Genomic DNA, 57,671 nt, shown 5'->3' on the forward strand with positions numbered 1-57,671 from the left:
GGCTCCACGTCGCAGGCCGCGTCGATCGTGGAGGCGCTGGAGGCAGGCTCGCGGGCGCTGTTGATCGACGAGGACACCGCCGCGACCAACATCATGATCCGCGATGCCAGGATGCGTGCCCTGGTGGCGGCCGAGCACGAGCCGCTCACCCCCTTCGTGGACGTCGTCCGGTCGCTGTCGAGCGAGCACCGGGTCTCCACCGTCGTCGTCACCGGCGGCGCTGGGGACTACCTGGCCGTCGCCGACCGGGTGATCATGATGGAGTCCTATCAGCCGCACGAGGTCACCGAGCGGGCTCGGCTGCTCGGCGGGGAGCGGACGGCGGCGGAGGATCGTCGGTTTCCGCCGGTCCGGGCCAGGATCGTGCGGGCCGACTCGGTCGTCGCCGCGACCGGGACCGGGCGACGCCGCGTCCGGGCCAGGGGCCGAGACGCCGTGCTGCTGGGCGAGGAGGAGATCGACGTGCGCGCCGTCGAGCAGCTGGTGGATCAGGCGCAGCTCGTCGGTGTCGGCCTGGCCATGGCGGCGTTGACGACCGGCGGACGCCTCGACGGCGACCGCCCGATGCGCGCCGCGCTGGACATCCTCGCTGCCGAGATCGCCGATCGCGGGTTCCCGGTGTTGGCGGACGACTTCGCCGGTGATCTGGCCGTGCCGAGGATGCTGGAGGTCGCTGCCGCGCTCAACCGGCTGCGCACCCTCCGCGTCGCGGGCTTCGTCGCAGACTGACCCGATCGGCCCCGCCGCCGACCGCAGCGGCCTCGGCGAGGCAGGACCCCGCGCTCCGCGCCTGCCCGGCCGTCGTCCGGTTGGTGATCAACGTGTCGACGTGGGCGTCACGACGGCCCGCACGGGCAGATCTCCTCGGCGAGGCGCGCGCGAGCCTGCTCGGCCTCGGGGACCTCCAGGGTCTCGTAGACGGCCAGCGCCTCCCGCAGCCGCTCGATCGCCGCGTCCCGGTCGCCCAGCGAGAGGTGTGCGGTGGCCAGCGCGTCGAGTGCCCTGCCCTCCTCATAGCGGTTCTGGCACTCGCGTGCCCAGGCCAGTGCCGCGCGGTGATGGCGAAGCGCCTCGGTGCCGTTACCGAGCGCGGTGAGCGCCAGACCGAGGTTGTTGAGGATCTCGGCGGCCACGGTCGGCTCGGTGCGGCCGACGATCTCCAGCGCCGCACGATGATGCTCCGCTGCCTCCGCATGCCTGCCCAGCCTGGCCAGCGCGCTGCCCAGGTTCGTCAGCGGCGCGGCCTGACTGTCGCGATCCCCCAGCTCCTGCTTGATCCGCAGACCGTCGTGCAGCACCGCCAGGGCGCGGGCGGGTTCGTCGCCTCTGGCGAGGATCTTGCCGAGGTTGGTGAGGACGCGAGCCTCACCGGTGCGGTCGCCGACCTCCCGGTACGCCGTCAGCGCCTGCTCCGCACAGTTCAGGGCCTGGTCGAACTCGCCGAGCTGCTCGTGCAGCAGCGCCTTGTTGTTCAAGGTGCCCGCCAACATCGCGTTGGCGTCGTGGCGTCGGCACAGCACGGCGGCCTGGCGGTGCCAGTCCAGGGCCTCGGCGGTGTGCCCGAGGCGGAACGCGGTGTTGGCGAGGCTGTTCATCGTGCGCCACTCGTACACCCAGTCCCCGGTCTGACGGTGCAGGTGCAGTGCACGCCGTGCCAGCCCCGAGGCCTCCTGGAAGCGGCCTGCGCTCCAGGTGGCGATCGCCAGGTGCGTCAGGGTCACGGCCACGCCGACCGTGTCGCCCGCCTGCTCCGCCGCTCGCAGCGCAGTGCGGTGGGTAGCGAGCCAGTAGGTGATGTGCCTGCGGTAGAGCAGATACCGCCACAGCGCGTTCGCCAGCCGCCACGCGGCCTCGCCGCGCCCCTGTTCGGCGGCGTGCTCCACGAGCATCACCAGGTTGACCTGCTGTGCGTCCAGCCAGTCCAGGCCCTCGGCCCGGTCGGCGAACTCCAGTCCGGCCTGTCCTGGCGTCCTGGGCTGCTGTTCGTGCATGGGGATGATGTGCGCGACGGCGGCCTCGGCGCTGCGTTGGAAGTGCTGGAGCAGACGCGTCATCGTGGCGTCCTGTTCGGCGGGCGAGTCCTGCTCGGTACCCAGTTCGGTGGCGTACTCCCGCACCACGTCATGCAGCCGGAAGCCGCGATGCTCGCCGGGCTCGACCAGATGCGCGTCCGCCAGAGCCGTCAGATGTCGCCGTCCCTCGTCGTGCCCGACGTCGAGCAGTGCGGCGGCGCTGTGCAGGTCGATCTCGGCCAGGCCGCTGAGGCCGATCCGGCGGAACAGGCACTGCTGGGCCTCGGGCAGCAGGACATAGGACTGGTGGAACGCGGTGCGGACCGAGGCGTGCGGATCGTCGTCGAACTGGAGGTCGGCGAGCCTGCGTCCGTCGATCAGCCGCCTGGCCAGATCCCCGAGCCCGCGATCATCCGACATCCGCGCCACGGCGATGCGCAGCGCCAACGGCAGGTACGAGCACAACGCGGCCAGGGCGAGCGCCGCCGAGGGCTCGCGCCGCACCACGTGCGTTCCGGCCACCCGACCGATCAGCTCGACCGAGTCCTCCGGTGAGAGGACGTCCAGGGTCACCGAGTGCGCTCCGGTCGTGGCGATGAAGCCGCCGAGCCTGCGCCTGCTGGTCGCGATCAGCCTGCACTGATTGTCGCCGGGGATCAGCGGGTACAGCTGCTCGGCGCGCTGCACGTTGTCCACGGCGATGAGCAGGCGTCGCCCCGCCAGGGTGCTGCGGTAGAGGGCCGCGGCCGCCGACTCGTCGTCGGGTATCCGTTCGGCGGGGACGTCCAACGACCGCAGCAGCCGCTCCAGCGCCTCCTGAGCGGACACCGGGTGGCCGCCGCCGTGGCCGCGCATGTCGAGGTAGAGCTGGCCGCCGGGAAAGTGGTCGGCGGCCTGCTGCGCGCAGCGCAGAACCAGGCCGGTCTTGCCCACGCCCGCCATGCCGTCGACGATGATCACGGGACTGATGCTCGGATCGTCGTCCTGAAGCAGCCCCAGGATGCGCCGCTGCTCGGCTCGTCGGCCGGTGAACTGCGCGGTCCCGGCCGGGAGCTGCGCGAGCGGCCTGCCTGCCTGCTCCGATTCGCCGGAACCCTGGTCGGCCGCCAACAGCTGCTGATGCAGTCGGCGAAGGCCGGTGCCGGGATCGGTGCCGAGTTCGCGGGAGAGCGACTCGCGGGCCTTGGCGAAGACCGCGAGTGCCTCGTTAGGTCGCTCCTCCGCCCAGCGGACGCGCATCAGGAGTTCGTAGAGCGGCTCCCGCAGCGGATGCTCCGCCAGCAGGCCGCCCAGTTCGCGGGCCAGCCCTTCGATCTCGCCCGCGTCGAGATCCGCCGCGATCCGGGCCTCGACCGCGGTCAGCTGTTCCTCCTGCAGTCGTAGCCGGTTGCGCAGGACGAAGTCGCTCTCGCCTGCGCCCGCGAGCGGGTCGCCCTGCCACAGCCGGACCGCCTCGTGCAGCAGTGTGCGGCGATGCGGTCCCTGCGCGCCCTTCGCCCGGTCGAGGAGGGCGCGGAAGACGAAGAGGTCGACCGCCCCCTCCGACGCGGTGAGCCGGTAGCCCTCGGGGCGGGTCTCCACCACGACCGACGTCCGGCCGCTCAACGCCCGCCGGAGATTGGACACGTAGACCTGGATCGCCTTGCGCGCCGATGCGGGCGGATGCTCGCCCCACACGGCGTCGATGAGCTGCTCGACGGTGCGCGTGCGGCCGGGCTCCAGCAGCAGGGTGGCCAGCACACAGCGCTGTTTGGGCGGCCCGAGCGGTATGTCGGTCCCCCGAACATCCACGACACCCAGGAGCCGGAACATCGGCTCGCCGTCGTCAGTCCTCACGTCGTTCGCACCCATCCAGGTTCCCTCGTTCTGAGTAGACCCCGTCACCGTCGACTCGGTTCCCTCGAGCGGGAGGGCGGTGGCGTGATCCGGTCTGTTCATCCGTCGATTCGGCGTGCGGGCTGTGTCCTCACCGGTATGCCGGAGCGAGGGAAATGAACGAGATGACCATGAAATGAGTGTAGAACGCACTGGTCGGCGCGATGAGGCGGGCAAATCGCCTGCGAAATCGACACCGGGTGACGAGGTGACTCCGGGCTGAACACCTCGCGGCCCGTTCCGCTGTCCTCGCGGGGTGGGCGTGATGCCCGGGCCTCAGGAAGGCAGATGCGGGTCCGTACGGGCGGGCCTGCCGTGCGCTCACCGGCCGACCAGCCAGGCAGGCGATTACGATGCGTGACTGATCGTGGCGAGCCAGGTGCGGAAGGTGACGAGTGGTCGTCCTGCCTCGGAGATCGGCTTCGTGCAGCGGGCGAGGGTGTTTCCGGCGGGTGTGACGCTTGCGAGCGTTGGGAAGTCGATGAAATTCCCGCATGTTGTCGGCGAAATTTGTTTCACGTTCGAGTGATATCGCGCCGTCCGACTCACGTAGCGCTCATCTTTCCGCGGGAATCGGCTTGCTCGTTCGGAGTAGTCGATTCAGTAATTCGGTGGATTGGCTGGCCGGTGTTCAGCGTGAACAAATGATGTGACAACGACCGACTGGAGGGGCGTCGACGATGACTGCTCGGTATGAGGCCTACTGCTTCGCCGATCCCGTCTTCTATGACTCGTCGACGGCGGTCGGTGTTGAATCCGATGCATTCGAGGTCGGGCTGCCCGTGTTGCCGCCCGGCTGGCGAAGACATGATCGAGAAGACTGGGCGGTGTGCCTCAATATGTCGGGGGCGCTGCCGAGGCAGGGGTGGAAGATCCACGTTTCCGCAGGTCTGAGCAATGCTGGTCGGGTTCTCGACGCGGTGTGGAGATATTGTACGTCGCAGGGAGTCTCGTTCAAGTTCTTGCGTACCAGACGTATTCTTCTCGCTAGAAACTCGAAATATGCCGAGCGGGCTGGCAGTGGAAAACTGATCACCATATACCCGCCGGACGAGGTGGCGCTTCGTCGAATTCTGGTCGATCTGGACCGTCGGCTAGACGGCGCAGAAGGCCCTTATATACTCAGCGATCTTCGGTTTGCCTCCGGTCCGCTGTACCTCCGCTACGGCGGCTTCGTCGACCAGTGGATGATCGACGAGTCGGGGAATCGCGTGAGCGCCGTCACCCGTCCGGACGGCACCCTGGTCCCGGACCGCCGCGAGCCCCGCTTCGTCCTGCCGGACTGGGTCACGCTGCCGGACTTCCTCCAGCCGCACCTCGCCGCCCGCCGCGGCGGTCCGCCTGCCGACTTCGACTACCGGATCCACAGTGCGCTGCACTTCTCCAACGGCGGCGGGGTCTACCTCGCGGACAGACTCGGCGACGGCGTCGAGGTGGTGCTCAAGGAGGCGCGTCCGCTGGCCGGTCTCGACCGGGACGGCACCGATGCCGTCACCCGACTGGACCGGGAGTGGACCGCCCTGCGTGCCCTCGCCGGCCTGCCCGGCGTCCCGGAGGCCTACGAATGTTTTCCACTGTGGGAGCACCGGTTCCTCGCGATGGAGCGTCGGCCCGGCATCCCGTTGGGTCGGTGGCTGGCCGTGCACTACCCGCTCACCAGACAGGACCCCGCCCGAGACGAGCTGATCGCCTTCCGCGACCGGGCGATGGCGATCCTGGCCGCCGTGGAGCGGCTCGTCGACGGCGTGCACGAGCGCGGCCTGGTCTTCGGAGACCTGCACGACCGCAACATCCTCATCGACGCCGACGACTCGGTCTCACTGATCGACTTCGAGCTGACCCTGCCGGTGGAGCAGGCCAGACGCCCCGCGCTCGGCGCGCCGGGCTTCACCGCGCCTGCCGACCGCGTCGGCTTCGAGATCGATCATTACGCCCTGGCGGCCCTGCGCCTGTGGATGTTCCTGCCGCTGAACGCGATGCTGGCGCTGGCACCCGACCGACTGACCGCGCACCTCGCCTTCGCCACCGAACGGTTCGACCTGCCAGCCTCGTACGGCGACCGGCTGGCCGCCACCCTCCGAGGGCGCGGCTCGGCGGTCGACTCCCCGGCGCCGCGCACCGTGCTGGACGACGCGACGCCGGACCCGGTCGCCGCCCGTGACTCCCTGCTGCGAGCGGTCCTCGCTTCCGCCACCCCGGACCGCGCCGACCGGCTCTTCCCCGGCGACGTCGAACAGTTCTCCGTCGGCGGCGCCTGCTTCGCCCACGGGGCGGCCGGGGTGCTGTACGCGCTGGACGTCGCGGGCGCCGAACGTCGTGTCGAGCATGAGCGGTGGCTGATCGAGGCCGTCCGCCGCGAGCCGCCGCCGCGTGCCGGGTTCTACGACGGCGCGCACGGCATCGCCCACGTGCTGGACCGCCTCGGCCACCGTGAGACGGCCGACGAACTGATCGACGGCGCCGCGAGTCTCGTGCCGAGGATCACCGACCACGGCCTGCGCGGCGGGCTGGCGGGCATCGGCCTCAACCATCTGCATCTCGCGGCCACCCGGCGCGTTCCGGACCACCACGCCACGGCGGTGGAGATCGGCACCCGGCTCGTCGACGCGCTGGCCCTCGCGCCCGCACCCGACCCGGAGGGGCGGGCACGAGCCGGGCTGCTGTACGGCTGGTCCGGGCCCGCGCTGCTGTTCCTGCGGCTGTACCAGCGCACCGGCGACCCGGCCTGGCTGACCGCCGCCGACCGGGCCGTGGGTCGAGACCTGTCGGAATGCGTCGCCGTTCCCGACGGCGCCACCCAGGTCCGCGACGGGTCCACGCGCACCCTGCCGTACCTGGACGTCGGCAGCGCGGGCATCGCCGTCGTGGTGAACGCGCTCGCCGCGCAGCACCCCGAGGCCGACTCCGCCTCGGCACTGCCGGATCTCCTGCACGCCTGCCTCGGCGACTTCGTGATCCACCCAGGACTGCTGCTGGGCCGGGCGGGACTGATGGGCACCCTGGCGCTGGCCGCCCGGCGCCGCGCCGACCCGAGGATCGAGGCGGGCATCCGGCGGCATCGCGACCTCTTCGCCCTGCACGCCGTGCCCTACCAGGGCGAACTGGCCTTCCCCGGGCACCACCTGCTGCGGCTGTCGATGGACCTGGCGACCGGCGGGGCGGGCGTGCTGCTGGCCATGACCTGCGTGCTGGACCCGATCGCTCCGCTGCTGCCGTTCCTCGACGAGGTCGCCCGACCGCCGACGTGACGTTCGACCGTCGGCCCCCTGAGCCCGTCCGCCGTCCGGCGGACGGCGGAGAAGAAGAATCAACGAAGGAGATCCACCGATGGAGTTCGTCCTCGACCTGCAGGCGACCGAGACCCCCGACGCCCACCTCGAGGTGGCAGGCGGGGGAGCGGGCGGCAGCCGTGCCAGCCTCCTGCTGTGCGGCGACAGCGGCCTGAGCGTCGTCACCTGTAACTGACGCTCGGACACCGCTCGGAGCCGGGATCGGCTGCTGAGTGAGACGGGCGGGAGCGGCACAATCCACGTGCGCCGCTCCCGCCCCGTCCATCATGGTCGATCTTGACGAGAGAGAGGACGGGCATGGCGCTCGGAGCGGGAGATCGCCTCCTGATGCGCACCGTCTCGCAGCGCCGAGGAGCCCTGTTCCTCCTGGTCGGCAGTGGTCTGTGCGGCACGATCGCCGTGCTGCTGCTGCCTGCCGCACTGTCCCGAGGAGTGGACGCCGCCGTGGCGGGCTCGCCGATGGCCGCCGCCGTCTGGGTCGTGCTGGCCTTGGCCGTGGTCGACATCGTCACCGAGATCCTCGGCGAGGTCCTGCGTGCCCGGCTCGTCGCCGACACGGGCGCCGAGCTGCGCCGAGGCCTCGTCCGGCACCTGGTCGCCTTGGGCACCCGACGTCATCCGTTCCGCCCCGGCGACGCCCTCAGCAGACTCACCAGCGACTGCGCCGAGGCTGGTGGCGCGGCGGTGATCCTCGTCGGCCTGCTCACCGCGGCGCTGTCGGCACTGGGCGCCCTGGCCGCCCTGGCGCTGCTGGACTGGCGGCTCGCGGTGGTCTTCGTCCTCAGCCTGCCGCCCGCCGTCCTGCTGGCGGGCGGGCACCTGCGTCGCACCGCAGGCCATGTCGCCGACTACCAGCGGATCTCCGGTGAACTCGCGGGGAGACTCGTCGACGCCGTGCGCGGGCGGCGCACCATCCTCGCCGCAGGCATCGCCGAGCAGGAGACCGTCAGGGTGCTGCGCCCGCTGGGCGCGCTCGGCGAGGCGGGCCGAGGCATGTGGCGCACGCAGTCGGTGATGGTCTGGCGTGCCGCGCTGCTGCTGCCCGCAGTGGAGGCCGCCGTCGGCGTCACCGCCGGGTTCGGCGTCGCCGCAGGCAGGCTGACCGCAGGAGAGCTGCTGGCCGCGCTCGGCTATGTCGCCCTGGGCATGGGGCTGGTGCGCTCCGCCGCGCTGCTCACCACCCTCGCGTCGGCGCGGGCGGGCGCCGCGCGGCTCGCCGAGGTCCTGACCACGCCGGCACCGCCGGACCTGGGACTCCCGGCCCCGGCGGGCGGGGGGAGGCTGGAGTTCGACCGGGTGAGCGTGCACGACGATCAGGGCGAGCCCGCGCTCCGGGACCTCACGTTCGACGTGCCCGAGGGCGGGTTCCTCGCCGTCGTGGGGTTCTCCGGTGCCGGAAAGTCCGCCGTGGCGGCGGCGGCGGGCGGTCTGCTGATTCCGGATGCCGGGGAGGTCCGCATCGACGGCGTCGCGGTCAGCGCGCTCGGCCCGTCCGCGCGTCGCGCCGTGGTGGGGCAGGCGTTCGACCGACCGGTGCTGATTGGGGACACCGTGGGCGCGGTCGTCGGCTACGGCGGGACCGAGGACGAGTCACGGGTGCGGTCGGCGGCCGTGGCCGCGCGCATCGACGACGCGGTGCTCCGGCTGCCCGAGGGCTATCGCACCGCGACGGCGGACGCGCCCTTCTCCGGCGGGGAGGTCCAGCGGCTGGGGCTGGCGCGGGCGCTGGTCGCCGAGCCGAGGGTGCTCGTCCTCGACGACGCGACCGCCAGCCTGGACACGGTCACGGAGGCCGAGGTCAACCGGGCCATCGTCACCGCGCTGCCCGGACGGACACGGCTGGTCGTGACGCATCGCGTCGCCGTGGCGGCGGGCGCTGATCGGGTGCTGTGGCTGCACCAGGGCAGCCGCCGAGGCCTGGCGACGCACGAGACGCTCTGGCGCGATCCCGCCTATCGCGCGGTCTTCGCCGAGGCACCGGGATGACGGCAGAGGAGCAGCCCGCCCACGGGCGCCGGGGGACCGGAGACGGCGTGGCACTGGAACCCGGCCGGCCCGGTCTCGCCGGGCGGCCCGATCGACCGGACCGAGAGGACCGAAGCCTGCGGCGGCGGTCGCCGGGCGGAGCAGGCCGGGGGGACCGCGCTGCGGGTGCCGAGGCCGTCATGCCCGAGGATGCCGGGGGCCGCCTCCGACGTCGCGCCCGAGATCGTCGGGGTGCCCGAGGCCTCGGTGCCCTCCCGTCCCCCGCGACCTCCGCCGTGCCGGGGGCTTCCGCCGCGGACGAGGACCGGGGACGCACCCCGGTCGATGTCGGCGAGGTCGCTGTCCATCGACCGCCGGGCCCGCTGCGCCTCCTGCGTCGAGCCCTCGCGGGCAGTCGTCGGACCGTGGCGGTGATCCTGGGCTGGTCGCTGGTGGAGGGCGTGCCCGCGCTGCTCTCCGGCGCACTGGTCGGTCTCGCGCTGGACCGGGGGTTCGGGATCGGCCTGCCGTGGATCGGCACCGCATGGCTGCTGCTGCTCGCCGGGGTCTGTGTCATCGGGGCGATCGGGTCACGACTCGTCTTCGCCCGACTCGGCGACGTTGTGGAGCCGCTGCGCGACAACCTGGTCACCGAGGTCGTGCGCGGCGTCCTGCACGCGGCACCCGGCGGTGCCTCGACCGGCGATGCCGGGGCGGTGGCGCGGATCACCCGACACGTCGAGGTCGTCCGGGACGTCGTCGCGGGCCTGCTCGTCCAGGCCAGGGGACTGGTGGTGACCACGGTCGCCTCGGTGGTCGGGCTGGCCGTCGTCGCGGGCCCGCTGATCTGGCTGGTCCTGCCCCCCGTGGTGTGCGCGCTGCTGCTCTTCGCCCTGCTGTTGCGTCCGCTCGCCCGCAGGCAGCGGGACCTGGTCCTGGCGGACGAGGGGACGGCGGCCACGGCGGGCACCGTCTTCGCCGGGATGCGCGACGTGGTGGCCTGCGGCGCATCGGACACCGCGATCACGCAGGTGGCCTCCGGAGTCGAGGCCCAACGTCGGGCGGCCGTCCGACTCGGGACGGCCGGGGCTCTGCGGGTGTTGATCGTCGGGCTGGGCGGGCTGGTGCCGCTGCTGCTCGTGCTGGCCGCCGCCCCCGGCCTGGTCGCCGAGCAGCGCCTCAGCCAAGGGGCCGTGCTGGCCGCCATGGTCTACCTGACGACCGGTGTGCAGCCGACGCTGATCGCGCTGGCTCAGACGGCGGGCACCGCCGTGCTCCGCCTCGTCACCACCCTGCGGCGGCTCGCCGAGGGCGCGGCCGCGCCGGAGGACCCCGGTGAGACGGCCACGATCTCGTCCGCCGCTGCGGATCCGAGCCGCAGCACGGGCGAGTCGTCGGGCCCGCGCACCGAGCCCGACTCCGGGACCGCCGTCGTCGTCCGCGAACCCGCCGCAGGCGACGCCGCCCGCCCTGCCGCTTCCCGCGCGGCAGGCAGGCCCGCCAGCCCGACCGGGTCGACCGGGTCGGCAGGGTCGACCGGGTCGCCGCAGGCTGCGGCAGAGCAGGCCGAGAGCGATCTGCCAGGAGCTCCGACGCCTGCCGCCGAGCGTCTCCCCACAGCTTCGGTCGCTCGCGACGCCTCGATCTCCGGCGCACGGTGCGACGGCGCGCCGCTGCTGCGGGTCCGGGGCGTCACCTTCGGCTGGGGCGCCGCCGCGAGACCGGTGGTGCGAGATCTCTCGGTCGAGTTGGGCCCCGGCGATCATCTCGCTGTGATCGGCCCCAGCGGCATCGGCAAGTCGACCCTGGCCGGGCTGCTCACCGGCGGGCTCCGACCTGCCTGCGGGACCGTCACGCTGGGGGGCGTGCCCGTCGCGGCGATGCGCCCGGCGGCTCGCGGCCGCGAGATCGTCCTCATCCCGCAGGAGACCTACCTGTTCGCCGGCACCGTGCGGGAGAACCTGGCGCTGCTGACGCCGACGGCCGACGACGGCACGCTGCTCGCCGCAGCCGAGGCGGTCGGCGCGGCCGGACTGATCCGCGAACTGGGCGGGCTCGACTCCGACATCGGCCACGGCGGCGGTGCGCTCTCCGCAGGCCAGGCGCAGCTCATCGCCCTGAGTCGGGCCTACGCCACCGACGCACCGGTCGTCGTGCTCGACGAGGCCACCGCCCACCTCGATCCGCGGGCCGAGGCGCGCGCCGAGACCGCCTTCGCGCACCGAGGCGGCATCCTCGTGGTCATCGCGCACCGGCTCAGCTCCGCCGTCCGCGCGCGGCGGGTGCTGCTCATGGACGGCGCCAGGGTCCACTCCGGCAGCCATCGGGAGCTGATCGAGTCCTCCAGGCTCTACGCCGATCTCATGCGGGCCTGGTCCGTGCCGGCCGGCGCAGCGGCCCCTGGGGCGGCCGAGTCCCCCGGCGAACCCGGGCCGGGCAGCGCAGGCTGAGCCGTACGCCCGGTCTACCCGGCAGGCGGACGGCTGTCGCGGCTCAGCCCAGCGCCCACAGCGTCGACCAGGCCAACCCGGTGACCACGAGGGTCGAGGCCAGCCCGAGCAGCAGGGCGCGCGGGCCGGTCCGCCGCAGCGCGGCCAGGCGAACCGTCGTGCCGAGGCCGAACAACGCCGCCGCGAGCAGGACGGTCGTGAGTGTCGCGGCCTGCGCCAGGACGACGTCGGGCAGCAGGCCGCTGCTGCGCAGCGCCACCGAGGCGAGGAAGCCTGCCACGAACAGCGGGATCAGCGGCGGCCGAGTCCCCGTCGTCGGTCTGCGGCGCCGTTCGACGACGCTGATCGCCGCGATCAGCGGTGCCAGCAGCACGACTCGGCTCAGCTTCACCACCACGGCCGAGGTGACGGCCTCCTCGCCTGCGGGTGCGGCGGCGGCGACCACCTGCGCCACCTCGTGCACGCTGAGCCCGATCCACCGGCCCAGGTGCTGCTCGTCGAGCCCGAGCGCCCCGCCCGCCAGGGGCAGCGCCGCCACCGCGAGACTGCCGTAGAGGGTGACCAGGGCGATCGCGGTCACGACGTCCCGTTCCTCGCGTCTGATCACTCCCTCGACGGCCGCCACCGCCGAAGCGCCGCACACCGCGAATCCCGTGCCCACACACAGCGACAGGCCACGGGAGAGCCCCAGGAGCCTGCCGAGCCAGACCGTGACCACGAAGGTCCCCGCCACGGTGAGCAGGACGGCGAGCAGCACGCCGGGACCGACGCCGAGCAGCTGCGGGATCGACAGCCCCAACCCGAGCAGCACCACACCCGCCCGCAGCAGTCTGCGGGTCGCCCACGTGACGCCGACCGAGGCGGCGGCGGGCAGCAGCGGCAGGTTTCCGGCCAGCACACCGAGCAGCAGTGCCGCCGTCACCAACCCGACGGACGGGATCGCGGCGTGCAGCACCGCCGCGAGCCCGACGGCGACGGCGACGACGACGAGCCCCGGCACCAGCCGGGCGGGGGCGAGGCGAGAACTCGAGGCGGCGACGGTCGACGGTCGCGGGTCGGTCGGCGGTGCGCCGATGTCGCAGGCGTCGGAGGACGGGTCGCCGGCTGCCGTCGAGACGCCGACGGTGCTCTCGCCGCAGGCCTCCGCGTCTGCGGTGGGACGGTCTGCGCTGGGACGCTCGGCGTCGGAACCGGTCGGGTGCGGTCCGCCTGCCACCGGACGGGTCGTCTCGGTGACGGCTCCACGATTGCAGGCCGACGCGGCGGTGCCTACGGCGACACTGTCGGCACCGAGGGCGGCCGGGCTGCATCCGGCCCCGGCGTCGCAGGCCGCGAGGCACGCTTCGCCGTCCGCCGAGCCGGCACCACCCGCGCAGTCCCACGAATCCGACGCAGGCCGGGCCCGTCCCGCGTCCACCGCCTCCTCGCCCGCCCACCTCGGGAGGCGGTCTGCTCCTGTCGTCGGGTCGCCGATGCTCACGACGCCCCAGCATTCGGGTGTCGCCTGCGGGTCGGTAGCCCTCGAATCCGACTGGGGTCATAACCTGTGTGCATGACCGACGACCCGGATCTCCGCTCGTTGCGGCTGCTCGTGGCGGTCGGGGAGCACGGCAGCCTGAGCCGGGCGGCCGCCGACCTCCACGTCAGTCAGCCCTCGGCGAGCAAGCGACTCTCCCTGTTGGAGCGGCAGCTCGGCCTGGTGCTGGTCGATCGCACCCGGCGCGGCTCCACACTCACCCCCGGCGGGCAGATGGTCGCCGACTGGGCGCGGCGGGTGCTCGACGAGTTCGCGGGTCTGGTGACCGGGGCGCAGGCCTTGCGCGCCAGGCATCAGGCGACGTTGCGGGTCGCGGCGAGCATGACCGTGGCCGAGCACCTCGCCCCCGGCTGGTTCGGCGAGCTGCGGGCGGCCGCGCCGGACCTCTACGCGGGGTTGCAGGTCACCAACTCGGAGACGGTGGCGGAGCTGGTGCGCTCGGGCGGGGTCGATCTGGGGTTCGTCGAGTCGCCGTCGGCCCCGGCGGGGCTGGCCGCTCGCCGGGTGGGCACTGATCGGCTGGCCGTGGTGGTCGCGCCGGGGCATCCGTGGGCGCGGCGTCGCAGGCCCGTCGACGCCGCGCGCCTGGCGGCCACGCCGCTCGTCGTGCGCGAGATCGGCTCCGGCACGCGCGAGACACTGGATCGTGCCCTGACCAGAGCGGGTGCGCCACCCGCCACCGTCCTGCTCGAACTCGGCTCGACCACGGCGGTGCGCAGCTCGGTCATCGCCGGGGCAGGCCCCGCCGTGCTCAGCGTCCTCGCGGTCGCCGTGGATCTTCGCGAGGGCAGACTGGTCGAGGTCGCGGTGGCCGACGTCGACCTGCGGCGGACGCTGCGGGCGGTGTGGACGTCGGGTCGCAGGCTCGTCGGGCCGCCTGCCGAGCTGCTGGCCATCGCGCTGCGCCCGAGCTAGCCCGCGCATTCGTCGCCACCCGCTCACGGCCCCGTCCGGCTCCAGGGTCACGCGACCGAGCGTGTCTCGGGCAGCGGAGAGCGTTCGGCGAGGGCGGTGTCGACATCACACGCGGCTGGTTCGGTGCGCGTGGTGGGCGTGCCCGCTCCGGCACCGAAGTGGTCTCCGATCCGCCGGGCGCGCTGACCGGCCCTGATCCTCCGCAGCAGCGGCCCGAGCCTGCCCGGACGGCGTGACGTGCGACCTGCGCGGCGGGATCGGCGGGGCAGTGTGAACGCGGTCCTGCGGGGCGGCGCGGACCTGCGACCTGGGACACGTTCATGCGCCGACGAATGATCGAGAGCTTTAGGCTAGCCTGACCTAACTCTGGTCCGTGCTGGTGAAGGGAAAATCATGGTGCCGCACTCGTCCCCCCGGAATCTACGCCGGGTGGTCGTCGGCCTCACCGCCGCTCTCCTGCTGGTGTCGGCCTGCGGCACGGCCGACGAGTCCGCCGAGTTACCGGAGCCCGGATTCGAGGGCGACAGCGGAGCGGGCACCGCCTTCCCCGTGACCATCGAGCACCAGTACGGCGAGACCGAGATCACCGAGCCGCCGCAGCGCATCGTCACCCTCGGGATCACCGATCACGACCCGCTGCTGGCACTGGGCGTGACCCCGATGGCCGTCCACCCGTGGACCGGGCTGGAGTCCGTGGGCCCGTGGGCGGAGGAGGCGCTCGGCGACGCCCAGCCGACGGTACTGCCCGCCACCTCCGACCCGGAACCGGAGGAGGTGCTGGCCCTGGTGCCGGATCTGGTCCTCGCGGTGAACTACTCGATGGACCAGGCCACCTATGACGCGCTCTCCGAGCTGGTGCCCACCGTCGTCCGCTCGGCGGACCACGCCGACTACGCCGTCCCGTGGCAGGACCACACGGAGGTGATCGGCCGCGCCGTCGGCAAGCCCGACGAGGCCGCCGTGCTGATCGAGGAGACCGAGGCGCTGCTCGCCGACACCGCCGCCGAGCATCCGGAACTGGCGGGCCGGACCGGCGCCGCACTGCTGCCCAACCCCGACGGCGGATACTGGCCGTTCACCGACCTCGACGCCCGAGGCCAGTTCATGACGGCCATGGGACTACGACTGCCCGATGAACTGGCCGAGCTTGACGACGGTGCCTTCTACATCGACCTCAGCGCCGAGCGGATGGACCTGTTGGAGTCGGACGTGCTGGTGATCCTCGACCAGGGCGGCAGCGAGGAGGCCGCCCAGGACGACGCGGTCTTCCAGGCACTGGACGTCGTCGAGCGGGATGACGTCATCTGGCTGGACACCGAATACCTCGGGTTGGCCATGGCGCACAACACGGTGCTGAGCATTCCCTACACGATCGACGAACTCCTGCCCCTGATCGTCGAGAAGGTGGGTTGACCCGGCCGCAGCTCGGCAGCCGCGAACGTCCATGCACGAGGGAAGACGAGATGTGGAACGAGGCGACCGGACTCGTCGCAGCGTTGTCGAGGCGTCCGGGGCCACCCGGGCGGCAGCCGTGACGACGCTGCCCCCTGGCGGATCGGTGCCCGGTCCAGTGCCGGGCACCGGCACGGTCGAACCCCGATTCGTGGCGAATCGATCGACGGACCGGGCTGCCCTCGACGGTGGTGCGCGGGCCCGCTCCGGGCTGCCTGCCGCCGACGAATCCCGGCAGGCGGGCGGCGGCCGCACCGCCGCGGGGCAGGAGCGGGGCTCCGCCGGGGACCACGTCGTCGGAGCAGGCTCAGCCTCGACCGGCCCGGCGGACGAGGACTCCACCGACCCCGCGACCGTCGATCCCGTCGGCCGCCCGTCCGTCCGGCGCACCCTCGGGCTCAGCGCGGGCCTGCTGGGCCTCGGGCTGGTGCTGCTGGTCGCGGTGCTCGCCGGGCTGGCCGTCGGCGCCAAGCCCATCCCGTTCTCCGTGGTGCTGGACGCCTTCACCCACGACGGATTCTGGACCTTCGACGCCGCCGACGGCGATCACCTCGTCGTCCGGGAGATGCGGCTGCCCAGGACGCTGCTCGGCATCCTGGCGGGCGTGGCCCTCGGTGTCGCGGGCGCCCTGATGCAGGGCGTGACCCGCAATCCGCTGGCCGACCCTGGAATCCTCGGGGTGAACGCGGGCGCCGCCTTCTTCCTGGTGACCGCGATCAGTGTTCTCGGGGTCACCACATTGACCGGATACGTGTGGTTCGGCTTCGCGGGGGCGGCGGTGAGCGTCGTCGTGATCTACGGCATCGCGGCGATGGGTCGCGAGGGCGCGACGCCGCTCAAGCTCGCGTTGGCCGGTGCGGCCATGAACGCCGCGCTGCTGTCGTTGACCACGGCGGTGCTGATCACCGATTCCGCCGCCTTCGACCGCTTCCGCTTCTGGCAGGTCGGCGCGTTGGCGGGTCGAGGGATGGACGTGGTGGTGCAGGCGCTGCCCTTCATCCTCGCCGGGCTGCTGCTCGCGCTGGTCTGCGGCCGGGTGCTCAACGCACTCTCGCTCGGGGAGGACCTCGCCCGGTCGCTCGGCAGACGGGTCGGCCGTGATCGACTGCTCGTCCTGATCGCCGTCGTCGTGCTCTGCGGGACGGCCACCGCCGCAGCGGGCCCGATCGGCTTCATCGGTCTCGCGGTGCCGCACGTCGCCCGGCTGATCACCGGACCCGACTACCGGTGGATTCTCGCCTACTCGGCGTTGCTCGCCCCCATCCTCCTGCTGACCGCCGACATCCTGGGGCGCGTCGTCGCGAATCCGGGTGAGCTGCAGGTCGGGGTCGTCACGGCCGTGCTCGGGGCGCCCCTGTTCATCGCGTTGATCCGCCGACGTCGACTGCTGGAGCTGTGATGGCGACCGACGGAACCGGCGGCATCCTCGATCGGGCGGGCTCGGAGCGAACCCCGTCCGGCGCGCCCGGAACCCGGCCCGCAGGCGGGCCGCCTCGGCGGGACTGGGGCGGCGACCGGCCAGACTCCCCTCGCCGTCCTGGCGCGAACGAGGCCGCTCGACACGCGGTGGCCCGCGCCCGTCGGGGACAGGGCCTGCGGAACACGGCGGTGACGCTGGGTCTGGCCGTCGCGGTGCCCGTCGTCCTGGTCGTGTCGTTGTCCCTCGGCGACTTCCCCGTCCCGGCCTCCGAGGTCCTCGCCTGGTTCGTCGGCGGTGCCCAGCACACGACCGACTTCATCATCGGCGGACTGCGCCTGCCTCGGGCCCTGACCGGACTACTGGTGGGCGTCGCGCTCGGCCTCTCGGGCGCCCTGTTCCAGAGCCTGCTGCGCAATCCGCTCGCCAGCCCGGACATCATCGGCATCACCTCGGGGGCGTCCGCCTCCGCCGTCATCTCCATCGTGGTGTTCGGGGCGAGCGGCGCGGCGGTGTCGATCGGTGCGGTCTGCGGCGCGCTGGTCACCGCGCTGGCGATCTATCTGCTGGCCTGGCGACACGGAGTCGCCGGACAGCGGCTGGTGCTGGTGGGCATCGGCGTGGCGGCGATCCTCACCGCCGTCATCTCCTACGTGATGACCAGGTCCCGTGTCGAGACCGCCGAGGCGGCCCTCGTCTGGCTGACCGGCAGCCTCCACTCCAGGACCTGGGCCCATGCGACGCCGCTGCTGTGGTGTCTGGCCGTGCTGCTTCCCCTGGTGGTGGTGCTGTCCCGACCACTGCGTGCGCTGCAACTGGGCGACGATTCGGCAGCGGGACTGGGCGTCCGGGTGGAGCGCTCGCGGCTGGGGCTGATCACGGTCGGCGTGGCCTTGGCGGCCGTGGCCACCGCCGCCGCCGGTCCGGTGTCCTTCGTGGCGCTGGTCGCCGCGCCCATCGCCCGGCGGCTGACCGCAGGAGCGGGCCTCGCGCTGCTGCCGTCCGCCCTGACCGGCGGTCTCCTCGTCCTCACGGCCGACCTGATCGCCCTGCACCTGATCGACGGCGTCGACTTCCCGGTGGGCGTGATCACCGGGCTGGTGGGGGCGCCGTACCTGCTGTGGCTGCTGGCCGTGTCGAATCGCGGAGGACGAAGCGGATGACGCCCGATGGAGTCGATCGCCGCCGACGCGCCCCCCGCGGATGCAGACCGCGCGGAATGAGACGCGACGGACGGCGTGGAGTGGACGTGGTGGCACAGGTGATGAGGAGCATCGGATGACGGACCGACACACGCTGAGCGCGGAGAATCTGCGCCTGTCCTACGGCAGCCGCGAGGTCGTCAAGGACCTGAACGTGCAGATCCGGCCGGGAAAGGTCACCGTGATCGTCGGGGCCAACGCCTGCGGGAAATCCACGCTGCTGCGTGGGCTGGCCCGGCTGCTGGCCCCCGCCGCAGGCACGATCCACCTCGACGGCAAGGACATCAACTCCCAGTCGACCAAGGCGGTGGCTGCGGTGCTCGGCCTGCTTCCGCAGTCGCCGACCGCCCCGGAGGGCATCCGGGTCGCCGACCTGGTGGGCCGGGGCCGCTACCCGCATCAGGGCTGGTTCCGCCAGTGGAGCACGGGCGACGACGACGCCGTGGCCGAGGCGTTACTGGCCACCGGAACCCTGGAACTGGCCGGGCGCTCCATCGACGAGCTCTCCGGCGGCCAGCGACAGCGGGTCTGGATCGCCATGGCGCTGGCCCAGGGCACCGACCTTCTGCTGCTCGACGAGCCGACCACCTTCCTCGACGTCAGCCATCAGATCGAGGTGCTGGACCTGCTGACGGACCTGAACCGGCGCAAGGGCAGCACCGTGGTGCTGGTGCTCCACGACCTGAACCTGGCCTGCCGGTACGCCGACCACCTCATCGCGATGAAGCAGGGCGCCATCGTCGCCGAGGGCGCACCGACCGACGTCGTGACCGAGGAGCTGGTGTCGGACGTGTTCGGCATGGCCTCGCGGGTGGTGCCCTGCCCCGTCTCGGCCACGCCGATGGTCGTTCCGATCGGCAGGCACCACTCGGCCACCGCCGTCGACTCCGTGTCGGGCTGAGGCGATGACGCCGGGGGGACTGCTCCGCCGTGCCGTGGGCAGGCATCGTCGTCGGGTCGCCGTCGGCGTGGCGGGCCTGAGCACGCACCAGGCCGCCGAGACCATGGTTCCGGTGGCGATCGGACTGGTCATCGACCGAGCCGTGGTCACCGGTGACGGCGGTGTGCTGACCTGGTCCGTGGTCGCGCTCGCGGCGCTGTTCCTCACCCTGACCCTCGCCTGGCGGCTGGGAGCCCGCTCGCTGTTCGGCGCGATGCAGCAGGAGACACACCTGTTGCGGGTCGAGGTCGCTGGCCGGGCACTGGACCCGCGTGGCGCCGAGACGAGCGCCCCGGCGGGGGAGCTGCTGTCGGTGGCCACCGGCGACGCGGAACGGGCCTCGGCCGTGCTCGACATCGTGGCGCTCGTGGTGGCCGGTTCGGTGGCGATGGTGATCTCCGCGGTGGTGCTGCTGCGCATCGACGTGCCGCTCGGCCTCGGCGTGCTGATCGGCGTCCCGATCCTGGTGGTGCTGCTGCAGTTCGCCGCGCCGCTGCTCACCCGGCGCAGCGGCGCGCAGCAGGCCGCCGTCGGCAGGCTCTCCGGGCTGGCGACGGACCTGGTCCGAGGCCTGCACGCGCTGCGCGGCCTCGGCGCCGGACACAACGCGGGCGAGCGCTACCGGCGAAGCAGCGCCGACGCCTTGCGCAGCACCCTGCGAGCCGCCACCCCGATCGGCGTGTACCGAGGCTCGACGACGGCGGCGAGCGGGCTCCTACTCGCTGCGGTGGCAGGCTTCGCGGGCTGGTTCGCCGTCGAGGGCCGCATCGGCATCGGCGAGCTGATCACCGTGGTGGGCCTCGCGCAGTTCATCGCCGAGCCCGTGCAGCTCTTCGGCTTCTGCGGCCAGGCCTTCGCCGTCGCGAAGGCCTCGGCGGCGCGTCTGGTGGCCGTGATCGACACGCCGAATCGGGTGGAGCCGGGCGACACGCTCCTCATCGACCCGCCGGTGCTGCGGCTCTCGGGGATCGAGCACGGGTCCCTGCGCGGGCTCGACCTGCGCGTCGACCCCGGCGAGTTCGTTGGAGTGGTGACCGAGGACGCCCGTGATGCCGAGGCACTGCTGGAACTGCTCTCCGGGCGGGTCCCCGCCGGTCCGCCGACGGAGGAGACACGCAGTTCCGGAGCCGCCGTCGCGGTGGGGGCGGACGTCGTCCCGCGAGCGGACGTGGCTGCCTCGCGCCGTGACGAGCCGGGGGCGACCCCGCCGTCCTCGGACGTTGCCCTGCTGGGCGGCGTCCCGCTGACCGCCCTACGACTGACCGAGCTGCGCAGCGCGCTGCTGGTGGAGAATCACCACGTCGACCTCTTCGAGGGCACCCTGCGCTCCGCGGTGCTCACCGGCAGGCCGACGGCCACGGCCGAGCAGGTGGCGGCGGCGCTGCGCGCCTCGGCGGCCGACGAGGTCGTCGCCGCGCATCCCGACGGCCTGGACCACGCCGTGGCCGATCGCGGTGCCACCCTCTCCGGCGGCCAGCGGCAGCGCATCGGGCTCACCCGCGCGCTGGTCGCCGATCCGCCGGTGCTGGTGCTGCACGACCCGACCACCGCCGTCGACGCCGTCACGGAGGAGTCGATCGCGACGGGGCTGGCCCGCCTTCGGCACGGCGCCGATGCGCCGACGTCGCGCACCACGATCGTTCTGACCAGCAGCCCGGTGCTGCTGGCCCATACCGACCGGGTCGTCGTCATCACGGACGGCCGGGTTCGGGCCGTGGGAACCCACGCCGGGCTTGCGGCGACCGATGAGCGGTACCGGAGCGGAGTCCTGCGATGACGCATTCGTCGACGAATCGATCCGAGCAGGCCCGCTCGGCAGCCCGGGCCGGGGAGCCCGCCCGGCCCGGCTCGGCGCGGGCAGGCTCACTCTCGACGGCCGCAGGCTCGTCGGAAGGCGTGAAGGGAGCGGCGGTGGCCGAGACGTCGACCGGGCGGTCGGGCATCGCGGGCGCGGCGAGCCTGCGCAGTGACCGGCTGGACGCGGTCGTCGTGGGTTCGCCCGGCGCGACGCCAACCGACTCCGTCGGGGCCGACGCGGTCGCCGAAGCCGACGCGGTCGCGACCGACGTCCCTGCGGGCACCGACTCCGACGAGCGGGGCGGGCGACGATCCCGCCGCACTCGTCAGCCCGGCCGCACCCGGCGGAAGCGTCGTCGCGAGCCGACGGCGGACGAGTCGGCCGCCTCGTCCCTGCCGATCGCCTCGGCGCGTCGGTCCTGGCAGGTGATGCGCACCGAACTGCTGAACACCCCCGGCACGACCTCGGCCGCGCTGATCGCCTGCGTGCTCGCCAATCTCTGCGGGCTCGTCGCCCCCTGGGCGCTGGGCAGGCTGGTGGACGCGGTGACGCGCGGCGCGACCGGCGGCGACGTGCTGGAGGTCGTCCTCCTGATCGCCTGCGCCGCGCTGGCAGGCGGTGTGCTGACCGCGCTGGCGGGTGCTCTCATGGTCCGGGCGGGCGAGACGATGCTGGCCAGGCTCAGGGAGCGGGTCGTCGACCGAGCCCTCCACCTCCCGCCCGGAGTCCTGGAGCGAACCGGCTCCGGCGACCTGCTCTCCCGCGTCGGCGACGACGTCGCGGTGGTCGGCCGCGTGGTGGCCAACGAGGCGACCGTCCTGGTCTCCTCCGTGCTCGCCCTGCTGCTCACCATGGGCGGTCTGGTCGCGCTGGACTGGCGGCTGGGGTTGGCGGGCCTGCTCGCCCTGCCGATCTACATCCGGGCGTTGTTCTGGTATCTGCCGAGGTCGGGGCCGGGATACGCGGCCGAGCGAGTGGCGATCGCCGAGCGGGCCGAGGTCATGATGAGTTCGCTACACGGGCACGCCACGGTCGACTCCTACCGGCTGAACGCCGAGCGCGTCGACATGATCAACGAGCGGTCCTCGGCGGCGAAGTCGATCTCGGTGCGGGTCTTCCGGCTGCTCACCCGCTTCGGCTCCAGGGTGAACGCGGGCGAGTTCGTCGGGCTGACCGCGATCATCGTCGTCGGTTTTCTGCTGGTCCGTGGCGACCTGGCCACCGTGGGAGCCACCACGGCGGCCGCACTGTACTTCCACCGACTGTTCAACCCGCTGAGCGCGGTCATGCTGGGCTTCGACAAGATCCAGTCGGCCGGGGCGAGCCTGGCCCGGCTCGTCGGCGTCGCCGACATCCCCGCCGCCGCCGAGCCCGTCGACCCGCCGCGACCCGCCGACACCGGTCTGGAGATCCGCTCGGTCTCGCATCACTATTCGGCGCCGCCGGGGAGCGCCGCCGGTCGCGCTGCCGCCGGTCCCGATGCCGCCCGGTCTTCGGTGCCCGCCGACGGGCCGGCGGTGCTGGCCGACGTCACCCTGCGCATCCGGCCGGGGGAGCGGGTCGCGCTGGTCGGCGCCAGCGGGGCGGGCAAGACGACGTTGGCGGGCATTGCGGCAGGCGTGCTGGTTCCCGCCTCGGGTTCGGTGCTGCTCGGCGGAGTGCCGATCGGGGAGCTGGGCCTGCGTGAGCTGCGCAGGCACGTCGCTCTGATCAGCCAGGACGTCCACGTCTTCTCCGGGCCGTTGATCGACGACGTCCGGCTGACGGCTCCGGATGCGGACGAGTCGCGGGTGCGCGCCGCCCTCGACCGGGTCGGAGCGCTCGGCTGGGTGACCGCACTGCCCGACGGCGTGGACACGGTGGTGGGCGAGAACGCCCGTCGACTCACCGCCCCGCAGGCGCAGCAACTGGCCCTGGCGAGGCTGGTGCTCGCCGACCCGCCGGTGGCGGTCCTGGACGAGGCCAGCGCCGAGGCGGGCAGCGCGGGCGCCCGTGAGCTGGAGCGGGCCGCCGCCCGAGCGACCGAAGGCCGGACCACGCTGGTGGTGGCCCATCGACTGCCGCAGGCCGTGACGGCCGACCGGGTGGTGGTGCTGGAGCACGGCCGGATCGTCGAGATCGGCACCCATGACGAGCTGGTCGCCTCGGGAGGTCGGTATGCGCGGCTCTGGGCGGCCTGGCAGGGCCGCGAACGGGCGTGATTCGCGGGACCCTGTCGAGAGGGCCTCGCGGGCGTGCCCTACCCGGGCGGTCCGGGAACCTCCGGTGATGACCGAGGCGGCCAGGGACGGCTGCCCATGATGATCAGGAGTCGCCAGTGATCGGCGGCGCGCCGAGCCGGACCGGTCGATCTGCTGCCCCCCGGCCACGCAGGCAGGCCTGCTCGCAGGTTGCCGGATCTGATCAGCCCGGACGAGGCGCGTGCGACGCTGCGGTGCAGGCTCGACTCACTCGCGATGCCGCCGCCGAGACCCGACCGGGCCGCCGCATCCAGGGCGAGCGGCCTGCTGCCGCCCCGAGGAGGACGGCGATGGCGATCGATCGAGTCCCGGCCGGACGTCACGGCGGCTGCGGGGCGCCCGCGACCACGGGCTGGTTCTCGGGCTCCGGTCGGATCGCGGGTCTGCGCAGAACCGGCAGCGAGCAGATTCCCGCGCAGATCGCGAGGGAGGCCGCCGCGACGAGGAAGCCGCCACGCGAGCCGAGATGCTCGACCACCGTCCCGCCCGCCATGTTGCCGATGGCGCCACCGACTCCGGTGGCGCTGGACAGCCAGGCGAAGGCCTCCGTGGCGCGGGTCGCCGAGGCACGCCGGGTGAGTCCGTCGTAGAGCATCGTCAGGGCGGGCGCGACCATGGTGCCGAACAGGACCAGCAGGATCGCCAGCACCACGGTGTTCGGGGCGAGTGCGAGCAGGACGGCGCCGACGGCGACACCACCGGGGAACAGCGCGAGCGCGGCGCGGCCCTTGGCTCGCGCGCCGAACACCAAGCCGCCGATGCCGGACCCGGCGGCCACACAGGCCAGCATCAAGGCGGAGGCCGTCGGCGCGTCCGGTCCGCCCGCTCCCGCCACGGCCGCCAGGTTCACCATCACCAGGCCTGCCAGCAAGGCGCTGGCGGAGCCCATCATCATGACGAAGCCCGGTCCGGCGAGCCTGCCCTTGCGTGGTGGCGGCGCCGAATCGGACTGCGGCTCATGGCGGGCTCCTCGGCGCCTGTGCGGGGCGCGGGCCGGTCTGCCCGCCTCGGCGGCGCGCTGTCCGCAGTAGAGGACGGTGCCGAGCAGGGTGAGCACGCCCGAGCCGATCAGTGCCGCCTGCGGACCGGCGAAGGCGACGAGCATGGTGGTGACCATCGGCCCGACGACCAGCACGATCTCCTGCAAGGTCGAGTCGAGGGAGAAGGCGGTCAGTCGCTGTTCCGGGGAGGTCAGGGCCGCGATGGCGGCCCGCAGTGCCGCCATCACCGGCGGCGTCGTCGCGCCGCCCACCGAGGCGACCGCCATGAGCAGGAGCGGCTCCGAGGGCAGCAGCGCGAGAGTGACCAGGCTGCCCGTGTAGGTCACCGAGCACACCAGGAGCACGAGCCGTCGTCCGACGCGATCGGCCAGCCGGGCCACGGCGGGTCCGGTGAGCACCGAGCCGACCACCGAGGTGCCGGTGACCAGTCCCGCCACGTCGTAGCCGTGATCCTGGGTGACCAGCAGCAGCATCGCGAGGCTGGTCATCCCGGTGAAGGCGCGGGCGAGGACCGAGGACGCGAGCAATGCCCCGACGGCCGGGGTCGAGAGCAGGTCGCGGTAACGCGAGATCGACACGAGGCCTCACCGTAGACGAATGGAAAGCGCTTTCCACGGTACGGGTGACCCCGAGCGGTGTCAAAGCCCGTTCGACGGAGTTCGCACCGCATTCGACGCCGGACACGGGCCCGGCATCCGGAGCGGGCGGGTCCGGTCACGCTCCACAACGGACCTGCACGGCCGTGCCGTGCATGCAGGCAGACGCGGGTGCGGTAGCCCCTCGATGCCGGTCGGTGCTCGTGACGCACGGCCGTCGACCAATCGGCAGTCGCCAGGCCCGCCAGCGACGGCCGACGTCGGGGATGATCGGTCTCAGTCCGACCGCATGACGTCGTCGCAGCCGAGCATCTCGCCGATCGACTCGCCTGATACCGCCCCGCGCTGCGGAGCGATCACGCTAACTTTGCCGTCGGGACCTCGAACGGCTTCTCGGATGACGACGCGGCGGGCCGGGGTCGAGGCGAAACCGTGTCGGGCGGCCGTCGTACCGGGTGGCGACCGCAGGCGGCGATCAACTTCTGCCGGGCGGGCTCGGCGGGACGCTCGACGACGATCCGAGGAGACGACCGTGACCGTGCACGTGGAGTACCTCCCCTTCGACGACGGCGATCCGGTACCCATCCAGGGCGACGAGTCGCGTGCACCGCACTACGGCGGCGCCGAGCCCGTGGGCAGAGGACGGGTCGCTCCGTCGAAGCCGGGACGGGCGGACCGTGACCTGGACGACCTCGATGATCTGGAGGATCTGGACGTCGAAGACTCCGATTCTCCCGAGCACCACGCCGACGCCGACGAATCGGACGGCGATGCGGCCGAGCGTGATCGGCGGTTGCGCAGGCGGGTCGAGAAGTCCATCGAGCGCATTCGCCGTTTCGGCGCGATGACCGTCGAACGCATCAGTGACATGCCGAGGAAGCCGGACAAGGTCACGGTGGAGATCGCGGTGAAGGTCTCGGCCGAGGCGGGTGTGGTCATCGCCAGAACCTCGGCCGAGGCCAATTTCAAGATCGCGGTCGAGTGGTCGAACCCGGCCGCCCCGGCATCGGCCGCAGTGGACGACCAGGCAGCGGAGGACGAACCTGCATCGGGCGCCGAGTAGCCCGCAGACGGCCGGTCTGCACCGGTCGCCAGGACGAGGGCCCCGCGCGGAGACCGGAGTCGGAACCGCGCCGTGGGCGTGCTCCGTTCCTGCCGCAGACCCTCTCCGGTCAGTACGAGGGCCGTGTGATCCAGTCGTCGACCCGGGTGTTGAACCAGGCGGGATGCGCGAGGGGCAGCCCGTGCCCGGTGTCTGCGTGCACCTCCCACTCGCTGCCGGGCAGGTCCGCATGGAGTTGTGGCATCCCGCGCAGCAGCGCGCGCGGCTCCTTGTCACCGGCGAGGAGCAACGCCCGACCGGGGAACTCGCGCCACGACTCGGGTGTCCGGAACACCGCGTTGGCCCGGGTGAGCGCGACCAGGCTCTCCTTCGTCAGCGCGGCCGAGGTCCGGAGGTAGTCGTCCAGGAGTTCGTCGGGAACGAAGAGGGACTTCGCCTGGATCCTGGCGAACCAGGGCATCCGAGCCAACGGCGCGGTGGCACCGACGATCCAGTCGACGAGACCCGGCAGCGGTGCGCCCTGCGTGAGCGCGCTGACCACCACGACGCGCGTGACGAGATCGGCGTGGGTGGCGGCCAGTTCGATCGCGATCTGGGCGCCGAGGGAGAAGCCGATCACCGTGACGTCCGTGCCCGAAGGCAGCCTGCGCAGCTCCTCGGCGAGCGACTCGACGACGGCCGCACTGGTCGTGTAATCCTCGTCGCTGCTCTTGTCATGTCCGGGCAGGTCGGGGACGAGGATGCGGTAGCGCTGCTCGAAATGCGTGATCTGGGCGTTCCACATCCACCCGGCCATTCCGCCGCCGTGGATGAACAGAAGGACCGGAGCGTCGAGGGGACCTGTCGTCCTGAGGTGCATGTCGCGATTCCTTTCGTCTGCTGGACGCAGCGCAGCCGCTCGCATGCGGAGGAGACTGCGATCCGGGACGCGGCTCGGCGAGCCGCGTCGGACGCCGTGTCGCCCCGAGTCGACCCCCGACGCAGCTGATCATCTACTCGCCGGGACGCCTGCAAGGGCCGAGCCCCGCGACCGGACGCGGACTCGGGCTCCCCATCGGGTGATCTTCGTGCGCGACTCGGTGAGTGGATGCGCTTGTTGCGGTAGATCTGATCACGAACCGCACCCACCGCGAAGCGGAATCCGATGTCCGAGGGGGCCGCGTCTTCCGCTACCGGGAAACACCGGCAGCCTGCCGTCTCGCAGCCCGGCCTCCTATCCCGTCGCGGGCGGGTTCGACCGAGAACCGCACGACGTTCGATGCCGTCCCCTATGCAGGCGATGCGAAGCAGATCCCACTCCCCGGCCGACCGGCGGAGGCGGGTAACGCCGCGATGGACCGGGCGACGGACTTGGGTCAGACGGACTGGAACCTCGGACCCGGCAGGCCCGGGGTCGACGTGCCGCCGTTTCAGTCCGTCCGACCCGAATAGCTCTGCCGCACTGTCGTGGGGCGGGCTGCGCAGTTACTCGGCGTCCACCGCCGGTTCGCGGGCCGACCGCCCGGAGGTTCGCGGCGCGGCTCGCGCACACCGACGGACCACGAGTCCGCACGGGTCTCGTCCGGCCACCGAACCCGGAGTGACCCGACCCGGTGTGGCGAGCGACCCGGTCTCGACGCGGGGCCGTCTCGATCCCGCTCCGCCGACGAGGCCCGCCGAGCGGGAAGATTCCGGTGGACGGGCCCCGCCAGGGCCGTGCCGATGGAGGGATTGATCAGGCGAGCACAACGGGATCGTCCGCACTCAGTCCGGCAGGCGGTCGCCGATCAACGCCAGGTTCTGGATGGCCGCCAGCCCGTACTGTGCGCTGGCGTTGGTAGAGACGAAGGCGGCCTCGTCGATCGGGTTCAGGGTGCGCGGCCCCTCGATCCGGGTCACCGACCAGTCGAGATCGGGTCCGTACCCCGCCGCACCGCCGTAGAACTCCGCCCACGCCCGCTCGGCCAGCCGTTCGTCACCGAGCCGCTTGGCCGCGTAGGCGGTGAGCCGGGAGTGTGCCTGCCCGAGGTTGAGATTGCCCAGCGACTCCCCGAGCTCGGCCTCCTGCTCTGCGGCCGTGGCGTTGTACAGCCTGCAGTACTGGAGCCAGGCCTCCTCGAACGCGGAGTCCGCCAGCAGATCGATCAACTCGCTGCACAACTCCACCTGGCCGAACACCGCGTTCAGGTGCGAGACGCTGATCCCGTGATCCGCAGGCAGGTGGTAGCGACCGGTGTCGATGTCGTAGCGCTCGCCGTCGGTGTAGAAGCCGTTCGGCAGCTGCGGGATCGTCTCGACTCCCGCGAACAGCTTCTCCCGCGCGATCGGATCGCCGCCGCGCTCCCACTCGGTGAGCCAGGCGACGGCCAACGCGCTCCAGTCGGTGCCGGTGCCGATGCTCAATGCCTGTGGGTCCGGCTCGTAGACGTCGCCGCGCACCTTGCGGCTCGGATCGAGCGTGAGGAACGTCTGGTCGACGTCGATCTGGGCGTGCATCAGATCGCCCACGCGCTCGTCGGCCGTCAGGAAGTAGTAGTACCGCCGGTTGGCGACCGTGCTGATGCGCACCTGCTTGGCGCTGCACCCGAAGTGCTGCACGTTGTGGCGGGTGCCGAGCTTCTCGTACGGGCCGGAGTGGTAGACGTCGACCTCGCCGGTGTGCCGCACCATCGCCTCGGCCAGCCGGAACGCCTCGGCGCTGCCGGTGCGCAGGTAGTGCAGCCACAGCCAGATGTCGGTGCCCAGCTCCGAGTTGTCCCAGGCATAACCGCCGACGTCGTACCGCCAGACGTGGCGGTCGGCATCGTAGGTGTGCATGACGTCGCCATAGTCCCAGAACCCGTACCAGTGCCGCTGCTCGATCTGATCACGGTAGAAGGCGAACAGGAAGTCCAGCCGATCCTCGATCTCGGCTCTGGCAGGCGTGGAGCGGTCCACCGGGCTCCAATCGCCGAACACGCCCGCGCCGTGCAGATGCTCCGGCGGCGCGGTCAACAGCGGCGGTGTGCTCACCGAGGCCGACATCGCGGCGAGGCGGTCGGCGGTCGGCGTGGCGGGCAGCGCCCAGAACAGCAGTTCGCTGGTTCGAGCGATCCCCTCAGCGGTGCCGAAGCCGGGCTCGTAGTCCTCGTAGGTGATCTCCAGGGCCTCGAGCTGCTCCTCGTAGGTGTCCTGGCCGAGACCGTCGTGGAAGAACCGCAGGTCCATCGGCTTGGCATCGGGCGACCACAGCCACACCGTCACCTCGGCCGTCTCCGTCGCGGCGTTGCGGACGTCGAGCTGAGTGGGATGCCGCTGCCAGAAGTCGCGAAGCCCGAAGGCCAGACCGCCGCTGATGCCCCCGACATAGCCGAGGCCCGACGCGCGCCTGCCCGTTGCCGAGGGCACCCAGCCGTGCCCGGCCTTGGTGCGCTTGCGGATCTGAAAGGACTCCGAGGACAGCTGGCTCAGCGTGTGATCACCCCAGTCGGGGATGAGATGCATCCGGGTGCGCACGTTGTCCGGGAAGCCGTCCACCGGCGGCGTCGGCCGACCGGCGACCTGCGCCTGTCGGACCTCGACGCCAGGGTCGCGCCGCAGACCGGTCAGGCCCTTCACGGCTTCCGCGTGCAGACCGCCGTCCTGCCCGCCGAACCGGATGTGCCGGTCGTGCTGCTGATCGCGCATCGGCACCTGGAGTCGCACGCCGAGCCCGTGGACGAAGTCCTCCTGACCGTCCCGGTCGAAGACGAAGCTATGCATCATCCGCAGGTTCTCGGCACCCGCGTAGAGATAGAGCCGCACGGTGAACGGCAGCATCTCCCGACCACCCCGACGGGCCCGATGCACGCCCTCGACCTTCACTACGGCGCGGACCGCCTCGGCCTGCTCGACGGTCACCGTGCCGACGCGGCCGACGAAGCGCTCCCGCCTGCTGCTGCCCTCGTCGCCGTCCTCGGCGGAGTCGCCCCGAATCAGGATCAACTCACCCGCACCGGCGATCTCCACGCCGTCGCGACTGATCGACTCGATCAGGGTGGACCCGCTGCGCGGGATGCGGACTCGGATCACTCCGGTGTCGATCTCGACGATGCGACGGTCCTCCCGCACCGTCACCGGGGCCGCGGGCGCCGATCCGTCACCGGGTGTCAGCCGGTAGGCATCGGCGGCGGTGTGCGGGCCGACGGCGTGGGCCGACCACTTCAGCGAGCCGTCCGGCCAGTAGCCGATCGGCCAGGTCTGCACCGGCACCTCGTCGCCGCCGTCGGTGTGCAGGGCGAAGGCCTGATCGGCGGGTAGTGCCCCCTTCGGCCAGGGCACACCCCACGTGGTGCCGGGAACCTCGGCGGGTGCGCCGCCCTCCAGCCAGCCGAGGCTGACCTCGGCGGGGGAGGCCGAGGTCTGCCTCGTGGCGGCGGACGCCTGCGCTGTCAGCCAGGGAAGCTGCGCTGCGGCGCCTGCGGCCACCGTTCCGGCGAGAAAACCACGTCGAGGAAATCCAGGCATGGACGAACTCCGTTCCGTCGGCGATGACACGCGGCGCGACCCGTCGTCATCTCCCAGACACCCGGCGACGTCGCCGAGTCCGGACCGGGGAACGAGAGGGGTTCCGTGGCGTCTGGCGGGGGGAAGGGACGGACGTCGCCGCGACGGGGGTTGTCGATCTCCGAACCTAGCGATGATCACTGCGTGGTCAATGTCGGTGACCGTGTGCGGCCGGATTCAGCCATCCCGGCTGGTGAGGCGGTTGATGCCGGGCGAGCGATGGCGGATCGGCGCCGCGCTGCCTGAGCTCGCCGGACCGGCACGTCTCTGCGCCGTCTGCCGAGGACGAACCGTGGAACCGAGCAGTCGAGAGGGACCGCGTCTCTCACTGCGCGCAGCAGGCGATGCCGAGCGCCACCTGCCAGCCCCCCCACACCGTTTCGCGATCATCACTCGGCTCCGTCCTGACTCGGCTCCGTCCCGCCCCGCCCTGCCCCGACTCGTCCTGCCCTGACCCGCCCCGACTTGTCCCGCCCCGACGCGACTTGCCCCGACTCCTCACCGCACGATTCGTCGTCGCGGCGTGCGCGACGAAATCCTGTTCGGCGAACCGCCTTCTCGGCTTCGTCGGTCGACGCGGCCGGGTTCCCGAGCAGTCGCCGGAGCTGTGGTCCGAGCACGCGCAGCAGGCCCTTCGTCCGCACCGGCTCTGCCGGGAGCCTGCACCGGCTCCGCCTCGAGACCGCTCATTGCGGCAGCTCCTCGGGACTCGACCGGCCAGCCGGCCGACCGGCGGTCTGAGCTTGTCTCGTCGCTCCCTGTTCTGTCTCCACTCGCGGTCCGGGTCCGCACCGGCTCAGCGGGGACTCGGTGCACCCCTCGCCGCACCGCCTGCCCACCCGGTGTCGCCGACCCCCGGTGCCTTGTCGGGCATCGTCGACGTCCGCATCCCGTCCCGACGGGATTCCCGTACGAGCCTCACCTCATCGCCAGATGGCAGCCTGCCCGCTCCGCCCCGGCCCGCATCGGGCCGGGCCGGGGCTTGCCTGCCCCGCATCGGGCCCGGTCACCGCTCGTCCTCGCCCAGCGCGCGCAGAATCGCAGCCTGCTCGACGTCGACTCCGTCGGCTCGCATCGCGGCGGCCTCCTCGGGCGCGAAGCCGGCCCCGGCCCAGGCCGCGACCTCGTCGAGCGGGACGTCTGCCCGCCACCAGTCGGTCATCATCGAGACGGCATCCTCGCCATGGCGCAGCCGCTGGGCCCCCTCGGCGGGGGAGAGGCCGAGCGCGTCGAAGATCGAGGCGTCCGTCGGCGGAACGGCTCGGCGGGCCCAGGCGATCGCGGCCCTGCCGGACCAGCCCGCGTCGACGAACTCGCGTGCGGTGGCGGCGGTGACGCCTGCGTGCAGCAGTACCCGCATCGCGGCCGATCTGCCGCGCCCCGAGTCACGGTCCCCGGCCCGTGTTGCACTCTCTTGACCTTGACCTTGACCTTGACCCTGGTCGGTCGGCCCCGGCCCTCCGCGCGCGCTGCTGCGCTCCCCGCCGCCACCAGTGCTGCCGTCTCGGTCGCTGCCACCGCGTTCGCTGCCGCCTTCCTCGCCGAACCGCACCGGTCGGCGGCCGAAGAAGCGATGCCACCAGCCCTTCGGGTGCGGACTCTCCCCGGCGAGGTGGCGTTCGGCTGCGGCCTGAACGGAATAGCCGAGTTCGCGCCAGCGCACCGCGTCACGCGGTGTCATGCCTGCACGCAGCGCACCGTCCACGGTGTAAGGGGTCAGGCCCGCCGAGCGCCATTCCCGCGCCGCGTCCGGGGTGTACACCCCGGCTCGTCGCCATCGCGCGGCATCGGCCGCGGTGTACCCGTCCGAGATCCATCGGCGGGCCTCGGCGACGGTGCAGCCGGACGCCGACCACTCGTGCAGCGCTTCCGGCTTGAGGTCCTCGGCGGCACCCGCCCCCCAGCCCGCTGTCCGGTCTCGGTCCCCGGCCCGTCCCTCCTCGCTCGGACTGTCGGGGCCCTCTCCCGTCGGGGCCGAGCGGCTGTCCGTTCCGTCGCCGGTTCGAGGGTTCGCCACGGCCTCGGCGTCGTGCGGCTCCTCCGGGTCGTCGGGAAACGCGATGGTCATGGCTCCTCCTCAGGAATTCGCACGGTATGCGCCCACTCGGGGGCGCTGCCGTCCTCGCCGATCAGGCAGACGAGGAGCGGAACGGCGAGACGGCGGACCGGCCATGGGGTCTGGCCGTCGGTGAGGACGATGACCAGGTCCGGCCGCGGTCGCAGCGCGGGAGCCTCGGCGATCCCGGCCCGCATGTCGGTGCCTCCACCGCCGAGCAGGACGACGTCCTCGGCACGGGTGACCTCCTGGACGGGATGCGCGGTCAGATCGCAGCAGAGCACTCGCAGCCTGCGTCCGGTCCCGCCGACGCCGTGCAGGATCGCGGTGACCTCACTGAGCAGGCGGCGGAGCCGGACTGAGCTGACGCTGCCCGAGGTGTCGATCACGACGACGGCGGCGGGTACCGGCTGCACCATGGCGGGTAGCGCGATGTCCGGGCATGATCCGGCCCGGCGGGACGGACGTCGATGACTGAAGTCGACGCGTCCGCTCGTCAGGCCGTGTCCACGTCGAATCAGCGCGGCGAGCCGTGCCCGCCAGTTCACCGCAGGCTGCAGCCGCGCCTCGGCCCACCGTCGCCAGCCGAGCGGCACCTCGCTCCTCGCGGCGACGCGGTCCTGAATTCCGACAGCCAGGGAGCGTTCCAGCAGTTCACGCTCCAGCTCCGTCGGTCCGCCGCCGGATTCGGGAAGCTCCTGATCCCGGCGCACGCCGTCGGCCGCGCTGCCGCAGTCGACCGATTCCGCCAACTCGTGCCCGCCTCGGCCGACGGCCTCGGCGAGAACGTCCAACCGGGACAGATACTCCTCGGCCGTCAGATGTGGGGGCAGACCGAGCACGGCGGGAGAGATCACTCCGTCGGGGCCGGGCAGGCCCTCGGCGGCCAGGTCGTCGTTGATCTCCGCGTCGGCCGCCTGATTCCACCGCCGCGCCTCGGTGTCGCCTGGCGCTCCGGCGGCGGCAGAAACAGTCGTCTCGGCGCGGACCGGTGATCGCGCGGCATGCGCGCGCACCAGATGTCCGATGTGGTGCAGCAGCCACCAGCCGATCTCGGGCACCGGAGTGGTCAGCGCGGTGCCGGTCTCCAGGTGCACGTGCCACCGGGTGTCGACGGGGAATGCACGGAACTCCGGGTCGGGGACGAGCCCGCCCGTTCGCTCGTCGACCAACGGCGCCAGCACCACCGGGGTCAGAGCGAAGACGGCGCTGGCCAGGTACGGCGCCCGATGCGCCGCCCAGAGCCGAGCCGAGGCGAACCGGGCCAGCACCTGATCGGCCGCTCCTTCTGATCCGAGCTCAGGGTTCTGGCTGTTGTTCATCGCAGCAGTCCGGCCGCACGCAGGATCGGTGTCAGCCCTCGCATCGCGTGGGGGAGGGCGGCCCCGGCAGGTCTGGCCTTCGCCAGCGACCGAGCGGCCCCGGCGGCGACGTCCGGTGCCTTGCGTGCGGCCGTGGCCACCACTGCCCAGGCCGCCTCCCACGTGGCCGGGCTGCCGTCGGCCGCCACGTGCGCGACGACCGCACCGAGCACCGCATAGAGCCGATCCGCCCTCTCCGGCAACGGGGTGTCCGGAGCCGAGAGAAGGGTCTCCGGGTCGGGGAGGTCGAGGTTGCGCAGCCAGGAGATCAGCTCGAAGCCCGCTGCCGCCCCGACCGCGCCGAGGACCAACTCCGCCCGCACCTCCTCGGCGACCTCCCCGGTGGTGCACGCGGCGAGGATCGTGGCCGCTGCCTCCCATGTCCTCGGACTGGGCCAGGCTCGCCCGGCCCTGCTCGGTTCCTCGGGCACCGCGAGCAGTAACTCGGGGCGTACCCGCAGGAAGGCGGCGACCATCGACCGGGCTCCGCCGATCTCGGCGGGGGACGGCGAGACGAGCGGACCCGTCGTGGGCACGGGGAAGCCTGCCGCGAGGCCTTCGGCGACGTCGATGGCATCGACCTGCCAGTCCAGGTGAACGAATCGATTCGCCAGCGGAGCCGACAGCTCCCAGCCGTCGGCCGCCGACTCCGGCGGGTTGGCGGCGGCGACGATCCGCACAGCGGCGGGCAGCTCGAGGTCGCCGACGGTGCGCTCCAACACCACGCGAAGCATCGCGGCCTGCACTGAGGGCGGTGCGGTGGTCAGCTCGTCGAGGAGGAGCAGACCCCGGCCCGCCTCGGACAGCCGCTCGGCCCAGCGGGGCGGGGCGAACCAGGTCCGGCCGTCCCGGACCATCGGCAGCCCGGAGAAGTCGCTCGGCTCGCGGATGGAGCCGACGACGACCTCGACGGGGAGGTCGAGTGCGGCGCCTAACGCGAGCACCGAGGACGTCTTCCCGGTGCCGGGAGCGCCCCAGAGCAGGACTGGGAGGTTGGCGGCCACTGCGACACCGACGGCCGACCGCACTACGGAAGTAGGGCTCATCTCCTTGCTCACACTCCTGATCCGGATGGACGACGTGGAACCTCGGGGCAACGGGGCGGGATGGACCGGCTTGGGCGGACCGGCCGGTCTGCGCCGGTCGCGCGTGCTGACGATCCACGGCTCCGGCGATGTGCTGCGGACGGTTCGTGTCGGGCGGCGGCCAGGACCGGTGGCACGACGCCAGACAGGCACGGCGGACCGATCAGCACGGCTCGCTCGAAGTCGGTCTGTCGGTCGGTCGGTCGATCACCTGGACATCACCCGGTCCGGCGGGCTCGGGTGAGGCGGGCAGGACGGTCGGCTGCGGTCGGTCCGGCTGCCTGATGGCACGGGGGATCGCAGCGGCTGTCCGTCGTGCCAGGTCGGCAGTTCGCCTGGACCTCCGGACGGCGGTCAAGACCCAGCCTGAAGCCGACGGCGTCGGACAGGCGTGCGTACCTGCTGCTCGGTTCCGGCGGCGGAGTGGATCGCTTCCCATTTCGTCACCCTAGGTTGACGAAATGGGCTCTGTCAACCTTGGTTGACCGGATCTCGGGGTGCCGTCATATTCACCTCTCGTCGCTCGACTTCTCGATGTTCAACTCCCTTTTCGGGTCGTATCGCGGCGTGCTGATCGCCTGTGGCGCGTCGGCCGGATGCGGGCGTGGCTCGACCTCATTTGCGGGCGACCATGCCGTGCGTGTCGCGTGTCGCGTGCCACGGGGCCGCGCGCTCGAATCGTCCGGGGCGGTCGCCGTCGGGTGTGCTCCCTGCCGGCCGGTCGGCGCGACGGGGATGCCTGTATCGCCTTGGCGGCTGGGTCGAGACAGGTCTGTGCGAGGCCCGTCCGACTACGAAGCGTGCCGTCCATTGCCTGATCGAACCGTGGTGACGAGGCAGGGGAGGCGGGGACGTGGCGGGCGGAGGACTCATGCGGCAGATCATCTCGGAACGGAATCCGCGCAGGTAGTGTCAACTGTCATGAGTTGTGTATGACACTTGTCATTTATATTTATGACAACTGTCATGAGTTCTCGTCGGCGCCCTCGTCGAACTCCGGATCTGGCTACTGTGAGTGCATGATCCGGAATTCGCCCGCTGTGCTGCCGTTCCGTCGGGCTCGCATGCTCGCGAGCGGGAGACGTGCCTGCGGAGCCGTCGCCGAGCCGCATGCTCGGCTTTCGGTGCCGCCCGTCGCGTTCCTGTCGCGCCGTGCCCGTCCGGGTCTCCCGCATGCTCGATCATCGCGGTCGGTGGGGCCCGACGGATCGAGGCGGCCGAGGGCTGCGGGTGGTGGGCTGCGCCGACTCCGACGAGGCGTGGTCTGGGTCGTCCCGCTCGGCCCTCGGCTCGTGTGCCTCGGCTGGTCTCGCGTAGCGGCGGTGGTCCGGTCACTCGGCCGGTCTGCGGGTCGGTCCGGCGCCCCGGCGGCCGACGCACTTCCCCCGGTCCTCTGTTCGCCGGTCCCGCTTCGGGTCCCGTCGGCGCGTCATGGGCCTGCATGTCGGGGGCGGAGCGGGACTCGGCTGCCGGGCCGCGACCGCGCCGATCACTCCCGTCTCGTCTCAGGCCTCGTTCCTTGCCTCGGGTGCACGGTCACGTCGGCGGGGTTCGAGGCTCGGATCCTGGCTGCCCTGGCTGCCCTGGCTGCCCTGGCTGCCCTGGCTGCCCTGGCTGCCCTGGCTGCCGACGCCGGTCGGGGTCGACCACTGGTGCCAGAACGGGCCGCGCTCCGGGAGAGCGCGGCCCGTCGGGTGTGCAGCGTCGGGAGTCGGGGGATCGGCCGGCCGGGATGGTCAGGCGGCGGTGTTGCTGTCCTTCTTCGCCGTCTCGTCGGACGCCTTGTTCGGATGCGCCCGGAACGGCGCGGCCAGCGTGGGCAGCAGGTGCTTCCGGTGAAAGATGAAAGCGCCCAGTGCGAGTGCCGCATAGACCCCGCTGAGGACGTATCGAGCCTCCTGGCCGGGGAAGACGAACTGCACCGCGAAGAGTCCGAGCAGCGTCCAGGCAGCCCAACGCGGGAAGCGCAGCGCCAGCAGTACGGCGATGCCCAGCAGGGTCTGCGTCGCGGTCAGCAGGAACTCCTCGACCTGCCTGCCGTCCAGGTCGAGTGCCAGTCCGCCGCCACCCATCAGGTAGGCCACCGGCAGACTGCCGACCAGCAGCGTCCACTGGTTGACCTTGGCCGAGACGAGCATGCCGATCGCGACTGCGCCGTTGCCGCGCAGCGCGAAGAGGATGGCGATGATGAGCTCCGGTGCCTCCGACGCCAGCGGCGCCAGCCACTGGACCAGCAGGAACTCGTCGATGCCGAGCTGGGCGCCCGTCTCGATCAGGGCATCGGCGAAGGGCTCGGCGCAGGCCAGGATCACCACGGCGGCCCCGACGAACAGCGTGACCACCAGTGTCCGCCTGACGCGCTTCGGCAGTGCCCCGATCGTGGCGGCGGGCCCGACCAGCTCCGGCTCCTCGGTGTCACCGCGCGAGACCTTCCACAGGTAGAACCCGAAGAAGACGAGCAGTCCGATGCCCAGGGTCAGATGAATCTGACCACTGAGCGGAATGGCGAACGCGATGACGGAGGCGATGGCGAGGAAGCCCAGTTCCACTCGGTGCCCCGAGTCCAGGGTCAGCGCGCGGATCGACTTCCCGGTGCGTCGCTTGGCGACGGCCAGCGCGAGCAACACGACCAACGACCATCCGAGGCCGAGAAGCAGTCGGTTCGAACCGGTCATGTTGGCGGCGGCATAGGAGACGTACTCGGGCCTGCTGCCTGCGGTGAAGGCGAAGTACAGGTCCACGGCGTACTCCGGCAGCACCGCGATGACGGCGAGGATCGCGATGGCCAGCCCACCGGAGATGTCCACCTGAGCGGCCTCGGCTGCCCAGGCCAGTACGAACGACGCGGCGACCACGCCCGATCCGAATATCGCCAGGGAGATCAGGGGGTCCGACGCGATGCCGCTCACGCGGAACACCAGCGCGGGCAGCGCCAATATCAGGCACAACCCCAGCGATCGGATCAGTCTGGCGAACATGAGCACCTTCCCCGGACGGCGCATGCCAGGGCGGGGACATCGAACGACCTCGGCCAGGCAATGGCGGCTGGCCGAAGGTCTCGCCCACCAGACCTGCGCTGGCCTGGCCCCATCGCCGGAGATCGATGTCGAACTCAGCGTGTCGAACGATGGGCTTGCGGGCTACTCCCCTTCGGAACGAGCCTCATGCTGCCACACCCTTCGACAGTTTCGCAATCGACGAAACGACGAAATGGGGTGATGCCTGAGGTTGTCTCGCGTCGCAGCAGGTCGGTGCGAGAGAATGAAGATCGCCATGATCAGACCCGAATCTTCGTCCGCCGAGCCGCGTACCCACTCCTGCGCGGCGCCCGAGCCGACCTCTGTGCAGCTCAGTGCCGCCGCCGCGACCTTCGCGCTGCTCTCCAGCGGCCCCCGGCTGCACCTGGTGTGGCTGCTCGCGCACGGCTCGCACGACGTCGGCACCCTGGCGGGCCGGGTCGGGGTGAGCATCGCGACGGTCAGTCAGCACCTGGGCAAGCTCCGGCTCGCCGGAGTCATCTCCGCACGTCGGGAGGGGCGGCAGCACTTCTACACGGTCGACGACCCGCACGTGGTGGCGTTGGTGGACCAGATCTTCGAACACATCGCTCCGGACGGGGGCCTTGCGCCTGATCCGCCGCTGAGCTGATCTCGATCGTCGTGGTGGTCGGATGATCGCGAGCGTCCGCGCGTCCTGGTCGGTCTGCTGCCCGAGGGCGGCTGGCGAACGGGTCTCAGCGGCTTGGTTCCGATGGCCGACCGGGCACGACATCCGGTTGATTGACCACCTCTCCGCCTGGTCTTAGCGTGGTGGAAAGCGCTTTCCCCTCGTTGTCTGCAGGGTGCCCGGGGATCGCGCCCGAGGGAAGGGCGATGTGATGGGCAACAGTGCGCAGCGGCGACGAGGCCGCCTGCGAGACGTCGCGCTGCTGGTCGCCGTGGTGCCGGGCCTTCTGGCAGGTGCCCAGGCTGCTACCGCGGCTGAGCCGCGCAGTGTCACCGCGGCTGAGCCGCGCAGTGTCACCGCGGCTGAGCCGCGCAATGTTCCTGCGGCTGAGCCGCGTAGTGATTCTGCGGCCGAGCCGCGCAGGGGGACCCTGGCCGACCAGGACGGGCTGATCGTCGTCGCGCCCGACGGCGACGATGCGAATCCCGGAACGATCGACGAGCCGCTGCGCGGGATCCAACGCGCTGTCGATCTCGCCGAGCCGGGTGACGTGATCGCCCTGCGCGGCGGCACCTACGCGTTGAGCACGAACATCCAGATCCTGCACAGCGGTGAGCCGGACGCCCCTATCACGCTCACCGCCTATCAGGGAGAACGCGCCGTCATCGACGGCGATGCGCTGCCTGCGAGCCACACGCCGGTCGGTGGCAGCATCCCGCGCCCGCAGCGGGGCGCGATCCATCAGGAACGGGCCGCCTTCTGGATCTACCGCGACCTGGAGATCATTCGCGGTCCGTACGGCATCTACTGCGACTCCTGCGACGACACGATCTTCGACCGGCTGATCACCAGGGACAACTACGAGAGTGGACTCCAGATTCAGGGCGACTCGAGCCGGAATCAGGTGCTCGACCTCGACAGCCACAGCAATCGCGACCCACGCAAGAACGGAGAGAGTGCCGACGGACTCGCCATCAAGGAGGGCAGCGGCGAGGGCAACGTGGTGCGAGGGGCGCGGTTGTGGAACAACGTCGACGACGGTTTCGACGCCTGGGAGTTCCTGTCACCGATCCTCATCGAGGACAGCATCGCCTACGGCAACGGCGCCAACCGGTGGAACTTCCCGGACTTTCAGGGCGACGGCAACGGGTTCAAGCTCGGCGGCGGGGACGGCCCGCCCACCGACCACGTGGTGCGCAACAACATCGCGTTCGACAATGAGGTCGCGGGCTTCATCGACAACAACAACCAGGGCACCCATGTCGTGGACCGCAACAGTTCCTACGCCAACGGCGGATACGGCTTCCGGTTCAACAGGTCCAGTTCAGTGCTGACCGACAACCTCTCGGTGGGCGACGACGTCCCGATCCAGCTCGGCGACTCCACGGGCAGCGGGAACTCCTGGGACCGCGCCGACGACTGGGAGGACTCCGACCTGTTCAGCGTCGACCCGTCGACGATCAGCGGGCCTCGTGACGCCGACGGGGGCATCCCGACCTCGAACTTCCTCGTGCCGAGGGACCATTCGGATCTCGGCGCCCGCTTCTGACCGGGCTCGCCCGCCGCCCCGAGTCCAGGCCGGGACGGCCGGAAGGGAGTTCCGGCGGCCCGGCCTCGGGGTGACGGTGGCAGGGGTCGGGCGCGGTCTATGCCCCGCCGCGCTGCCGTCGGGGTGATCGAGGACCGTGCAACCCGGCTGCCTGCGCACCGGCCCTCGACGGGTGCGGGCGGTGCGCGGCGGCACGATCCCCTCGTGCGGCGATTCACCGGCGCCCGGGCTGGCCGAGAACGTCTCGTGGTGGGACCTCCTCGGGCTGTCGATGCCTGCCGGTGTCGGCTTCACCTGTCGCTGCTGATCGGCGAACTCGTGTTCGCCGCGGGCTGCGCACGTGCCGAACACGTCGAGGTGGGCGTGTTGGCGGGATCGCCGCTGTCGGCCTTCTTGGCGACGCTGGTCCTGGTGGCCCGCAATCGGGTCTATCGACGCATCGCCGAGGCGCAGGAACGCGGGGCCGACGTCGCGGGCGTCGGCGACGGACATCGGCGCCGGGACTGATCTCGCCTGCCGAGCCCGCCGCTGCTCGGCAGGCCGAGTGCCGAGACCCGGGCGCTGCGGCGAAGCGAGGCGGTGGCCGTCTTGTCTGCTCAGTCCTGCGCCGTGGGCCCCAGCACGCCCAGTGCCGCGACGATGCGTTCGTTCAACGTCTCCTCGCCGTGCTCGCCCCAGTCGAGCAGCGCGACGCGCAGGGCGGCCAGGCAGGCGGCGGTGGCGGTTGACGCGGTGAGCGGGTCGGCGGCCTGTTCGATCAGCCGATCGACGATGCACCGCTCGGTGGCATGGAGGTGTGCGGAGAACCGGTCCCGTAGCACCGGTTCACATGCGGCCAGCCTGATCCGCTCCCTGGTCTGGGCGACCGCCCATTCCGGGAGTTCGGTCGTCGAGTTGAGGAGTCCGAGCCGCACGCGCTCCAGAACCGGCAGGCCGAGCGGTTGAGCGGCGATCAGGTCGGCGACGAAGGGGTTGAACGGGTCCTCCAGCACGACGTCTTCCTTGGTGGGGAAGTGGCGGAAGAACGTCATGTGCGAGACGCCTGCGGCGGCGGCGATGTCGACGACGCGGGTGGCCGCGTAGCCGTTGCGGGCGAACAGCTCCAGCGCGCATTCCTGGATGCGCGCTCGAGTCTCGGCGGATCGATTCGGCACACCAGTCATGTTAGCCGCTAACACCGCGTGGTGTGATACGGGTCGCACCGCGCGTGTCGCGCGCGAGTCGCCGTCGAACGTGGGCTCGGGGCGCCTGCACGCTCGTTGCTGCGCCGCAGCCGACGACAGGGCCGACGTGACGGCCGAGGTGTCCCCGCCCGCATCGGCTCGGTGGAGATCACAGCATGGCAGGCTCGAGTCCGCCGCACAGGCGGTCTGTCGATCGTCCTGCGCGAATCGCGGCCGAGGTCCTCGCGCTGCGCATCGCGGAGACAGTCCCTTCCGTGCACGCGGCGGGGCGTGCCTGACGCGGATCGGCGAGTTGGTCGGCAGCGGCAGATCGGCCGTCTCGGCGGGAAGTCGACGCGGCGCCGTCGTGTCGCGTGCCTGTCGTGATCAGGATCGGCGAGGTCGGGCGCGGCGTCGCGTTCACTGCCCAGGCCCGAGGCTGGCGAGTCCACGGGTGGTGATCGGGATGCCAGAGCCGTCGCGCCACGCAGGGGGCGCTCGAGGCCTTCACGAACACCTGTGATCTTGAGGACGCCGTCGACCGGATCGACGCACCCGCGCGGCTGGGCTCCGCTCTTGAGCGGGCGCCGACCCGGCAACCCCGTCGCGCGGGTCTCCCCGCCGACCAGGCGCGCACCGGCCCGCGCCGGTCCTCGCTGGAACTTGCTGGAACTCGCCGGCGACTCCCCGTCCGCCTGCTCACCGCGTGCGCCATGACCGTGCCCGCCTCAAGGTGAACATGCGAACACCCCGAGTGACACTAATAATTAATTAGTATTTTTTCTTGACCTGGCTGGCGGCGGGTGCCGATACTTCCTCCACATCGCCCCGTGGGGGTCAGCCGGTTGGTTCGAAGGAGAGCCGATGTCGAGGATCGCGAGAGGTCGCCGCCGGGCGGTGGTCGTCATGACGACCCTGCTCGTCGCCGCGCTCGCCGCAGCAGGCTGCGGCGCGCCCATCGGCGAGGGCGGTCGTTTCGGCGTCGTCTACATGGACGCGCAGGGCTACTACGCGGGCGTCCGCAAGGGCATGCAGGACGAGGCCGCCGAGATGGGCCGCAACGTCCAGCTGCTGGAGCTCAACGCACAGGGCGACGCCTCGCAGGAGAGCTCGTTCGTCGACACGGTCAGCTCCGCCGACGTGGACGCGCTGGTGCTCTCGCCGGTCTCCGAGACGGCGTCCATCCCGGCGATCCGCCTCGCGCACCGCAGCGGCGTCCCGGTGATCTGCTACAACACCTGCATCGCCGACGAGGCGGCCAGACAGTACGTCGAGGCGTTCATCCTGGGCGATCCGCTCGAGTTCGGCAGGCTGCTGGGCGACGCCGCCGCCGAGTACTTCATCGCCGAGGGCATCGAGGCGCCGCAGATCGGCATCGTCAACTGCGAGCAGGTCGAGGTCTGCGTGCAGCGCAGACTCGGTTTCGAGGAGGCCTTGTTCGCCAAGGTCCCCGACGCGGAGATCGTCGCCAACCAGCAGGGCTCGACGATCGACGAGGCGGTGGACGTCGCCGAGCGCATCCTCACCGCCCACCCCGACCTCGACGCCTTCTTCGGCCAGGCGGGCGGCGCGACCCTCGGCTCCATTCGTGCCGTGCAGGCCAGGAACAAGGTCGGCCAGACGGTGGTGTTCGGCGGGGACATGTCCACCGAGGCCGCCAACGCGCTGGTCGATCACAGGGTGCTCAAGGGCAACGTCGACATCTCCGGCGTCACCGTCGGCCGGATGGCGGCCGAGACCGCGCAGGCCGTGCTCGCGGGCAACCCGCCGGAGGAGTTCATCCTCCCGGCCCCCGTCGAGATCTACACGACTCCGGAGGACGGCGCGACGTGGCTCCAGGAACACCCGGACGGCCTGCCGTGATCGGGCCGGTGTGTCGAGCAGTCGGTGTCGAGGCGGGCCGGGCGGCGCGTCCGGCGGGGCCGGGCAGTCGCCGCGGTCGGCCTGCCGAGTGCGTTCCGCAGGGACAGTCGGGAGAAGGTGGAGTGACGTGGTGACCGACGATGAGGTCTTCGCCGCCAGCGCACGGGACGTGACGAAGGCGTATCCGGGAGTGGTGGCCCTGGCGGGCGCCGACTTCCAGCTCCGGTCGGGCGAGGTGCGGGCACTGCTCGGCCGCAACGGCGCGGGCAAGTCCACGCTCATCCGGATGATCGCGGGCGTGGACCGCCCCGACGCCGGCGAGATCCGCATCGGCGGCACGCCCCTCGGGGACGGCGGCGTCCGGCGCGCCGTCGAGCTGGGCGTCGCCACCGTCTACCAGGAGCTGAGCCTGGTGCCCTGGCTCAGCGTCGCGGAGAACATGTTCCTCGGCGGCTGGCCTCGCGCGGGCTCGCGCATCGACTACGAGCGCATGCGCCGCGAATCGGCCGAGGTCCTGGCCGAGCTGGGCCTGCGCATCGATCCGGAACGGCCGGTCGCCACCCTGTCGCTCGCCGAGCAGCAGCTCGTGGAGATCGCCCGCGCGGTCCGGCAGACCCCGAAGGTCCTGATCCTGGACGAGCCGACCTCCGCGCTGGCCGCGAGCGAGGTGACGATGGTCCTGGAGGTCGTCGGCCGGATCGCCGCCGCAGGCGTGGCCGTGATCTATGTGAGCCACCGGCTCGACGAGATCCGACAGGTCGCCGACAGCATCACCGTGATGCGCGACGGTCGCACCGTGGAGACGGTCTCGGCGAAGGACACCACGACCCGCGAGATCGTCGAGCTGATGCTCGGCGGCGAGAGCGAGGCTGCCGAGCAGGTCACGCCCGTGACGATCGACCGCACCGGGACGCCGCTGCTCGCCGTCCGCGACCTCACCGTCCCGCCGAAGATCACCGGAGTCTCCTTCGAGCTGTACCCCGGCGAGGTGCTGGGCATCGGCGGCCTGTTGGGCTCCGGGCGCACGGAACTGCTGCGGGCGGTCGCGGGCTTCGACCCGATCGTCTCGGGCCGCATCGAGGTCGAGGGCACGCGGGTCGAGAACCCGACACCGGCGCGGATGAAGCGGCTCGGGGTCGGCCTGACCCCGGAGAACCGCAAGGCCGAGGGCATCATCCCGATGCTGGGCGTCGACGAGAACATGGTGATTTCGGACTTCGGTCGGGTCTCCACCGGCCCGTCGATCTCCACCAGTCGGGTACGGGAGGCCGCCACCGCCCTGGTGCGCAGGCTCGGCATCAAGACCGCGCGGACGCAGACGCCGATCGCCGACCTGTCCGGCGGCAACCAGCAGAAGGCCGTGATCGGCCGCTGGCTGCACGCCGACAGCCGAATCCTGCTGCTCGACGAGCCGACGCGCGGCGTGGACGTCGAGGCCAAGGCCCAGATCTACCGGCTGGTCCGCGAACTCGCCTCGGCAGGCGCGGGCGTGCTGTTCGTCTCTGGGGAGCTCGAAGAGCTTCCGCTGGTGTGCGACCGCGTCCTCAGCCTGCACGCGGGCGGCATCCGATCCGAGCTGCGCGGCAGCGAGATCACCGTCGACAACATCCTGGCCGCCACGATGGCCGTCTGAATCGTGAGGAATCCGATGAGCAACTCTTCGCACCAGACCGGTCCGGCCTCGGGGACAGCGTCGTCCTCGACGTCTCAGTCGTCCCCGACGTCTCCGTCCACCCCGACCGGCACCGGCTCCACCAGGTCTACCAAGACCAGACGCCTCAACGAGCTCGGGCTGCTCGCCGCGATCGCCCTGCTCTACATCGTTCTCGGCAGCACCGCGTCGGGCTTCCTGTCGCTGGACAACCAGCTCGGGATGCTGCGGGACGCCGCGACCATCGGCATCGCCGCCTGGGGTGTCACCCTGGTGATCATCGCGGGCGAGATCGACATCAGCATCGGCCCGGCGGTCGCGTTCTCCTCCGTGCTGGTCGCCAAGGGCGTCGGCGCCTGGGGCCTGGGCACCTGGGGCGGCATCCTCGCGACGCTGGCGCTCGGCGTGGCGTGGGGAGCGCTGGCAGGCTGGCTGGTCGCCCGCTTCACCGTGCCCTCGTTCATCGCGACGCTGGGCCTCTGGAGCGTGCTCGGCGGTCTCGGCCTCTACATCACCGACGCGCTGCCGGTCGCGCTGCCGGACAACGCCACCTTCCGCCTACTCGGCGGCAGCATCCTGGGCATTCCCACCTCGGCGGTGGTGATGCTGGTGCTCTTCGCGGTCTTCGCCTACGTCGCCCGCTACACCGCCTACGGCCGCTCGGTCTACGCCACCGGCGGCAACGCCGCGGCGGCGCGGCTGGCGGGCATCGACACCGGTCGCATCAAGGTGATCCTCTTCGCCACCACCGGCCTGCTCGCCGCGATCACCGGCATCCTGCTGGCCGCCCGGCTGGGCTCCGGCAACGGCGGCGCGGCCGCGGGCCTGGAGTTCGACGTCATCGCCGCCGTCGTCATCGGCGGCACGCTGCTGGCAGGCGGCCGAGGCAGCCTGCTGGGCACCCTGTTGGGCGTCGCGTTCATCACGGTGATCGCCAACGGCCTGGTGCTGCTGGGCGTCGACTCGTTCTTCCAGAACGTGGTGCGCGGCGTGATCATCGTCGGCGCCGTCCTGGTGAACGTGGCGATCAGCAGGCGCGAGCGCGCCGTGCGCACGGTCTGACGCGGACCGGACGAGAGACACTCGACGAGGCGAAGGAGACAACGTCCATGAGCGGCACCGCCGTCCCGGCCACGATGCGTGGCGTGTACCTCCCCGGCGACTCCACCGCCGTGATCAAGGAGATCCCGGTGCCGGAGCCGGGGCCCGGTCAGCTCCTGCTCCGGGTCGGCGCCTCGGGGATCTGCGGCATCGACATCGGCTACATCTATCACGAGCACAAGACCCATCGCGGCGTCGACGGTCCGGCCTACCGGGGCGTGGTCACCGGGCACGAGCCCAGTGGCGTCGTGGTCGCCGCCGGGCCGGACTGTCGTGAGTACGGGGTCGGCGATCGCGTCATCGTCTACCACATCGCGGGCTGCATGACCTGCGACAACTGTCGGCGCGGCTACCAGATCAGCTGCACAGGGGCGGCCAGGGCCGCCTACGGCTGGCAGCGCGACGGCGGCAACGCCGACTACATCCTCGTCGAGGAGACCACCTGCGTCCGGCTGCCGGACGAGCTGTCCTACGTGGACGGAGCTTTGATCGCCTGCGGCTTCGGCACCGCCTACGAGGGCCTGCGCAGACTCGCTGTCAGCGGCGAGGACGACCTGCTGGTCATCGGGCTCGGCCCGGTCGGTCTGGCCGCCGCGATGATCGGTCGGGGCATGGGTGCCCGACGGATCATCGGAGTGGAGCCCTCCGCGCAACGGCGGGAATGGGCCGACGGGCTGGACCTGTTCGACGCCACGGTCGGCGTCGACGCACCGGGCGAGGCGATCGCCGAGATCACCGGCGGTCGAGGCGTGAGCACCGCCATCGACTGTTCCGGCAGCCGAGCAGGTCGCGGCACCGCCGTGGACAACGCGGCCGAATGGGGCCGGGTCTCGCTGGTCGGCGAGGGCGGCACGCTGGAGACCGAGGTGTCGGACACGCTGCTGCACAAGCAGCTCACCCTGCACGCGTCCTGGGTGACCTCCGTCCCCGCGATGGCTCAGCTCGCCAGGAACCTGGTCCGTTGGGGAGTCCGGCCGGAGATCGTGGTCAGCGAGCGGCTGCCGCTGGCCGAGGCCGACGCCGCCTACCGGCTGGCGGCGGGCGCGGGCACCGGCAAGGTCTGTCTGGTCGCCGACGACGTGGCGGGCTCGTGACCGCCGAGGCGCCCCGGGACGCCGAGGACGACGGCGGACCGGCAGACCTCGACGCCTCGGCGTCCGGCGGGGTGTCGATCACGCGGGACGACAGCGGGCCCTACGAGGTGTTCCATCTCGACAACGGCCTGGTGCGCCTCGGTGTGGTGCCCGCACTCGGGGGTCGGGTGCTCTCCGCGGTCTTCGCCGGTCGGGAGTACCTGTACCGCAATCCCCGGCTGCTCGACGATCGGCTGCATCCGGTGGACGGCCGCCGACCGCGTCCGACGAGCGGCCCGATGTCGCAGTGGCTCAACTTCGGCGGGGACAAGACCTGGCCCGCGCCGCAGGGCTGGGACCATGCGGGCCAGTGGGCCGGGCCGCCGGACCCGGTGCTGGACTCCGGCGCTTACCAGGCACGTCCGCACCTCGCCGACACGGTCGCCGAGATCACCATGACCAGCGGCGACGACCCGCGCACCGGCCTGCGGACGATCCGGACCGTGCGGCTGGCCGAGGGCGAGAGCCGCTACACCCTGGAGATCAGCTTCACCAACGTCGAGTCGCACCCGGTGCGGTGGGCGTTGTGGAACGTCACGCAGCTGGCGGGCGAGATCCCCGGGGAGGCGGGTCCGCACGCGGGCGTCTACGTCGGCCTCCGCGAGTCGGGACTGCCGCGTTCGGTCGAGTTGATCACTGCGGGTCCGGCTCCGACGGTCACCGACACCGGGGGATCGGTCGTCCGGGTCGCCGCGCAGGACGTCGTCGGCAAGGTCGGCTTCCCCGACGCGGCGGGCTGGCTCGCCGACGTGGGCGCGCAGGGCACCCTGACCCAGACCTTCCCGGTGGACGAGTCCGCCGAGTACCCGGATGACGGCTCCCGCGTCGAGGTCTGGCTGGAACACCCGCTGACCGAGCCGATCGCCGAGCTGGGCGACCTCCTGCCGCGAGACCGGGTGGTGGAGTGCGAGGCCCTCGGTCCGCTCACGACCCTGGCACCGGGGGAGCGCGTCACACTGCCGATCGTGTTCGGCTTCGGCGTGACCTCGGCCGTTGTCGGCGCCGCCACCGCCGTCGGGTACTGGACGGAGCCGCCCGCCGAGGCAGGCGCGGCCGACGGCTCCGGTGCGCTGCGAGGCGTCTTCGTGCCCGCGACGGGCGGGCTGCTGCGAGCCGAGTTCCTCGACCGCGACGGCAGGTCGGTCGACGCCGTCGACCTCCTCGAACTCACCCCCGGTCGACCGTGCGCATTGCCGGTCGGCCGGGTGGTGCCCCACGATGCAGCCGCGGTGAGCTTCACTGTGGATGGCGAACCGGCCGGCGTGCTCACCCGGCCGGTGTACGACCGGGCGAATGGACACGCGAAGATCAGCGTTATGGACGAGCAGGGACGGGATCGATGAGCGGCGCACCGACACGCTTCACGGACCGCACCGCGGTGGTGACCGGGGCCGCGGGCGGCATCGGGGCGGCGACCGCCCGCAGACTCGCCGAGGAAGGCGCCGCCGTCGCCCTGCTTGATCTCGATCCCCGGGTGCACGAGGTCGCCGACGAACTGCGCCGAGCGCACGGCAGGGCGACCTCCCACGTGTGCGACGTCGCCGACGAGGACTCCTGGACGTCGGTGACCGAGGCGGTCCGGGGCGAGTTCGGGCCGATCGGCGTACTGGTCAGCAACGCCTACACCGTCGATGTCCGTCCCGCGCACGAGATGAGCAGGCAGTCCTGGGACCAGCAGCTGGCCGTCAACCTCACCGGGGCCTTCCTCGGCGTGCGGGCCTGCCTGGCCGACCTGCGGACGGTGTCGGGTGCGGTGGTGCTGACGTCCTCGGTGCACGCCCTGATCGGCCTGCCCGGCAGGCCCGCCTACGCCGCGACGAAGGGCGGCCTCACCGCGCTGGGCAGACAGCTGGCCGTCGAGTACGCCCCCGAGGTGCGGGTGAACTGGGTGCTGCCCGGCCCGATCCTCACGGCCGCCTGGGACGACGTCGACGAGGCCGACCGCGAGCAGAGCATCCGGCAGACCGTCACCCGTCGGTTCGGCACCCCGGAAGAGGTGGCGGCGGGCATCGCGTTCCTCGCCTCGCCGGACGCCTCCTACGTGACCGGCACCGGCCTGGTGATCGACGGCGGCTGGAGCGCCTACAAGGAGTCGACCTGAGCTCGGCGGCAGGCCGACGGCTGCGGGCCGGTCGATTCGGCGTGATCGACTCTGGCAGACGGACGTCGACGCGACGGCGCCGGGACGACGCTGAGCCGCAGTGTCGAGGAAGCGAACGGAGGGGACGAAGCGGATGGCCGCCTATATCGGCCGTGGCGTGCACGGCAACACCGTCGAGCTGCTCGGTGCGCGGATCGTCTCCGGGGCGGTCGGCGAAGGTGAGACGCTCGACCTCGCGGGCCTCAGCGCCGAACTCGATCTCAGCATCACCGCCCTGCGCGAGGCGATCAAGGTCCTGACCGCGAAAGGCCTGGTCGACGCCCGCCAGCGTCGGGGGACCTTCGTCCGACCCCGTGCCACCTGGAACCTGCTCGACGTCGACGTGATCCGCTGGCAGTTCGCGGCGGGCGCGGCCGACGACTTCCTGCGCGATCTCGCCGAGGTCCGCGCCGTGATCGAGCCGGCCGCCGCACGCTACGCCGCCGCCCGGCGCACCGAGGACGACCTGCGCGCGCTCGACGAGGCGCTGGCGGCGATGGGGCGGGCCGTCGGCGGCGACCCGTCCTCGGCCGCCGACGCCGACCTCGCGTGGCACCGTGCCCTGCTGGTGGCCACCCACAACGAGATGCTGGTGCGGATGGAGATCTTCATCGAGCCCGGTCTCTCCGAACGTGACCGGCTGGTCCACCAGTCGGGCGACGACGACCCCGTGCCCAGCCATCAGGCGGTCCTCGACGCCGTTCGTGCGGCCGATGCCGAGGCGGCCGGGGCCGCGATGCTGGCGCTGCTGGCGAAGTCGGACTCCGACCTGCGTCGGGTCACGGCGGGCGAGGGTGTGGCGGCCCCGGCGGCCTCGGCCCAGGGGGCGTCGTCCCCGGCGGCTGCGCCGCACGCGGCTGCCGCCGAGCGGGCGGAGTCCGCAGCGCAGGCGACGGCGGCGCGCGATGCCGCGCCGGTGGCAGGCGCGAACCCGGAGACCGGGCCTGCGACGCCGAGAACTCCGGCGGAGGCCGATGCCGCTGGCACCACGCCTGTCGCGGCGGGGGGAGCCGAGGGCACGCCGTCGCAGGCCGCGTCGGCAGCAGCGCCCCAGACGACAGCGCTTCAGACAGCAGCGGTCGAGGCGTCCGCTGCCGGGATCGAGTCGAACGAGAGGAAGTCACGTTGAAGATCACTCGGGTCGAGACGTTCCTGGTCGCGCCGCGCTGGCTGTTCTGCCGCGTCGAGACGGACGACGGCCTGGTCGGCTGGGGCGAACCCGTCGTGGAGGGCCGGGCGTCGACCGTCCGGACGGCCGTGCACGAGCTGGCCGAGCTGTTGATCGGCGAGGACCCGCTGCGGGTGGAGGACCACTGGCAGCGGATGACCAAGGGCTCGTTCTATCGCGGTGGACCGGTGCTCTCCAGCGCCGTCGCCGGCCTGGACCAGGCGCTGTGGGACATCGCGGGCAAGGCGTTGAACGCCCCCGTCCACCAGCTCCTCGGCGGCCCCGTGCGTGACCGGGTCCGGGTGTACGGCTGGATCGCGGGCGACGAGCCCGCCGAGGTCGCCGACGCCGTCGCCGCGCAGGTCGAGGCCGGGCTCACCGCCGTGAAGATGAACGCCGCAGGCCGGATGAGCAGGCTGGCCAGCGTCGCGGAGATCGACGGGGTGCTGGAGCGCCTCGCCGCCGCCCGCGAGGCGCTGGGCCCGCACCGTGACGTCGCCCTGGACTTCCACGGCCGGTTCACCGCCGCCAACGCCCGCCGGATCATCCCGTTGCTCGCGGACGCGCGTCCGATGTTCGTCGAGGAACCGGTGCTGCCGGAGTACAGCCACCTGATCGGCGACGTGGTGCGGGCCAGCCCGGTGCCCATCGCGTGCGGCGAGCGGCTCTACTCGCGAGGCGAGTTCCTCCCCGTCCTCCAGGCGGGGATCGCCGTCGCGCAGCCGGACCTCTCCCATGCGGGCGGCATCTCCGAGGTGCGTCGCATCGGCTCGCTCGCCGAGACCTTCGACGTGCCGCTGGCGCCGCACTGCCCGCTCGGACCGATCTCGCTGGCCGCCAGTCTCCAGATCGCCTTCAGCACGCCGAACTTCCTGATTCAGGAGCAGAGCCTCGGCATCCACTACAACGCCGAGGCCGACCTGCTCGACTACGTCCTGGACCGGGAGATGTTCCGCTTCGTCGACGGACACCTGCTTCGACCGACCGGGCCGGGTCTCGGCGTCACCATCGACGAGGCCGCCGTCCGGAAGGCCGACGAGACGGGCCACGACTGGCACTCGCCGATCTGGCGACATGACGACGGCTCGCTGGCCGAGTGGTGAGTGCGGCAGGCCGTGCCGCAGGGCGGCGGTCCCTCGTCGGGGCGGCCTGATGATCGCGGGGACGGCGCACACCTGTGTCGTGATGTCGGCCCGGCGGCCTGAGCCGTCGGGCACGCCGACGCCGGACCGGGCGGAACGACGCGGGCGGGCTCCGTGCTGCGCGCTGTGATCGCCGGGGTGAAGGTGGGGGTCGTGGGTTCTCGGGATGGGGGCGGCGTGGCACATCGCGTCGGCAGCGTCGGCAGCGTCGGCAGCGTCGGCAGCGTCGGTGCGGCAGGCCCGGCGATCCGGGTGTCCGGCTCCGCCGCTCAGCGCGTGCGGCAGTCGGGGGCGCCGAGCCGGGGCGTCGGGCGTGACGACGCCCCGGACGACGGCGTCGACGCCCCGAAGTCGTCGTCCGGCCGGAGCCCTGTCTGCCGTGCACGGCGCGTCCCGGTGCACGGTCACCACGGACGGCGGTCGGCCGCCCGAGCCGAGGAACGGCCACCGAGGGAACGGGTTGCCGCGCAGTGCCGCCCGGCAGGTGTTTCGGACGGGTCGTCACCCCTGCCCACCGGGCGTTCCGCGTCCCACGACATGGCATCGAACCGATCTCTGGAGTGTGCACGATGAACCTGTCCCAACGCCTGGCCGAAGAGCGGATCGTCGCGATCGTCCGAGGTCGGGACGCCGAGGCCGCCTTCAGGGCCGTGCTGGCACTGTGGGAGGAGGGCATCCATCTCGTCGAGGTGTCCCTCACCGGCGCCGACGCCCTGCGCCTGATCGGCAGGCTGGCCGCCGAGCGTTCGGGCGCGGCCGCACTCGGCGCCGGTACCGTGCTCTCCGCCCAGGACGCCGCCGACGTCCACACGGCAGGAGCGACCTTCGCCGTCACGCCCGCCATCGGCCCCGGCACCCACGCGGCGATCGAACTGGGCCTGCCGACCCTGGTCGGGGCGCTCACGCCCACCGAGGTCTACGCGGCGCACACGGCGGGCGCGACGGCCGTGAAGCTCTTCCCCGCCGCACACGGCGGCGGTCCGGGCTATCTCAAGGCGCTCCGCGACCCGTTCCCCACGGTGCCGTTCGTGCCGGTGGGCGGCGTCGACGTCGAGGCCGCGCGGCGGTACCTGGAGCTGGGCGCACTGGCCGTCGGCGTGGGATCGCCGCTGCTGGCGGGCGCGGCGGACGGCGCCGACCTTGCCGAGCTGCGTGATCGTGCCCGTCAGTTCCGTGCGGTGGCGGCGGAGTTCCCGGTGCAGGCAGGCATCGCGGCAGCACAGGGACCCGCCGCGCACGCGGCGGGCCGGCACGGATCGGAGCAGAGCCGATGATCGAGGTGATCACCCTCGGCGAGAGCATGGCCGCGCTGCGGGGGCAGGGGCCCATGCGGCTCGGCGGCGAGCTGAGCCTGTCGGTGGCCGGGGCGGAGTCGAACGTGGCGATCGGCCTGGCCAGGCTCGGACACCAGGTGTCCTGGATCGGCCGGGTGGGCGCCGACCAGCCCGGCGAGCTGGTCACTCGCACCCTGCGCGCCGAGGGCGTGGACGTCAGCGGCGTCGCGGTCGACGCAGACCGGCCGACCGGTCTGATCCTCTTCGAGAAGCGCGTCGCCGACCTCATCCGGGTCCGCTACTACCGCACCGACTCGGCGGGCTCCCGGCTGCATCCCGACGACCTCGCGGGCGTGTTGGCGGGCGGTGCACGACTGCTGCACGTCACCGGGATCACCCCCGCGCTGGGGCCCGGCCCGCGAGCGGCGGTGCTGGCGGCGGTGGAGCACGCCAAGGCCCAGGGCTGGACCGTGTCCCTGGACGTCAACCACCGGTCGCTGCTGTGGCCTGCCGAGGCGGCGGCGGAGGTGCTGGGTCCGCTGGCCAGACGGGCCGACGTCGTGATCGCCTCGCCAGAGGAGCTGGCGATCGTCGAGCCGGAGGGGTACGACGACCTGGCCAGGGCGGATCACCTGCTGACCGCCGGCGTCGCCGAGGTGGTCGTGAAGCTCGGCGCCGACGGGGCGCGCGTGCACCATGCGGCGGGCGTCGAGCAGGTGGAGTCTGTCCGGGTGCCGGTCCTCGACACGGTCGGCGCGGGCGATGCCTTCTCCGCCGGCTACCTCTCCGCCCTGCTCGACGGCGAGCCGACGAGCGAACGACTCCGACGCGGTTCGGTGCTCGGGGCCTTCGCCGTCGCCTCCCACGGCGACTGGGAAGGGCTCCCCACCCGCGAGGAGCTGCCGCTGCTCAGCCTGGAGCCGGGGACGACGCTGCGGTGAGGTGAGGTCCCATGGCCGTGGCGAGGCTTCTTGCCTTGCCCGGCCGTTGTGGAATTCAGCCTGATGAAGATCCTAGGAAGCGGTCCTCGCAATGGTGGGAGGTCGTTTCCGGCAGGACGGGTGCGGCCTGACCGTGCAGCTTCATTCGTCGACCGCGTGTGCCCTCCGTCGGCAGCCGGGCAGCCCGGGATGCGAGATCGCGGGCGCTCGCACGACGTACCTGCCGATCATGACCGTGTGAGAGAACGCCCGGCTGCGTCTGATTCCCTTCACCGCCAGTTTGGAACCTTTTGCCGCCTCGCTGCGCCGTGCTCGGGCAGCGCAGGGCGTCCTCTGTGGTCGCGCCGGGTCGACGCGCACGCGCGACCGCAGTCCGGATCAGTCGCCTGCCTCGCTCGTGCATCCCGGCCGCGCGGTGGTGACGGCGGCCGGATAGTTCAGGCCCCCGGCCAGGAGATCGAAGGCCTGATCGAAAAGCGTCGAGGCCGGGACGTCGGGGTGGAGTTCCTGCCAGGCGTCCACCGTGGTCCGCAGTGCGCTCAGCATGACCGAGGCCACCAGGTGGGGCCGAGGATCTTCGGTGAGCTCGACGCCCATTCGGGTGGCGATGATCGAGGCCAGCTCGCCCAGCCACTCGGTGCTCTGCTTCAGACAGTACGCCTTGAGCATCGGGTTGGTGCCGAGCAGGGCCTGCATGCTCCGGTGCCGATCCGGCTCGGCTCCGGAGCATTCGTCGGTCTCGTACGACCGCACGATCTCGCCGACGGACCGCCGCAGCGCGGTGATCACGGGCTCCTCGGCGGGTCGGGCCGCCAACAGGCGCAGCATCGAAGTGACCTGCTGATTCAACGGCGAGAGAGCGACGTCCTCCTTGGACGCGAAGTACCGGAAGAACGTGCGCGACGAGACCTCCACGGCCTCGGCGATCTCGTCGATCGTCGTCGCGTCGAAGCCCTTGTGCAGGAACAACGCGTAGGCGGCGTCCGTGAGGGCTTCTCTGGTCCGCTGCTTCTTGCGCTCGCGCAGGCCGGGCGTGGTCATGGCCGCATGCTACCGCCGGCGACGGTTGATCTGACAGTATGGGACTAAATTCACTCAATGACTTGAGGCGGTTGACGACAAATGTCAGATGATGACACTATTTGCGCATGAAGCCACCTCCTCCGAAGTCCGTGTACTGGAAGCTGCATCGTCAAGCAGCTCGCTGGAACAAGTTCTTGTTCCGCAAGACCAAGGGGCGGCGGGGAGGCACGTTCCTCGGTGCCCCCGTCCTGCTGTTGGACCATGTCGGGCGCAAGACAGGGCAGGCGCGCACCAACCCGCTGATCTATCTCGACGACGCGCCGAATCTCGTCATCGTCGCGTCCAAGGGCGGTATCGACGTGCATCCGGCGTGGTTCCACAACCTCATGGCGGCGCCGACCACCGAGGTGGAGCTGCCGGGCGGCGTCCGTCGCCGGGTCCGCGCGAGGGTCGCCGAGGGCGAGGAACGGGCCGCGCTGTGGCCGCGGGTGGTGGCGCAGTACAAGCCGTACGCGGACTACGCGCGCCGTACCGAGCGAATCCTTCCCGTGGTCGTCCTCGAACCGGCCTGAGCGTCGGCTGCGGCTCGGAGCCGGGCCCGGCGGTGGCGGGCGTCGAGCGGGGGAGGGCGACACGGGCGCGGCCGCGTAGCCCGTCCACACCGGAGAACGGCGTCGACGCCAGACGGCTCGACGCGCGGTCCCGCAGGCGCCGCCCGAGGGTTCGGCTCGCCCCGCCCGCCTTCTGCACCGGGCTGTCGGTGGCGCTGAACCTGCCCGGGTGCCGCCATGATCACCCCGTCACCCCGGGCATCCCGCAGGCCTGGCCGAAGTGATCCTCGAAGCACCTGCCATGGGCTCGCTGAACCAGGGTCTCACCGCCCGGTGTCGCCGTCGATCAGTTCCCGCAGGATGTCGGCATGACCCGCGTGCCGCCCGGTCTCCTCGATCAGATGAACCAGCGTCCACCGCCGGGACGGCGCCGCGCGGTCGCGGCCTGCCGGGCGGGGGCCCGTTTCGGTGAGGTCGTCCCAGGACGCGATTTCCTCGTTCGCCTCGGCGACGGCCGCCCGGTAGGCGGCGAGGATCGTCTCGGTCGTGTCGTCGGGACGCGGTTGGAAGGTAGCCGCCCAGTCGGCCACGACGTGGCCGAGCAGCCAGTGTCGTTCGACGTGGGTGAGATGTCGGATCAGCCCGAGCAGGTTCGTTCCCGACGACACCCCGGGACGGCGGGCCTCGCGCGTGGGCACTCCTTCGGCCTTGGCCGCGACGCAGGCGCGCAGGTAGTCGAGGAATCCGGTGAGCACCTCCCGTTCGCCGGTCCCCGTGGCAGGAGGCCCGAGGTCGCGTGCTCGTCGCGCGCTCATCGCCGGGCCTCCTGGCCCGTCCGCCGAAGGACCAGCACGTGGTCGACGACCGTCGCGGTGCTGCCGTCGGGACCGGTGGCCCGCCGCTCCGGGCTGTCGGCGCGCTCGATCCACCACTCCTCGGGATCGAGGGCGAGTTCCTCGGCCACCTCAGCCGGTGTCGGGTGCCGGAGATTGGCGTCCTGGTACCAGGACCACGGCGCCGTCGAGCCGTGGTCGACGACGGCCAGCCTGCCTGCCGGGTTCACCGACCTCGCGGCCCTCCGCAGCATGCGGACGCGGTCCAGGGGGAACGGCGTGTGGAGATACTGCGCCGAGACCAGGTCGAAGGTGCCTGCGGGGAGATCTTCGGCGAGGTCGATGCAGAGTGCGGTGACGGACCTGCCGCTGTGCTCGGCCTCCTGCCGGAGTGAGCGCACGGCTGAGGCGGAGATGTCGACCGCGGTGACGTGCCAGCCGCGGTCGGCCAGCCAGCGGGCGTCTCCTCCTGCGCCGCAGCCGAGGTCAAGTGCGGTGCCGGGGGTCAGCGGCCCGGCGATCTCGGACAGTCGAGGGTTCACCCTCGCCGTCACCGCCGCAGCGGAATACTTGCGGAACTGCTCGTCCCAGAACCGGGCGGCTCGATCGTGATCGTTCATGGTCTCCTCATCAGGTCGACGTGCAGCGCCAACCCTGCACCGCGCCGATGGAAACAGCCCGAGAACTTGCCGAGATGGCAAGATCGGACTCATGGTCGAGGAGACGGATGCTGTGTTGGCGGGGGTCGGCCCCCGGCTGCGTGCCCAACGAAAGCAGCGCGGACTGACGTTGGCCGACCTGTCGACGGCCACCGGGACGTCGGAGAGCACCCTGTCCCGGTTGGAGAGCGGCGGACGACGGCCCACCCTGGAATTGCTGCTGCCGCTGGCCCGAGTCTACGGGGTGCCCCTGGACGATCTCGTCGGCGCCCCGCGGACGGGCGATCCGCGCATCCACCTGCGGCCGATCCGCCGCCACGGGATGACGTTCCTCCCGCTCACCCGCCGCGCGGGCGGCGTGCAGGCGTTCAAGATGCTCATCCCGAGCAGGTCGGAACCGGCGGAGCCGACGCCACAGATGCACGGCGGCTACGAATGGGTGTACGTCCTTAACGGACGGCTTCGGCTGGTGGTCGGCGACCGCGACCTGGTCCTGCCCGCAGGCGAGGCCGCCGAGTTCGACACCGCGCTGCCGCACTGGCTCGGCTCTTCCGACGGACACCCGGTGGAGACGCTCGTCCTGTTCGGACCGCAGGGCGAGCGAGCCCACGTGCGGGCGCGCAGCGCGCGGTAGTTCCTGGACACGACAGCGGACGGCTGTCCACCGTGACGGCTGCGGTGTCAGGCGAGGTCGTCGAACTCGCCTGCTTTGATGCCCTTGATCCAGGCCTCGATCTCGCTGCGGGAGAAGTAGGCGGTGCCGTCGTGGGGGTTCTTGCTGTTGCGGACCGCGATGCGGCCATCGGGCAGGGCAGCTGCTTCGACGCAGTTCCCGCCGCCTGCACCGCCGCCACCGGAGAAGCTGCTCTTCCGCCAGGACAGCGAGGACGGATGGGGCTCATCGATCACCTCTGTTCCCTTCGTCCTGTGCGGACGAGGCTCAGCCCAGATGGTCGAACCTGCCAGCCTTGATGCTGGTGATCCAGTCGCTGACCTCGGTGCCGCTGAAGCAGATGACTCCGCCAGCGGGGTTCTTGCTGTCGCGGAGGGCGATAC

Annotated in this window: 43 protein-coding genes (2 of these 43 only partly in view); 28 read left to right on the forward strand and 15 right to left on the reverse strand. The window is 71.9% G+C overall.

Annotation, left to right across the window (positions count from 1 at the left end; translation table 11 throughout):
* Positions 1-729, forward strand: the end of a protein-coding gene (locus tag UA75_RS13325; RefSeq protein WP_075740512.1) for an ABC-ATPase domain-containing protein. Its footprint begins 1,128 nt before the window's first position; the window shows 729 of its 1,857 coding nt (coding positions 1,129-1,857); its start codon lies off the left edge, out of view; the stop codon is at positions 727-729.
* Between the two features lie 107 nt (positions 730-836).
* Here UA75_RS13325 and UA75_RS13330 read toward each other — a convergent pair whose 3' ends face one another.
* A complete protein-coding gene (locus UA75_RS13330) occupies positions 837-3,950 on the reverse strand; it encodes an AfsR/SARP family transcriptional regulator (RefSeq protein WP_075740513.1) in 3,114 nt (1,037 codons plus the stop codon).
* 617 nt (positions 3,951-4,567) lie between these two features.
* Here UA75_RS13330 and lanKC point away from each other — a divergent pair.
* The 4 genes from lanKC to UA75_RS34490 all read left to right on the forward strand — a co-directional run bounded on the left by lanKC (position 4,568) and on the right by UA75_RS34490 (position 11,592).
* Positions 4,568-7,135, forward strand: a complete 2,568-nt coding sequence (lanKC, locus tag UA75_RS13335; protein WP_075740514.1) for a class III lanthionine synthetase LanKC — start codon at positions 4,568-4,570, stop codon at positions 7,133-7,135.
* A gap of 79 nt (positions 7,136-7,214) precedes the next feature.
* Positions 7,215-7,352: a SapB/AmfS family lanthipeptide gene (locus UA75_RS13340; protein ID WP_075740515.1), complete on the forward strand. Its 138-nt coding sequence runs from the start codon at positions 7,215-7,217 to the stop codon at positions 7,350-7,352.
* Positions 7,353-7,453: 101 nt separating this feature from the next.
* Positions 7,454-9,163, forward strand: coding sequence for an ABC transporter ATP-binding protein (locus tag UA75_RS13345; RefSeq protein ID WP_318533348.1), 1,710 nt, complete (start codon positions 7,454-7,456; stop codon positions 9,161-9,163).
* A gap of 404 nt (positions 9,164-9,567) precedes the next feature.
* Positions 9,568-11,592, forward strand: coding sequence for an ATP-binding cassette domain-containing protein (locus UA75_RS34490; RefSeq protein ID WP_232237744.1), 2,025 nt, complete (start codon positions 9,568-9,570; stop codon positions 11,590-11,592).
* Between the two features lie 43 nt (positions 11,593-11,635).
* Here the strand turns inward: UA75_RS34490 and UA75_RS13355 are convergent, their stop codons facing one another.
* Positions 11,636-12,595 (reverse strand): YeiH family protein, encoded by a 960-nt coding sequence (locus tag UA75_RS13355; RefSeq protein WP_075743772.1) that lies wholly within the window; start codon positions 12,593-12,595, stop codon positions 11,636-11,638.
* A 549-nt stretch (positions 12,596-13,144) separates the two neighbouring features.
* Between UA75_RS13355 and UA75_RS13360 the strand changes: the two genes are divergently transcribed.
* The 7 genes from UA75_RS13360 to UA75_RS13390 all read left to right on the forward strand — a co-directional run bounded on the left by UA75_RS13360 (position 13,145) and on the right by UA75_RS13390 (position 23,054).
* Positions 13,145-14,044 carry a LysR family transcriptional regulator gene (locus tag UA75_RS13360; RefSeq protein ID WP_075740517.1) on the forward strand — a complete coding sequence of 300 codons (900 nt, stop codon included), beginning with the start codon at positions 13,145-13,147 and terminating at the stop codon, positions 14,042-14,044.
* 393 nt (positions 14,045-14,437) lie between these two features.
* Complete coding sequence (locus tag UA75_RS13365; RefSeq protein WP_075740518.1) at positions 14,438-15,457, forward strand: iron-siderophore ABC transporter substrate-binding protein; 1,020 nt, start codon at positions 14,438-14,440, stop codon at positions 15,455-15,457.
* Between the two features lie 448 nt (positions 15,458-15,905).
* Entirely contained in the window at positions 15,906-16,895 is a 990-nt protein-coding gene (locus tag UA75_RS13370) for an iron chelate uptake ABC transporter family permease subunit (protein ID WP_075743773.1), read from the forward strand.
* Entirely contained in the window at positions 16,895-18,076 is a 1,182-nt protein-coding gene (locus UA75_RS13375) for a FecCD family ABC transporter permease (RefSeq protein WP_083690689.1), read from the forward strand. The genes UA75_RS13370 and UA75_RS13375 overlap by 1 nt, the downstream gene beginning before the upstream one ends.
* A 115-nt stretch (positions 18,077-18,191) precedes the next feature.
* Positions 18,192-19,016 carry an ABC transporter ATP-binding protein gene (locus UA75_RS13380; protein WP_075740519.1) on the forward strand — a complete coding sequence of 275 codons (825 nt, stop codon included), beginning with the start codon at positions 18,192-18,194 and terminating at the stop codon, positions 19,014-19,016.
* A 4-nt stretch (positions 19,017-19,020) separates the two neighbouring features.
* Positions 19,021-20,832, forward strand: coding sequence for an ABC transporter ATP-binding protein (locus tag UA75_RS13385; RefSeq protein WP_075740520.1), 1,812 nt, complete (start codon positions 19,021-19,023; stop codon positions 20,830-20,832).
* A complete protein-coding gene (locus UA75_RS13390) occupies positions 20,829-23,054 on the forward strand; it encodes an ABC transporter ATP-binding protein (protein WP_083683181.1) in 2,226 nt (741 codons plus the stop codon). The genes UA75_RS13385 and UA75_RS13390 overlap by 4 nt, the downstream gene beginning before the upstream one ends.
* Before the next feature lie 358 nt (positions 23,055-23,412).
* Here the strand turns inward: UA75_RS13390 and UA75_RS13400 are convergent, their stop codons facing one another.
* Positions 23,413-24,672 carry an MFS transporter gene (locus tag UA75_RS13400; protein ID WP_075740522.1) on the reverse strand — a complete coding sequence of 420 codons (1,260 nt, stop codon included), beginning with the start codon at positions 24,670-24,672 and terminating at the stop codon, positions 23,413-23,415.
* 550 nt (positions 24,673-25,222) lie between these two features.
* Between UA75_RS13400 and UA75_RS13405 the strand changes: the two genes are divergently transcribed.
* On the forward strand, positions 25,223-25,753 hold the full coding sequence (locus tag UA75_RS13405; RefSeq protein ID WP_075740523.1) for a CU044_2847 family protein: 531 nt from the start codon (positions 25,223-25,225) through the stop codon (positions 25,751-25,753).
* 109 nt (positions 25,754-25,862) lie between these two features.
* Here UA75_RS13405 and UA75_RS13410 read toward each other — a convergent pair whose 3' ends face one another.
* From UA75_RS13410 to UA75_RS13440, 6 genes are all read right to left on the reverse strand, one after another.
* The gene (locus UA75_RS13410; protein ID WP_075740524.1) at positions 25,863-26,612 is read right to left on the reverse strand and encodes an alpha/beta fold hydrolase; all 750 of its coding nucleotides are present in this window, start codon (positions 26,610-26,612) and stop codon (positions 25,863-25,865) included.
* A gap of 884 nt (positions 26,613-27,496) precedes the next feature.
* Entirely contained in the window at positions 27,497-30,217 is a 2,721-nt protein-coding gene (locus UA75_RS13415) for a Tat pathway signal sequence domain protein (RefSeq protein WP_075740525.1), read from the reverse strand.
* 1,045 nt (positions 30,218-31,262) lie between these two features.
* Positions 31,263-32,324: a hypothetical protein gene (locus UA75_RS13420; protein WP_198043013.1), complete on the reverse strand. Its 1,062-nt coding sequence runs from the start codon at positions 32,322-32,324 to the stop codon at positions 31,263-31,265.
* Positions 32,321-33,634 carry a DUF2201 family putative metallopeptidase gene (locus tag UA75_RS13425; protein ID WP_075740526.1) on the reverse strand — a complete coding sequence of 438 codons (1,314 nt, stop codon included), beginning with the start codon at positions 33,632-33,634 and terminating at the stop codon, positions 32,321-32,323. The genes UA75_RS13420 and UA75_RS13425 overlap by 4 nt, the downstream gene beginning before the upstream one ends.
* Positions 33,631-34,719: an AAA family ATPase gene (locus UA75_RS13430; protein ID WP_075743777.1), complete on the reverse strand. Its 1,089-nt coding sequence runs from the start codon at positions 34,717-34,719 to the stop codon at positions 33,631-33,633. The genes UA75_RS13425 and UA75_RS13430 overlap by 4 nt, the downstream gene beginning before the upstream one ends.
* A gap of 1,775 nt (positions 34,720-36,494) precedes the next feature.
* Positions 36,495-37,736: a sodium:proton exchanger gene (locus tag UA75_RS13440; RefSeq protein ID WP_075743778.1), complete on the reverse strand. Its 1,242-nt coding sequence runs from the start codon at positions 37,734-37,736 to the stop codon at positions 36,495-36,497.
* A gap of 295 nt (positions 37,737-38,031) precedes the next feature.
* Between UA75_RS13440 and UA75_RS13445 the strand changes: the two genes are divergently transcribed.
* The 3 genes from UA75_RS13445 to UA75_RS13455 all read left to right on the forward strand — a co-directional run bounded on the left by UA75_RS13445 (position 38,032) and on the right by UA75_RS13455 (position 40,480).
* Positions 38,032-38,406, forward strand: a complete 375-nt coding sequence (locus UA75_RS13445) for an ArsR/SmtB family transcription factor (protein WP_075743779.1) — start codon at positions 38,032-38,034, stop codon at positions 38,404-38,406.
* A gap of 229 nt (positions 38,407-38,635) precedes the next feature.
* Complete coding sequence (locus UA75_RS13450) at positions 38,636-39,973, forward strand: right-handed parallel beta-helix repeat-containing protein (protein WP_075740528.1); 1,338 nt, start codon at positions 38,636-38,638, stop codon at positions 39,971-39,973.
* A gap of 249 nt (positions 39,974-40,222) precedes the next feature.
* Positions 40,223-40,480 carry a hypothetical protein gene (locus tag UA75_RS13455; RefSeq protein ID WP_157434162.1) on the forward strand — a complete coding sequence of 86 codons (258 nt, stop codon included), beginning with the start codon at positions 40,223-40,225 and terminating at the stop codon, positions 40,478-40,480.
* 89 nt (positions 40,481-40,569) lie between these two features.
* Here the strand turns inward: UA75_RS13455 and UA75_RS13460 are convergent, their stop codons facing one another.
* Entirely contained in the window at positions 40,570-41,127 is a 558-nt protein-coding gene (locus UA75_RS13460; RefSeq protein WP_198043014.1) for a TetR/AcrR family transcriptional regulator, read from the reverse strand.
* Between the two features lie 873 nt (positions 41,128-42,000).
* Between UA75_RS13460 and UA75_RS13470 the strand changes: the two genes are divergently transcribed.
* The 10 genes from UA75_RS13470 to UA75_RS13515 all read left to right on the forward strand — a co-directional run bounded on the left by UA75_RS13470 (position 42,001) and on the right by UA75_RS13515 (position 53,549).
* A complete protein-coding gene (locus tag UA75_RS13470; RefSeq protein WP_083683183.1) occupies positions 42,001-42,999 on the forward strand; it encodes a substrate-binding domain-containing protein in 999 nt (332 codons plus the stop codon).
* Positions 43,000-43,126: 127 nt separating this feature from the next.
* Positions 43,127-44,632: a sugar ABC transporter ATP-binding protein gene (locus UA75_RS13475; RefSeq protein ID WP_232251199.1), complete on the forward strand. Its 1,506-nt coding sequence runs from the start codon at positions 43,127-43,129 to the stop codon at positions 44,630-44,632.
* 15 nt (positions 44,633-44,647) lie between these two features.
* Positions 44,648-45,712, forward strand: a complete 1,065-nt coding sequence (locus tag UA75_RS13480) for an ABC transporter permease (RefSeq protein ID WP_083683184.1) — start codon at positions 44,648-44,650, stop codon at positions 45,710-45,712.
* 47 nt (positions 45,713-45,759) lie between these two features.
* Positions 45,760-46,845 (forward strand): zinc-dependent alcohol dehydrogenase family protein, encoded by a 1,086-nt coding sequence (locus tag UA75_RS13485; protein ID WP_075740532.1) that lies wholly within the window; start codon positions 45,760-45,762, stop codon positions 46,843-46,845.
* Positions 46,842-48,227, forward strand: coding sequence for a DUF4380 domain-containing protein (locus UA75_RS32820; protein WP_075740533.1), 1,386 nt, complete (start codon positions 46,842-46,844; stop codon positions 48,225-48,227). The genes UA75_RS13485 and UA75_RS32820 overlap by 4 nt, the downstream gene beginning before the upstream one ends.
* Positions 48,224-48,985, forward strand: coding sequence for an SDR family NAD(P)-dependent oxidoreductase (locus UA75_RS13495; protein WP_075740534.1), 762 nt, complete (start codon positions 48,224-48,226; stop codon positions 48,983-48,985). Before UA75_RS32820 ends, UA75_RS13495 begins: the two co-directional genes overlap by 4 nt.
* Positions 48,986-49,118: 133 nt before the next feature.
* The gene (locus UA75_RS13500; RefSeq protein WP_318533300.1) at positions 49,119-50,153 is read left to right on the forward strand and encodes a FadR/GntR family transcriptional regulator; all 1,035 of its coding nucleotides are present in this window, start codon (positions 49,119-49,121) and stop codon (positions 50,151-50,153) included.
* Entirely contained in the window at positions 50,150-51,295 is a 1,146-nt protein-coding gene (gene dgoD / locus UA75_RS13505; protein WP_075740535.1) for a galactonate dehydratase, read from the forward strand. Before UA75_RS13500 ends, dgoD begins: the two co-directional genes overlap by 4 nt.
* A gap of 608 nt (positions 51,296-51,903) precedes the next feature.
* Positions 51,904-52,608, forward strand: coding sequence for a bifunctional 4-hydroxy-2-oxoglutarate aldolase/2-dehydro-3-deoxy-phosphogluconate aldolase (locus UA75_RS13510; RefSeq protein ID WP_083683187.1), 705 nt, complete (start codon positions 51,904-51,906; stop codon positions 52,606-52,608).
* Positions 52,605-53,549: a sugar kinase gene (locus tag UA75_RS13515; RefSeq protein WP_075740536.1), complete on the forward strand. Its 945-nt coding sequence runs from the start codon at positions 52,605-52,607 to the stop codon at positions 53,547-53,549. The genes UA75_RS13510 and UA75_RS13515 overlap by 4 nt, the downstream gene beginning before the upstream one ends.
* 378 nt (positions 53,550-53,927) lie before the next feature.
* Here UA75_RS13515 and UA75_RS13520 read toward each other — a convergent pair whose 3' ends face one another.
* The gene (locus UA75_RS13520; protein ID WP_075740537.1) at positions 53,928-54,590 is read right to left on the reverse strand and encodes a TetR family transcriptional regulator; all 663 of its coding nucleotides are present in this window, start codon (positions 54,588-54,590) and stop codon (positions 53,928-53,930) included.
* 107 nt (positions 54,591-54,697) lie between these two features.
* Here UA75_RS13520 and UA75_RS13525 point away from each other — a divergent pair, with 107 nt between their 5' ends.
* Positions 54,698-55,144 (forward strand): nitroreductase/quinone reductase family protein, encoded by a 447-nt coding sequence (locus UA75_RS13525; RefSeq protein WP_075740538.1) that lies wholly within the window; start codon positions 54,698-54,700, stop codon positions 55,142-55,144.
* 302 nt (positions 55,145-55,446) lie between these two features.
* On the opposite strand, the gene UA75_RS13530 is transcribed toward UA75_RS13525, so the two are convergent.
* Both UA75_RS13530 and UA75_RS13535 read right to left on the reverse strand, forming a co-directional pair.
* On the reverse strand, positions 55,447-55,938 hold the full coding sequence (locus UA75_RS13530) for a DinB family protein (RefSeq protein ID WP_075740539.1): 492 nt from the start codon (positions 55,936-55,938) through the stop codon (positions 55,447-55,449).
* On the reverse strand, positions 55,935-56,576 hold the full coding sequence (locus UA75_RS13535; protein WP_075740540.1) for a class I SAM-dependent methyltransferase: 642 nt from the start codon (positions 56,574-56,576) through the stop codon (positions 55,935-55,937). The genes UA75_RS13530 and UA75_RS13535 overlap by 4 nt, the downstream gene beginning before the upstream one ends.
* 91 nt (positions 56,577-56,667) lie before the next feature.
* Between UA75_RS13535 and UA75_RS13540 the strand changes: the two genes are divergently transcribed.
* The gene (locus UA75_RS13540) at positions 56,668-57,249 is read left to right on the forward strand and encodes a helix-turn-helix domain-containing protein (RefSeq protein WP_075740541.1); all 582 of its coding nucleotides are present in this window, start codon (positions 56,668-56,670) and stop codon (positions 57,247-57,249) included.
* 47 nt (positions 57,250-57,296) lie between these two features.
* Here UA75_RS13540 and UA75_RS13545 read toward each other — a convergent pair whose 3' ends face one another.
* Complete coding sequence (locus UA75_RS13545) at positions 57,297-57,524, reverse strand: DUF397 domain-containing protein (protein WP_075740542.1); 228 nt, start codon at positions 57,522-57,524, stop codon at positions 57,297-57,299.
* Positions 57,525-57,555: 31 nt separating this feature from the next.
* Positions 57,556-57,671 carry the 3' portion of a DUF397 domain-containing protein gene (locus tag UA75_RS13550; RefSeq protein WP_075740543.1) on the reverse strand. It continues 100 nt past the right edge of the window, so 116 of the gene's 216 nt are visible here — the last part of the coding sequence; the start codon falls outside the window, past its right edge — the gene reads right to left on this strand; it ends in the stop codon at positions 57,556-57,558.

The organism is Actinoalloteichus sp. GBA129-24, assembly GCF_001941645.1.
In the GTDB taxonomy this organism is placed as follows: domain Bacteria; phylum Actinomycetota; class Actinomycetes; order Mycobacteriales; family Pseudonocardiaceae; genus Actinoalloteichus_A; species Actinoalloteichus_A fjordicus.

Bases quoted from the DNA above. Each gene is read 5' to 3' on its own strand.
- UA75_RS13330 (WP_075740513.1), bottom strand. From the start codon at position 3,950: ATGAACAGACCGGATCACGCCACCGCCCTCCCGCTCGAGGGAACCGAG.
- lanKC (WP_075740514.1), top strand. From the start codon at position 4,568: ATGACTGCTCGGTATGAGGCCTACTGCTTCGCCGATCCCGTCTTCTAT.
- UA75_RS13340 (WP_075740515.1), top strand. From the start codon at position 7,215: ATGGAGTTCGTCCTCGACCTGCAGGCGACCGAGACCCCCGACGCCCAC.
- UA75_RS13360 (WP_075740517.1), top strand. From the start codon at position 13,145: ATGACCGACGACCCGGATCTCCGCTCGTTGCGGCTGCTCGTGGCGGTC.
- UA75_RS13365 (WP_075740518.1), top strand. From the start codon at position 14,438: ATGGTGCCGCACTCGTCCCCCCGGAATCTACGCCGGGTGGTCGTCGGC.
- UA75_RS13375 (WP_083690689.1), top strand. From the start codon at position 16,895: ATGGCGACCGACGGAACCGGCGGCATCCTCGATCGGGCGGGCTCGGAG.
- UA75_RS13380 (WP_075740519.1), top strand. From the start codon at position 18,192: ATGACGGACCGACACACGCTGAGCGCGGAGAATCTGCGCCTGTCCTAC.
- UA75_RS13385 (WP_075740520.1), top strand. From the start codon at position 19,021: ATGACGCCGGGGGGACTGCTCCGCCGTGCCGTGGGCAGGCATCGTCGT.
- UA75_RS13390 (WP_083683181.1), top strand. From the start codon at position 20,829: ATGACGCATTCGTCGACGAATCGATCCGAGCAGGCCCGCTCGGCAGCC.
- UA75_RS13410 (WP_075740524.1), bottom strand. From the start codon at position 26,612: ATGCACCTCAGGACGACAGGTCCCCTCGACGCTCCGGTCCTTCTGTTC.
- UA75_RS13415 (WP_075740525.1), bottom strand. From the start codon at position 30,217: ATGCCTGGATTTCCTCGACGTGGTTTTCTCGCCGGAACGGTGGCCGCA.
- UA75_RS13420 (WP_198043013.1), bottom strand. From the start codon at position 32,324: ATGACCATCGCGTTTCCCGACGACCCGGAGGAGCCGCACGACGCCGAG.
- UA75_RS13425 (WP_075740526.1), bottom strand. From the start codon at position 33,634: ATGAACAACAGCCAGAACCCTGAGCTCGGATCAGAAGGAGCGGCCGAT.
- UA75_RS13430 (WP_075743777.1), bottom strand. From the start codon at position 34,719: ATGAGCCCTACTTCCGTAGTGCGGTCGGCCGTCGGTGTCGCAGTGGCC.
- UA75_RS13440 (WP_075743778.1), bottom strand. From the start codon at position 37,736: ATGTTCGCCAGACTGATCCGATCGCTGGGGTTGTGCCTGATATTGGCG.
- UA75_RS13445 (WP_075743779.1), top strand. From the start codon at position 38,032: ATGATCAGACCCGAATCTTCGTCCGCCGAGCCGCGTACCCACTCCTGC.
- UA75_RS13450 (WP_075740528.1), top strand. From the start codon at position 38,636: ATGGGCAACAGTGCGCAGCGGCGACGAGGCCGCCTGCGAGACGTCGCG.
- UA75_RS13470 (WP_083683183.1), top strand. From the start codon at position 42,001: ATGTCGAGGATCGCGAGAGGTCGCCGCCGGGCGGTGGTCGTCATGACG.
- UA75_RS13480 (WP_083683184.1), top strand. From the start codon at position 44,648: ATGAGCAACTCTTCGCACCAGACCGGTCCGGCCTCGGGGACAGCGTCG.
- UA75_RS13485 (WP_075740532.1), top strand. From the start codon at position 45,760: ATGAGCGGCACCGCCGTCCCGGCCACGATGCGTGGCGTGTACCTCCCC.
- UA75_RS13495 (WP_075740534.1), top strand. From the start codon at position 48,224: ATGAGCGGCGCACCGACACGCTTCACGGACCGCACCGCGGTGGTGACC.
- UA75_RS13500 (WP_318533300.1), top strand. From the start codon at position 49,119: ATGGCCGCCTATATCGGCCGTGGCGTGCACGGCAACACCGTCGAGCTG.
- UA75_RS13510 (WP_083683187.1), top strand. From the start codon at position 51,904: ATGAACCTGTCCCAACGCCTGGCCGAAGAGCGGATCGTCGCGATCGTC.
- UA75_RS13515 (WP_075740536.1), top strand. From the start codon at position 52,605: ATGATCGAGGTGATCACCCTCGGCGAGAGCATGGCCGCGCTGCGGGGG.
- UA75_RS13520 (WP_075740537.1), bottom strand. From the start codon at position 54,590: ATGACCACGCCCGGCCTGCGCGAGCGCAAGAAGCAGCGGACCAGAGAA.
- UA75_RS13525 (WP_075740538.1), top strand. From the start codon at position 54,698: ATGAAGCCACCTCCTCCGAAGTCCGTGTACTGGAAGCTGCATCGTCAA.
- UA75_RS13530 (WP_075740539.1), bottom strand. From the start codon at position 55,938: ATGAGCGCGCGACGAGCACGCGACCTCGGGCCTCCTGCCACGGGGACC.
- UA75_RS13535 (WP_075740540.1), bottom strand. From the start codon at position 56,576: ATGAACGATCACGATCGAGCCGCCCGGTTCTGGGACGAGCAGTTCCGC.
- UA75_RS13540 (WP_075740541.1), top strand. From the start codon at position 56,668: ATGGTCGAGGAGACGGATGCTGTGTTGGCGGGGGTCGGCCCCCGGCTG.